General features: G+C 41.0%; 43 protein-coding genes (2 of these 43 cut by a window edge). 13 read left to right on the top strand and 30 right to left on the bottom strand.

The features are described from left to right. Window positions 1–334: the beginning of a S8 family peptidase gene (locus KHS79_RS09620; protein WP_212718556.1), read on the bottom strand. Its footprint begins 1,130 nt before the window's first position; only the first 334 of its 1,464 coding nucleotides appear in the window; its start codon is at window positions 332–334; its stop codon lies beyond the left edge, outside the window. Between the two features lie 788 nt (window positions 335–1,122). After that, complete coding sequence (locus tag KHS79_RS09615) at window positions 1,123–1,359, bottom strand: hypothetical protein (protein WP_212718555.1); 237 nt, start codon at window positions 1,357–1,359, stop codon at window positions 1,123–1,125. Between the two features lie 440 nt (window positions 1,360–1,799). Between KHS79_RS09615 and KHS79_RS09610 the strand changes: the two genes are divergently transcribed. Both KHS79_RS09610 and KHS79_RS09605 read left to right on the top strand, forming a co-directional pair. Beyond that, the gene (locus KHS79_RS09610) at window positions 1,800–3,773 is read left to right on the top strand and encodes a bifunctional 2',3'-cyclic-nucleotide 2'-phosphodiesterase/3'-nucleotidase (RefSeq protein ID WP_212718554.1); all 1,974 of its coding nucleotides are present in this window, start codon (window positions 1,800–1,802) and stop codon (window positions 3,771–3,773) included. A gap of 533 nt (window positions 3,774–4,306) precedes the next feature. Next, the gene (locus tag KHS79_RS09605) at window positions 4,307–4,597 is read left to right on the top strand and encodes a hypothetical protein (RefSeq protein WP_212718553.1); all 291 of its coding nucleotides are present in this window, start codon (window positions 4,307–4,309) and stop codon (window positions 4,595–4,597) included. 309 nt (window positions 4,598–4,906) lie between these two features. Here KHS79_RS09605 and KHS79_RS09600 read toward each other — a convergent pair whose 3' ends face one another. Next, window positions 4,907–7,594, bottom strand: a complete 2,688-nt coding sequence (locus KHS79_RS09600; RefSeq protein ID WP_212718552.1) for a M9 family metallopeptidase — start codon at window positions 7,592–7,594, stop codon at window positions 4,907–4,909. 1,941 nt (window positions 7,595–9,535) lie between these two features. Between KHS79_RS09600 and KHS79_RS09595 the strand changes: the two genes are divergently transcribed. Continuing rightward, window positions 9,536–10,021, top strand: coding sequence for an SPOR domain-containing protein (locus KHS79_RS09595; protein WP_027706617.1), 486 nt, complete (start codon window positions 9,536–9,538; stop codon window positions 10,019–10,021). A gap of 11 nt (window positions 10,022–10,032) precedes the next feature. Continuing rightward, window positions 10,033–10,473 (top strand): hypothetical protein, encoded by a 441-nt coding sequence (locus KHS79_RS09590; protein WP_212718551.1) that lies wholly within the window; start codon window positions 10,033–10,035, stop codon window positions 10,471–10,473. Between the two features lie 41 nt (window positions 10,474–10,514). On the opposite strand, the gene tssA is transcribed toward KHS79_RS09590, so the two are convergent. The 18 genes from tssA to KHS79_RS09500 form a co-directional block, all read right to left on the bottom strand. Next, complete coding sequence (tssA, locus tag KHS79_RS09585) at window positions 10,515–11,588, bottom strand: type VI secretion system protein TssA (RefSeq protein WP_212718550.1); 1,074 nt, start codon at window positions 11,586–11,588, stop codon at window positions 10,515–10,517. A gap of 94 nt (window positions 11,589–11,682) precedes the next feature. Next, a complete protein-coding gene (locus KHS79_RS09580) occupies window positions 11,683–15,645 on the bottom strand; it encodes a type VI secretion system protein (RefSeq protein ID WP_212718549.1) in 3,963 nt (1,320 codons plus the stop codon). 77 nt (window positions 15,646–15,722) lie between these two features. Next, window positions 15,723–16,481, bottom strand: a complete 759-nt coding sequence (locus tag KHS79_RS09575) for a DotU family type IV/VI secretion system protein (protein ID WP_212718548.1) — start codon at window positions 16,479–16,481, stop codon at window positions 15,723–15,725. Beyond that, the gene (gene tssK, locus KHS79_RS09570) at window positions 16,465–17,859 is read right to left on the bottom strand and encodes a type VI secretion system baseplate subunit TssK (protein ID WP_212718547.1); all 1,395 of its coding nucleotides are present in this window, start codon (window positions 17,857–17,859) and stop codon (window positions 16,465–16,467) included. The genes KHS79_RS09575 and tssK overlap by 17 nt, the downstream gene beginning before the upstream one ends. A 54-nt stretch (window positions 17,860–17,913) precedes the next feature. Beyond that, the gene (locus tag KHS79_RS09565; RefSeq protein WP_094787071.1) at window positions 17,914–18,408 is read right to left on the bottom strand and encodes a hypothetical protein; all 495 of its coding nucleotides are present in this window, start codon (window positions 18,406–18,408) and stop codon (window positions 17,914–17,916) included. Between the two features lie 51 nt (window positions 18,409–18,459). Then, complete coding sequence (locus KHS79_RS09560) at window positions 18,460–18,855, bottom strand: DUF4150 domain-containing protein (protein ID WP_094787070.1); 396 nt, start codon at window positions 18,853–18,855, stop codon at window positions 18,460–18,462. 18 nt (window positions 18,856–18,873) lie between these two features. Next, on the bottom strand, window positions 18,874–19,443 hold the full coding sequence (locus tag KHS79_RS09555; protein WP_212718546.1) for a DUF3540 domain-containing protein: 570 nt from the start codon (window positions 19,441–19,443) through the stop codon (window positions 18,874–18,876). Between the two features lie 42 nt (window positions 19,444–19,485). After that, complete coding sequence (locus KHS79_RS09550) at window positions 19,486–20,556, bottom strand: pentapeptide repeat-containing protein (protein WP_212718545.1); 1,071 nt, start codon at window positions 20,554–20,556, stop codon at window positions 19,486–19,488. Between the two features lie 86 nt (window positions 20,557–20,642). Further along, complete coding sequence (locus KHS79_RS09545; protein ID WP_212718544.1) at window positions 20,643–23,288, bottom strand: DUF2169 family type VI secretion system accessory protein; 2,646 nt, start codon at window positions 23,286–23,288, stop codon at window positions 20,643–20,645. Next, the gene (locus KHS79_RS09540; RefSeq protein ID WP_212718543.1) at window positions 23,285–25,984 is read right to left on the bottom strand and encodes a contractile injection system protein, VgrG/Pvc8 family; all 2,700 of its coding nucleotides are present in this window, start codon (window positions 25,982–25,984) and stop codon (window positions 23,285–23,287) included. The genes KHS79_RS09545 and KHS79_RS09540 overlap by 4 nt, the downstream gene beginning before the upstream one ends. Window positions 25,985–26,022: 38 nt before the next feature. After that, window positions 26,023–27,108, bottom strand: coding sequence for a type VI secretion system baseplate subunit TssG (tssG, locus tag KHS79_RS09535; RefSeq protein ID WP_212718541.1), 1,086 nt, complete (start codon window positions 27,106–27,108; stop codon window positions 26,023–26,025). Continuing rightward, window positions 27,063–28,886, bottom strand: coding sequence for a type VI secretion system baseplate subunit TssF (tssF, locus tag KHS79_RS09530; protein ID WP_165773369.1), 1,824 nt, complete (start codon window positions 28,884–28,886; stop codon window positions 27,063–27,065). Before tssF ends, tssG begins: the two co-directional genes overlap by 46 nt. A gap of 1 nt (window position 28,887) precedes the next feature. Further along, window positions 28,888–29,283 carry a GPW/gp25 family protein gene (locus tag KHS79_RS09525; protein WP_027706629.1) on the bottom strand — a complete coding sequence of 132 codons (396 nt, stop codon included), beginning with the start codon at window positions 29,281–29,283 and terminating at the stop codon, window positions 28,888–28,890. A gap of 176 nt (window positions 29,284–29,459) precedes the next feature. Next, a complete protein-coding gene (locus tag KHS79_RS09520; RefSeq protein WP_027706630.1) occupies window positions 29,460–30,029 on the bottom strand; it encodes an Hcp family type VI secretion system effector in 570 nt (189 codons plus the stop codon). An 82-nt stretch (window positions 30,030–30,111) separates the two neighbouring features. Further along, complete coding sequence (gene tssC, locus KHS79_RS09515; RefSeq protein WP_212718539.1) at window positions 30,112–32,085, bottom strand: type VI secretion system contractile sheath large subunit; 1,974 nt, start codon at window positions 32,083–32,085, stop codon at window positions 30,112–30,114. Window positions 32,086–32,547: 462 nt separating this feature from the next. Next, complete coding sequence (locus KHS79_RS09510; RefSeq protein ID WP_212718537.1) at window positions 32,548–33,450, bottom strand: DMT family transporter; 903 nt, start codon at window positions 33,448–33,450, stop codon at window positions 32,548–32,550. Next, window positions 33,447–34,151, bottom strand: coding sequence for a hypothetical protein (locus KHS79_RS09505; protein ID WP_094787060.1), 705 nt, complete (start codon window positions 34,149–34,151; stop codon window positions 33,447–33,449). Before KHS79_RS09505 ends, KHS79_RS09510 begins: the two co-directional genes overlap by 4 nt. 645 nt (window positions 34,152–34,796) lie before the next feature. Beyond that, window positions 34,797–36,137, bottom strand: coding sequence for a S8/S53 family peptidase (locus tag KHS79_RS09500; RefSeq protein ID WP_212718536.1), 1,341 nt, complete (start codon window positions 36,135–36,137; stop codon window positions 34,797–34,799). Between the two features lie 318 nt (window positions 36,138–36,455). Here KHS79_RS09500 and KHS79_RS09495 point away from each other — a divergent pair, with 318 nt between their 5' ends. After that, the gene (locus KHS79_RS09495; protein ID WP_212718535.1) at window positions 36,456–37,997 is read left to right on the top strand and encodes a methyl-accepting chemotaxis protein; all 1,542 of its coding nucleotides are present in this window, start codon (window positions 36,456–36,458) and stop codon (window positions 37,995–37,997) included. A gap of 122 nt (window positions 37,998–38,119) precedes the next feature. Here the strand turns inward: KHS79_RS09495 and KHS79_RS09490 are convergent, their stop codons facing one another. Beyond that, window positions 38,120–40,327: a M14 family zinc carboxypeptidase gene (locus KHS79_RS09490; protein ID WP_212718534.1), complete on the bottom strand. Its 2,208-nt coding sequence runs from the start codon at window positions 40,325–40,327 to the stop codon at window positions 38,120–38,122. Window positions 40,328–40,412: 85 nt separating this feature from the next. After that, a complete protein-coding gene (locus KHS79_RS26075) occupies window positions 40,413–40,541 on the bottom strand; it encodes a hypothetical protein (protein ID WP_267910762.1) in 129 nt (42 codons plus the stop codon). A 522-nt stretch (window positions 40,542–41,063) separates the two neighbouring features. Here KHS79_RS26075 and KHS79_RS09485 point away from each other — a divergent pair. Next, entirely contained in the window at window positions 41,064–41,792 is a 729-nt protein-coding gene (locus tag KHS79_RS09485) for a substrate-binding periplasmic protein (protein ID WP_212718533.1), read from the top strand. A gap of 39 nt (window positions 41,793–41,831) precedes the next feature. Here the strand turns inward: KHS79_RS09485 and KHS79_RS09480 are convergent, their stop codons facing one another. Both KHS79_RS09480 and KHS79_RS09475 read right to left on the bottom strand, forming a co-directional pair. Beyond that, on the bottom strand, window positions 41,832–42,242 hold the full coding sequence (locus tag KHS79_RS09480; RefSeq protein ID WP_212718532.1) for a hypothetical protein: 411 nt from the start codon (window positions 42,240–42,242) through the stop codon (window positions 41,832–41,834). 9 nt (window positions 42,243–42,251) lie between these two features. Beyond that, window positions 42,252–43,418, bottom strand: a complete 1,167-nt coding sequence (locus KHS79_RS09475) for a porin (protein ID WP_212718530.1) — start codon at window positions 43,416–43,418, stop codon at window positions 42,252–42,254. A 458-nt stretch (window positions 43,419–43,876) separates the two neighbouring features. Between KHS79_RS09475 and KHS79_RS09470 the strand changes: the two genes are divergently transcribed. Together KHS79_RS09470 and KHS79_RS09465 are read left to right on the top strand one after the other, a co-directional pair. Continuing rightward, complete coding sequence (locus KHS79_RS09470) at window positions 43,877–44,893, top strand: ABC transporter substrate-binding protein (RefSeq protein WP_212718529.1); 1,017 nt, start codon at window positions 43,877–43,879, stop codon at window positions 44,891–44,893. 346 nt (window positions 44,894–45,239) lie between these two features. Continuing rightward, on the top strand, window positions 45,240–45,602 hold the full coding sequence (locus KHS79_RS09465; protein ID WP_027709470.1) for a hypothetical protein: 363 nt from the start codon (window positions 45,240–45,242) through the stop codon (window positions 45,600–45,602). 282 nt (window positions 45,603–45,884) lie between these two features. On the opposite strand, the gene KHS79_RS09460 is transcribed toward KHS79_RS09465, so the two are convergent. From KHS79_RS09460 to KHS79_RS09450, 3 genes are all read right to left on the bottom strand, one after another. Continuing rightward, window positions 45,885–46,613 (bottom strand): sulfite exporter TauE/SafE family protein, encoded by a 729-nt coding sequence (locus KHS79_RS09460; RefSeq protein ID WP_212718528.1) that lies wholly within the window; start codon window positions 46,611–46,613, stop codon window positions 45,885–45,887. Between the two features lie 250 nt (window positions 46,614–46,863). Next, window positions 46,864–47,634 carry a substrate-binding periplasmic protein gene (locus tag KHS79_RS09455; RefSeq protein ID WP_038291898.1) on the bottom strand — a complete coding sequence of 257 codons (771 nt, stop codon included), beginning with the start codon at window positions 47,632–47,634 and terminating at the stop codon, window positions 46,864–46,866. Between the two features lie 502 nt (window positions 47,635–48,136). Further along, window positions 48,137–48,712: a hypothetical protein gene (locus KHS79_RS09450; RefSeq protein ID WP_212718527.1), complete on the bottom strand. Its 576-nt coding sequence runs from the start codon at window positions 48,710–48,712 to the stop codon at window positions 48,137–48,139. 382 nt (window positions 48,713–49,094) lie between these two features. Here KHS79_RS09450 and KHS79_RS09445 point away from each other — a divergent pair, with 382 nt between their 5' ends. Continuing rightward, window positions 49,095–50,726, top strand: a complete 1,632-nt coding sequence (locus KHS79_RS09445; protein WP_212718526.1) for a peptide ABC transporter substrate-binding protein — start codon at window positions 49,095–49,097, stop codon at window positions 50,724–50,726. Between the two features lie 190 nt (window positions 50,727–50,916). On the opposite strand, the gene ald is transcribed toward KHS79_RS09445, so the two are convergent. After that, window positions 50,917–52,038: an alanine dehydrogenase gene (gene ald / locus KHS79_RS09440; protein ID WP_094787046.1), complete on the bottom strand. Its 1,122-nt coding sequence runs from the start codon at window positions 52,036–52,038 to the stop codon at window positions 50,917–50,919. A gap of 605 nt (window positions 52,039–52,643) precedes the next feature. Here ald and KHS79_RS09435 point away from each other — a divergent pair. The 3 genes from KHS79_RS09435 to KHS79_RS09425 all read left to right on the top strand — a co-directional run bounded on the left by KHS79_RS09435 (window position 52,644) and on the right by KHS79_RS09425 (window position 56,115). Beyond that, a complete protein-coding gene (locus tag KHS79_RS09435; protein WP_212718525.1) occupies window positions 52,644–53,939 on the top strand; it encodes a YdgA family protein in 1,296 nt (431 codons plus the stop codon). 271 nt (window positions 53,940–54,210) lie between these two features. Further along, entirely contained in the window at window positions 54,211–55,068 is an 858-nt protein-coding gene (locus tag KHS79_RS09430) for a MurR/RpiR family transcriptional regulator (RefSeq protein WP_212718524.1), read from the top strand. Window positions 55,069–55,536: 468 nt separating this feature from the next. Next, window positions 55,537–56,115, top strand: coding sequence for an FG-GAP repeat domain-containing protein (locus tag KHS79_RS09425; RefSeq protein ID WP_212718521.1), 579 nt, complete (start codon window positions 55,537–55,539; stop codon window positions 56,113–56,115). 184 nt (window positions 56,116–56,299) lie between these two features. Here the strand turns inward: KHS79_RS09425 and KHS79_RS09420 are convergent, their stop codons facing one another. After that, window positions 56,300–57,214, bottom strand: coding sequence for an SPFH domain-containing protein (locus KHS79_RS09420; protein WP_212718519.1), 915 nt, complete (start codon window positions 57,212–57,214; stop codon window positions 56,300–56,302). A 367-nt stretch (window positions 57,215–57,581) separates the two neighbouring features. Between KHS79_RS09420 and KHS79_RS09415 the strand changes: the two genes are divergently transcribed. After that, window positions 57,582–57,671, top strand: the 5' portion of a protein-coding gene (locus tag KHS79_RS09415; protein WP_212718517.1) for an ABC transporter substrate-binding protein. The gene runs 759 nt beyond the window's last position; 90 of the gene's 849 nt are visible here — the first part of the coding sequence; it begins with the start codon at window positions 57,582–57,584; the stop codon falls past the right edge of the window.

The following is a 57,671-nucleotide window of genomic DNA, read 5'->3' as shown; positions in this document are numbered from 1 at the left end:
CAGCATACTCTATACGGCTATCGTTGCCTAATGACGCAGCTATCGCCTCGACTTTTGCCACATCCATCTGCTCACCCAGCGTATAAATCACTTTATTTTTATCTATTTTTTTAAGTTGGTTAAGCTTTTCTCCAGCAGCTGTTGCTAACATGCGAGGTTGCGCATTAACAGCCGGAGCAGACATTGGACCCATTGTTTTTTTTGAGGTGGATTGCTTATATTTAATAATTATGCGATTTGTCTTTGGTGCTATCCCTAACACTTCTTCAGCTAATACGCCCCCCGACAAACAGCCTACAGAAATAGACACAAAAGCACATAATGTTTTCGTCATTGATAGCCCCTAATCACTCAGATAATAGTCAATCTATTTGTTTGATAGCTTCCTGCTACCTTTATATTTTTACCACACTCCCTGCTTATTATTTTGCAGATATAATTATTAATTTATGGAATTTCTAACGCCCTTGAGGCAGTTCTTATTTAATAAAAGTAAACTTTTCCATGTTTACAGCTCCAATATATTACAATGAGATTCCTAAATGCAATATATTTTCCAATAAAAAAAATGACTCTTCGGATTAACCATGAATTTGCCTGTACATAGTGCCTCAATAGAACCGACGCACCAAAAAATAACACATCACACGACCGTAAAGTCTGCCACTGAAAAGCGCGAGTTTACCTATTAACATCAGTAAAAAAACAACAACCTAATAGGACATACACTGCACGTAAGTTGTGCGGAACTATTTAATTTATGACAAGGTGTTTTTTCAGACCAAACTAGCCTAAGGCTATAAAAATCAACGCTCACCTAAAAATGGTATGGACACCATTGTTACTTAATTTTCCCATGGAGCGCTAGCCATAATTAGCAGTCTATTTTGGCAAGGAAAGCTAAACGCAAAGCAATTAATGCTAATTTATTAGCAAGAGGAACATCATAAATAGCGGGCTTTTTTAGTAAATACCTCACACAACAACAGTTGCCTAAATGATCTTCTCAATAAAAGAGAGTGTAAGTTCTGTAGGACAAATTAGTCACATTGACACTTACTTTGTATAGACAACTGCGCTGTTATTATTACAAAAATAAAGTTCAAACCGAGAAGAATTTAATTAACATTCATTTTGGCGCTTAACCACAAATCGCTCTCCCTTGGGAGTTACTACCAACCAGCTGTGTCGATGAATCAGTGGCATGGTAAACCCATGTGAGCCTGACAACCGATCGACTAACGTGGCACCTGCAGGGCTATTGCTGGCTAAATGATCAATAAACTGCTTCCATCCCTGAAAAACACCTTGATCACTGGTAATCATGGAATCCTTCGTGGTCAATGTTACTGTCTTCATCGAATAACCTCTTACCCAAATAATCTGTCGTGTTCTAGTCCGCTCACCCGTCAAAGGTCAGAACTCCATTCCGACAAAGTACACAGGAATATGCCTTTTCCAAGGGTACACCCAAACTGCAGGGTAAATAAGCGAGTGACTCGGTAGTGAAAGTATAGATGGCAAGCATTCACCTACCTTGTCCAACATCAAAAATGTAGACTGCAGCACCATATTAATTCTTCATTAAAGTCGTCTGATTAAAAGCAGTGACTATAAGCCGCTTGCTCCTTGCTTTTTTTTCTATGCCTATGGTTTGATAACGCTTCAAGACTACGTATGACAAAACGATTCAAAACAAGGTGCAAAACAACAACTCAGTTGACATCAGGTTGAATTACAACCATGTCATCTTTATCTGCAACCTACTTTGGATACAACCTTACTTAAGTGAGCACTAAATGAGTATTCATATTAAAGCTGTTATGTCTATTGTTGCGCTTACGATCAGTTCCAATAGCTTCAGTAGCACCCCAGACGCAACGATTAAGCTCCGCATTATTGAAACCACCGACATTCATGCCAATTTGATGGACTTTGACTATTACAAAGGTAAACCCAGTCCAAAAATCGGCTTAACCCGAGCTGCAACACTGATTAAAGAAGCCCGTCAGGAAGTGAAAAACAGCGTTTTAGTGGATAATGGCGACCTGTTACAAGGCAGCCCCTTAGGAGACTATATTGCCTCAAGAGGATTAAAAAAAGGACAACTACACCCTGCCTATAAAGCGATGAACCAACTACAATATGATGTCGGCAATATTGGTAATCATGAGTTTAACTATGGTCTTTCCTTCCTCCAAGAAAGCATAAATGATGCAAAATTCCCCTATATTTGTGCCAATGTTTTTCACGATAATGGCAAAGGTCAGCCAGGCAAACCTTACTTCAAGCAGTACCTGATTAAACCTACAACCGTTGTCGATAAAGCAGGAAAACAACATACGCTCAACATCGGTTACATCGGTTTTGTTCCCCCCCAAATTATGCTCTGGGATAAAAAAAATCTAACCGGTAACGTTGTCGCAACAGATATCAAAAAAACTGCAGAGACACTTATCCCTGAAATGAAACAAGCAGGGGCTGATATCATTATTGCAATCCCTCACTCAGGTTTAAGTACAGAACCTTATACAGCCATGGCTGAAAACTCAGTGTATTACTTAACACAAGTATCAGGCATTGATGCTATTCTCTTTGGCCACGCACATGCCGTCTTTCCTTCAAAAGAGTTTAGCCGTATTCCAGGTGTCGATATTAAACAAGGCACCATTAATGGTATTCCTGCTGTAATGCCAGGACGTTGGGCAGATCATATTGGTATTGTTGATCTCATCTTAACGCAAAAAAATAAGCAGTGGCAGATCACCAGCAAACAAGGCTCAGTCCGAGGTATATTTAATGAAGATAAAACAAAGCAAGTGGCACCTGATAAGCAATTAACCAAACTGCTTGCCGAAGATCATCAAGCAACTTTGAAGTTTGTGAATCAACCTATCGGGCAATCCAGTGATGATATCTATAGTTACTTGGCGCTTTTACAAGATGACCCTTCTATTCAAATCGTCAATGATGCCCAAAAAGATTACGTTGAACGTTATATTCAAGGTGATCCCGACCTTGCCAATATCCCTGTGCTATCTGCTGCCGCACCTTTTAAAGTAGGTGGCCGTAAGAATGACCCAACCAACTTTACAGAAGTCGCCAAAGGCACTCTAACCTATCGTAATGCTGCCGACCTGTATCTTTACCCTAATACCCTGGTTGCACTTAAAGTCACAGGAAAGCATGTTAAAGCCTGGTTGGAATGTGCAGCAGGCCAGTTCAATCAAATTAATCCTAACAAAACTACTGCGCAACATCTGATTAACTGGGATAATTTCAGGACCTATAACTTTGATGTTATTGATGGTGTACGTTACCAAATCGATGTAACACAACCCGCTAAATACGATTCAAGCTGTCAACTTAAAAATGCCAAAGCGCAACGTATTTATAACCTAACCTATCAAGGCAAACCGATCACCGACGATCAGCCTTTCCTTCTCGCAACGAACAACTACAGAGCTTATGGTGGTTCATTTCCTGGCACTGGAGAAGAGTTTATTGCATTTGCAGCCCCCGATGAAAATCGCCAGGTGCTCGCCAACTATATTCAGCAACAAACTAAATCAAAAGGTAAAGTAACACCCACAGCAGACAATAACTGGTCCTTTAAACCTATCAATAATAAAACTCCGTTAAAGATCCTGCTAGAGACATCTCCAGACCCTAAAGCGTCTACTTTTATCAAGCAACATAGCCAGTACCCTATGAAACCTGTGGGGAAAGACGATATAGGCTTTGCAGTTTATGAAGTCACTCTGACCCAATAAGCTTTTGACAACAGCTTACAATTTGTGGGTTGAGGATATAAGTATGAAAAAATAGAGGCTGCTTAAATCCCACTGAACACGCTGTCAATCCTTCCCTGGAAGCTCGGCTGCCGCATCCTTGCGGCAGACGGTTCAGAGGAAATTAGCCAGCCTTTATTTTTCCTGCCACCATTACTGGTAATTCAAGAGCCGTACTCATAACACACGTCCCCAAGAAACAACCTATAACCTGCCCTACCTTTCCTTACCTTACTGAACAGAAAAGATTGAACTAAAGATTCTACTTGTTGCACTGTCACTTATGATTTCTTAATGAAACTATCAATCAGTAGAAAACTCTTTTAAGTCATCATCAGGCAAGCAGTCCACTTGCTGATACACTTAACAATAATTAACTCATACAAAAACGATTAAACTACAGTAAAGTTCTTGAAGATAAAATGTCACTACTTTTTAAAACACAGCATTAATGCCAAAAGCAGCCTATTCAGCAATTATTGAAATGGCTGAATTCAATTTTGCTGGGAGGTTATATGAAAAATAAAGAAGCACTTAAAACAAAAGGTTTAACTTTAATTCGAATCTTTATCACCTTACTATTTTGCTCTTCAGCCAATAATAATGGCTTTAGGTATTACTATAAGAATATAGTTATTTCAGCACTAGACTTGCTTTATTGGACAAACTTAGCCTTATCAATTTTTGCAATAATCTTTCTAAACTATTGGCTTCTTTTAGCTATTACCACTTCATTATATATCATACTTAAAATATTGATAATGTTATTTTCAGACTTAAATATTGAAAGCAAACCTAACAAGTAGCAACCCCTAATTTTTAACTACCTTTCAACGTTTTCTTAACATTATGTCGCAGCTTTCATGTATCTAATGCTACCCTAACTGTAATGCACTAAATTATTTTCATAGTAATCTCGCCAAAATAAATATTACGTTGCTTTGGCATAGAAATATTAAATCCGCAGTAATAGAGTTGATAAAAATGCTTTCAACGTCTGTTGTATTTTTAGGTTTGCTAATGGTAGGCGGAGTCAGGATAAGGTGTTTAAAAAACAAGCCTACAGACAAATAGTACAGTAGGCTTGTTATTTAAAGGTGACGATAAGTGTTATGTTAGAACCGGGCTTCTAACTTAACATCTTCATAAGGCGCTTTAGGTTCAATCAGCAAGTGATAATAACCAGAAGCAGGATTATTTATAACGATTTGCTCGGTATTACCTGCCTGTGTTGAAGATTGTTCAAAAGACTCTGTCGTTGGCCAACCCTCTTTAGTCATGTACAAATCGACATTACCAGACCCACCTTGAGTGGAAACTGTCAGCTTGGCGGTATCAGCAGGTACATATATATAAAAATACTGACTGTAAGCACTGCTTAGCTGTTTAGGAGAGCAATTTGTCAGTTCATCATCTCGATCGCTTTGGCGCTGCTTTTGACAGTTGTCCTGGCCTGGATCAGGTGTAGTAACAGCATCATTAAAGCTAACACTTAATTTAGCGCCACTAAACACTGATTTAGCAGATAATAAAATATGGTAATAATCATTTTTTTCTGGTGACTGAATGACTATTTGTTCTTCATTACCTTTTCCTGCTGAGTTGTAATCATAAGCATCTTGTGTCGGCCATCCTTCATTATTAACGTATAAATCAGCATCGCCAGTACCACCAGTAACAGAGAGCGTTAATTTATTGGCACAATCAGGTACTTGAACAAAATAATACTGCGCACCACCAGATAAATTAACCTTGGGCTGAGCACTGATCAATTCATCATCTCGATCAGTAGACTGTTTACCTACACAAGTACCGTTGTCGTCGCCGTCTCCATTGTCATCACCATTATCATCGCCGTCTCCATTGTCATCTCCATCACCATTATCATCGCCGTCCCCATTGTCATCTCCATCGCCATTATCGTCTCCGTCCCCGTTGTCATCTCCATCGCCATTATCATCACCGTCCCCGTTATCGTCGCCATCACCATTATCTTCCAGAGTATCAATCCAGCTGAAAAATTCTTCATCATAGCGAGAACCAATACCTTTCATTAGCTCACTATACGCTGAGTAATCACCATTTCGGAAGTGATTAAGCACTTGTGATAAATCCGCTGAGTGTTTAACAAACATAAAACGAGAGGCAAGATATCCCCAATAATAAATACGCTCAGTGCCACTATTATAATCGTTTGAGAGTATTTGACTTAGGCGATAGGTTTTAGATTTACCTAGTTCAATCGCATAAGGATTACTATTTCGTTTATCCATATATTCAGCCATACCCTCAATCCACCAAACGGTGAGTGCTGATATAGCATCATTAAAATCGCCGTACATATTAAAACGGCCATCTAAATAATGATTAAACTCATGACGTAAATTCCACACTTCGAAATTATTCGTCCCTACTTTTTCATAAGCAATAAAGCGTGCCTGATTTCCTTTCTGACTGGGGTCACCCTCCAGATACATTCCGCCATTATCCGTATTGATATTAAATAAAAATCCCGCATAAGTTTGGTAGTCCTCACGGGTATGGAAAGCAACCACTTCTAAACTGTCGTTATAGTCATCTTTGACAGGCTGGTAATTCGTTTTAAATTGTTGATGAAAATAAGTTGACTGCTCACTTAACTCATTACAACTTTTTTCCATCTGTTTTGTGGTCGCCTGCTGTGCACGAATAACGATATTTTGTTTGGCGCATTCATAGCGTTGCTTAAACACCTGTTCTTCAACACGGCTTCTTAAATTACATACACCATACTCACTGCAGTTACTATTATCGTAGTAATCAGCCATTTCCGCAGCACCCATCCAAATGGCGCCACCTTTTCCTCCTAACTGATAACGCTGTAATAAACTGAGCACTGACTCCTTAGCTTGTTCTTTCAACTTACCATCGTACTGTAAAAAACGGCCTAACTCACGCGCAGCGTTAGGTAGCAAGTATGCATAATCTCCCCCAAGCATGTCATCATTATTCGTAATGAATTGATATAAGCTATTTATGATGGCAGGGTTAGACTGAATATTCGTTTTAAAGTCTTCAAAATTATGGCCACGGAATAACACGGTGAATACACTGTTCAGTGCAGCTGCCATATGCCACTGCTCTTTATGTTTACTACCAAAATTAGTGAGTAGTCGCGTTAGCGTTGGAATAAACTGTCCATTGACTTCAGCACTATCAATTAAGGTAATAACCTCTCTCAAAACTTCTCCGTGTTCACGACTCACATCATCAAAGTGATTACTTTTAGTAAAATTTGAAATTGCCGTTTTCACTTTTTCCTTCAGAGCAGGGCTATAATCACCAATTTGATCCTGATTCCCCCATTGCTGATAATATCCAGCCCTTAAAAACAGCACTATTTGTAAAATTTTATCATTATTATTGCCGTTGTAGTCCTCAGCCAAACTGATTAAACTGTCCGCTACCGTTTGCATTTGTTGGTCTTTAAATACATGCCGAGCACTGCTTGCAGGCATTCCAAACAAATCATAAATACAGGTAGGCTCTACAGAGAATACTTTATTAACCAATGCCCTTCCTGTTAAATTAACAAAGCTTTGAGTGTCACATTTTGTGGTCGCCATAGCCTCGACCATGACTTTATTATCATCAGCAATAGGTGGGCGAAGGTCTGGTGTTATTTTTTCATCATGTTGATGATGATCATGGTTATGCATGCCAACATCACTATTATGATGAGGTATGCTGGTAGGAGGGAGATCTGTAGCATAAGAATTTAAGCAATAACTTGCTAAAGCAATACACAATGAAAGCTTTTTCATTACAGTGAACCTCTTTCGGCTTGGTGCTCTCTGTCTAGTTGGAGAAATACGAATCAGAGAGTATTATGTTTTTAGAACGGTAAATGCCAATGGATAAGCTATGCACTACGTTTTAGGTAATAACAATAAAAGATGAAGCACCTATAATAGATACATAGTCAGCATTGGAAACCACACTTTATTAAAATCTCCCAACAAAAAGGAGAGAAAAATATAAAACACTTCAACGCAATTATTTTTTTAAAATCAACCCTGCAGTGCTTGTTAACACCAATATCAAACAATAAATTTATCGTACATTTTCTCCTAACATATTAAACAAATACTATAACCCTCCTTGTCACATTGAATCTCCATCTTGATTTCCCTAATAATTTATACCTTACAAAGAAGGTATCACTAGCTTGAACCATACAATTCTAGCGTTTCCGCTGACAAAACACTTATGACCAGCGATGCGTAAAAAATAAAATAACGGCCACAATAATTGACCTTAGTCATTAAACTGCTGACCAACCATTCAAAACATACTCTTTGTTATACAATTTTCAAATACTGTATTTACCATATATAATTTTTTATCAAACTTGTTTGCGCTTAACGACACTATTACAAAATAATACTATTTAATACATCCGTCTTAATCAGACATGATTGTCGTATACTTTTCTCAAACACAGGCAACCTATCGCATATACCTCCATAGCAAATATTTTTTTATCAAGCTAATTTAATCTGTTAAGACTTGCGCTAGTAACCACAATAGTTTTTAACGTGCTCATGGCCGTTAAGTGACTGAGGTGGCATCTCGGCAAAGTTTACAAAGAGTAGTGAACAAAGGTGCACAATTTAAAAACTCATCATCATTAGACTGTAGATAAACTTATATTGAAGATGTATCAAGCATTAAAATTAATGACCTAAAAAGTATATACAGGCATATAAGGCCGAAATAGCATAAAACCTTGTTTTTCAGTTTTAGCTAAGCCCACATATTTAAACCATCAACATATTTAGACAATTCTTATATAAATTTACTGAACCCTATGAGATATCTCCCACAGTATATACCCAAAACGAAGGGTTTTTAGGGGCAGCTGTTCAAGCAATGAAGCCCCCAGAGCTTATATTAATAAGTGGCTGGGGTGGCCGTTAAATGCTCCTCGGCAATTGCTCCTGCATTGCTCTACTACATGACATCCATGTCATTATGCATAAACTGCATTCCCACCATCCTTGGTGGTCAAGAGCGCTGACAACAAACCCTAAAAATGATTCGTGAAGGGTACACATCGCATTAAGTACAATCTTCGTTACGGATATACAACTCTGGCTCCATAATAATACGGACAGTCCGCACTGTGTCTCCACCCGTTAACCTCTTCTAGTGTTTTAGAATTTAGCAATAGAATCAAGATGTTTGCCAATATTATGCAAAAACTGTGATATAAATAATCTTCTTAATTCGCAATATTACTCACACAAGCCCATTTGTAGTTTATTGATGTAAAAAAATAAGAGCTAATTTTAAATATGCACATACGTTCTATTTTTAATTAATAAAACCTTTCACCTCTAAGAGGACTACAAAAAATCAGATACGAAATTAAACAAAGTGAAAGACGGCATTTATAGCCAGCAAGCCAGCTTTGAGTTTAATCAATAACGCTATATTGACAAGAACAGTAGTTTGACGAAATTTTCAAGGGAAGAAAAAAGACTGAATTAATAATATTGATTAACTAGAAAAACATTTAGCTGTAACGTTTCAGCCATACATTATACTGTCATATTTGTGTACTTTTCATTAACTTACCTTCTACTTAAACTCCACCTAAAATAATAAGAAAGAAGACTGTTTTGTGCTGAATAGTTACCTATGATTCTTTAAGGAGAATTAAATGAGCGTCAAAACCCAGCCCGGGGTACAGGAAACACATTATGCTTAAGAAGACAGGCTTTATAATGCTTATTATTTTTTTTGGGGCTGTTATGTTTTTATTAGGTATTGTCAGTCCCAACAAAGTACGCCAGCCCATTTTAGCTCAACTCTCGCTACTTCCGGCGTGGCTTTCAATACCATCTCTTATGTCTAGCTCAGCTGACGCGTCACCAGCCAACGCATCACTCATACCCTATGAAAGCCTCTTAGTCACCAACCTGAAGGCTGATGCTGCTTCCTATACTCTGCAGGTTGGTTTGTTTCCTGCCAAACTTCAGGCTGACGCTATGGTAAAACGATTGCAACATTATGGTTATCAATCCAATATCGCCCGTGTCGTTGATAAATATGGTCTGCCTTGGGTATTGGTAACTACAGGCACATTTGACACTCAAGACAATGCTAAAAATGCAGAGCTATCGCTGGTTATTGATCTTGGCTTAGCCCCAGAGCTGCCCATCCTAAAGTCTCCCCCTACTAGCTAGGAGTACACTCAATGAAGCTGCCTTTTCATCTTGGATTACGAAACCAACGACACATGGTAAGTATCTTTCGAGTCAATAACCAACACTGGTTAACGCTGGGGCAAGCTTTTAGCAAAGAAAGTCATCGTCGTGAACAGATTTTATCCCAGTGGGGAATTAATGGTTTTTCTCCACGCTATCAGTCACCAGAAAAAGTTCATGTTCCTTTTACTACTCGACATCAACATATATTAAGTTATCAACTTGATACTCTACTTCAACATCAGCTGCAGCCTGGCACAACCAGCCCCATTGCTAATCGTCAACAACTCATTCCAGGGCTTCAACATCGTGCTCACCTTGGGTCCGGACATGCGGTATTACCTGTTCGTCAGCAAACCCTCTCGTCATCTGTTAATGACTCGGCCAGTACCCAGCGCGCCCAGCACTCTACTTCAAGTGGTGCACATTAAGTGCTAAACAGTTGTAGTAAGCAAAAATCAAGCAATATTCATTAACTGCGAGAGTTTCCAATAGGATCCGGTTTGATGCCTAGCAGCTCAAAAATATTAATCTGCCCTTGTCGTGTAATAAAAAGCTCTTGATATAACGAGACTGTGTCCAGCGTTCCCCATTCAACGGCTTTTTTTAACAGGTAAGGCACTGGACTATGGATATCTGTCATCTGTAAAAAATCTGCAATTTGGGTGATGTAGGCATAAGCTTCATTACGATCATGGATTGGTAACCCACCCACTGCACATGCCTGTTGCGAGAGACTAATGGCGGGTACTGAGTTATTGATCCGTCCACGGCGTTGTAACTCTGACTGTGTAAGCGTATGCAGTGCATTGAGCTGTGCTTGTAATGCTGTAAAAAGTGTTTCGTTAGCTGGCATCAGCGCTTGTAAACTATATTGTAAATCCATCAAACACTGCTGACATAACAGCAGCTGTTCAGCAAGCTGCTCATAAAACTCAACCACTGTAGCCGCCATCACTTGCAGCCAATGCTCTCTATTTTTTGTCTCTATATTGCCTTGCCGCTGAATTTCATATTGCTCATTACGACTGACTTGCTCCCATCGAGTCCAATTGAGTTGGTCATCGCCCTCTGATAAAGCCATCAAACGTAACCACAGGGTCCATTGCTGCTCTAACCAACATAAAATATTACAACGATGTTCAATATCATCATCAATCACCTGTGGTTGCATGACTGACCAAAATTGTTCACAAAAAAGCCGAAGTAGTGTAATGCCAGCAGGTAAAACCTCCATACCCCAACGCTGAACCAAAGCCTCCAACATCCACACCATTAGTTGTAGATCTTTACTCTGATTGACTAATCCATCTCGGCTCAGCTCGATCACCTCCTGCCAGTCTGCTTGCTTTAGCTCATACTGCCATGCCCCTTGTGGCAACGATGCATCATCAGCCCGCCTTGCTTCTCGGATAGCATGATATATACGGCTACCAGTTAAGTTTTCACCACCGGGCTGAGCTTCAGAAATAGGTGTCAATATAGCTTCAACAGGTAATTCGTATTGACTTAAATAGTCGTAATAGGCTTCTAATGTATTATTCATTGAAAGATTATCCTAAGTGGCATGATGCACCCGCCAACTTTAATTATCATTGTTAAATGCTCAACTAGGGCCTGTTAACACTGTTTGAATATCACTACCAAGTTGCAGGGGCTTGTGTTGGAAACTGAACAGGTAATACCAGTGGCTGTTCTTGACCATCTTTTACCTGTAGCCCCTGCATGGCTAAAAATAACCTGCTTTCACCTTGAGGCTGTGACTGATCACGATGTTTAATCGGTACCTTAAAAGCTAATAGCACTTCGTCAGCCGCACTTGTTGTATAAGAGCCAAATGCTTGTAACCACTTCAAGAGTGACCATTGTCCAGAGACCGAAAATCGTGCAGTTCGCTCATTAACAATATCCATTGTATTTTGTTTAGGATCTACCAAGGGTAATAAAGAAGACTGTGTTGCCCATGTTAAATCAAGCTGAATAGGATCACCCATCACCCAATGAAGTTGATCATTACCATTTGGGTAGGTTGAGCGCTCTTCACCACTTAATAGTGCCCAGCTAATTAATTGTTCACTCCCAGGAGAGTCTTTTGGTTTAGCACGAAAAGTAAGCTTTAATTTGATACCATTTTGCTGCGGTGTTTGCTCCGCTATATAGGTTTTAAAAAAAGGCAGTACCTTATCAAGCTGCGCCAAAAATGCAGCGACTTTTTTCCAGTTTATGTTTTTATTAAATTTTTCACTTAAGTCAGCGCTACTGAGTATACCTTGTGATGAAAATGAAGAGTTTTGGATAGGTAAATTTTTTAAAATTGATAATGCCTCTTGGCGCTGATCATAAAGAGCTAAAAACTGTTGTATTGCCTCTAGAGAAACATCCTTAGCCGTTGGCTGAGCAAAAGGATAACGCCCAGCTAAAAGACTATTGAAAGCTTGTGCTATTTCACGGTAGTGTTCGTAGGCCAAAGCAAGTTGTTGATTATCACACCACAGCATTGCATGCTGCTCTAACTGCTGATATTGACGAGCAAATAAATCACTAGTGGTGGTTAGAGGGGTATATGATGCTAAGCGCTGACTACAGTTATCCAGCGTTAATTGACTCAGTTGATTTGTAATAAAATGATTGAGTTTACCGACTTCACCTTGGTCATTATTCTGAGCTTGATAGGCTTGCATCTCATTGATGGTATTACGCCAAAACTGTTTTACAGCACCAGCCCCGCTTGTCCCATTATTAGAATCATAAGTGTTATTCAGCACAAATAAATAAGGCGTGGTATAACCAACAATAATTTGGCTGCGCTGCCATTGTTGTTGCAAAAACTCCTGTGTTTTACTTTTGTCCCCTAAGCTATACAACAGCTGACTGGTATCCTTAGGCTGTTGCGAGTTTACTTTTGGTTCGTACAGTTTGCTGGACACCGCCAATAATTTAATGTCCCGTAATTGTGCTAATGCGAAAAGCTGAATACACTGGGACAGCGCTTGTTGCTGTGCAATCAGCTGCACCTGTTGAAATTGCCCCATAATTAATAACAGGGCTGACAATACTTCCTTAAACTGCTGTTCAGTGTTGATAATAAGACGCTCTTGTGCCAAAACAATATTGGTTGTTGAGCTGTCCATCGTATCAGCTAACGTACTGGTCAACTGAGCCTTGCTCAACAGGTGTTCACTAACCCCCTGTAAGTGATCCTTGGCCATAGCTGCATAGAGTGGTAAATCGGCCTGTTGCAATTCCAGTTTGCGACTCACCATAAACTGTTGATATTCCCGTAAAGCCGCAAGCAATAGTTGAAGTGGCTGGGCATTCCACCCCCGTAATGTTGCAGGACACTGCATCTGCTTGGTTGGCTCAATATTAAAATAATCCAGCTCACTGACTGCATAAAAACCAGATACCTCCTCTTTCAAAGGGTCTGCTAAGTAAATCCCCCCCTTAGCATCACTACGAAATAAGTGGCCATAAGGGGAAACTTGCATCGCCAGTAGTTGATGATCAATACGCTGATCACAATGATCAGGCTGAAGACTGGCAGTCAACGGAGAAACAGACAATGGATAACCATAATCTTGCACTAGTGCTTTAACTGGAGGTAACCACTGATTTCTCAGCTGTTCACAGTTATTTTCTTCTAGACCACTGGCAAGCCACTGCTGATCAATCCAGGTTAGCCAGCTAGCTAAACTAATCAGCTGCGACTGGTCTTGAGCAGTATGCTGCCGCAAGTTACGAAGCCAGTCTTCCCCCTGAACCAATGCATCCTGCAAGCTCTGACGCCAACCCACAAAACCTTCACTAATACGCTGACTCACTAGTATCTGCGTAGCTTCATTTACTGAAGGCCACTCTTGGTAAATCACATTAGCTAAGGCGGCACGATGTAAGCCATTTAGTCGCTTAGTACTGATTGGTAGTTGTTCCCCAAACACATAATCTGTGACTTGTTCAAATAAGGGGAATATTTCATCGGTTCGATAGTGATCCGTGAACTCACTGATTTGTCGAAATAACGCTAGGTTTTTCTCAAGCACTTGCCACTTCTGGGTATAGTCTATGAGTGCCTGCTGCACTTCAGCCAAGTGCGTAACCGACTTATCTGCTCCCAGCGTCGGTAATACGTAACCTGATAGCGTATCGATATCATGTTGAAGATGGCACGCCAGGCTCGGAAAAATCACATCGGCAAAGGCTTGCTCTGCAACAAAGCGCGTTGTTTGCTGACCAACACGGTTATCCACCCAAGACAGTGGAATTGCGGCAAACGACATGTGAGTATCCAGCCGGGCCACATGATCAAGCAAGTCAAACACCGTTGTTTTACTAATACACCCATGCTCTCTTTGTGCATTCTGGGTAGGCTGTTGCAAAAGCTTTAGTGAGTAAACAACAGTATCCACTTGCTGCTGGAGTTTTATGGTCGTTACCGTTAATCCTGCAGCCAACAATAGTGCGCCAACAGCAAAGCCCCAGCGCCAACGACGATTTTGCTGATCTCGTTGCCATATCCCTTGATGACTAGGCTGCGCTAAATGCTTTTCAGAAAAGCACTTCTGGCCAAATAAATGGCTAAGAAACCAGATATCACTCCGAATTTCTTTTTGAAACTGACCTTCAGCCGCTACACTCCCACAACAGTAAACCCCTCTGAACAGAAGCCCTTGAGGTGCTTCTGGCTGTCCAAATAACGCTGTAAGCCAACACATCAGTGGTGTTTGTAAACGGTTAAACTGCTCTGCAAATAAAAAAACCTCATCCGCGCTTTCTAGCTCACCACGAGTTGCTCGCTGTAATAAATAATGTTCCAACCCCTGGCGAATTGACGATAAGCCCTCTTCTGCCCATTCCACATTAAAAGGTTCAGCCACTGGATATGGATTTGACCAGCCAACCATTTCACCTTGCTGAGCATCATCCAGCTCCTGCCAAAATAAGGTAAAGCCAGGTAATACATCGGCCTGTGTCAATAACACATAGACGGGTAACTGAAAGCCGAGATTATCCGGTAAGCTGTGTAGTAAATGCTGATAAAGTTTGATTTGCTGGGTTTGCGTTAAGGGGTCATCCATCAACAGCTGTGGGACATCAATAACCACCACCACGCCATCAAGTGGCCGCTCTGATCTCAATACTACTAGATGCCTTAAATGATGCTCCCACACTTCTTTTATAGGCTGGTCAGAGTGAGGAAGAGTAACCAGTACCCCTAGATCAGTTGCCAACCAGTCCCACTGGGTTTGATGAGAAAACCCCCAGCAATCTTCATGGCTTAATAACTGTTGCTGCCGCTGCAATGATGCTAACAGGCTGTGGCGACCGGCTCCGTTATCACCTAACAGTAAAACCCAAGGTAACCAGTAAGCACCTTGACGACGCTGATGCCAACGCCACCACTGCCGCTGCAAGTAAGCTTTAAACTGCTTAAGCCATGACCAGGCTATCACCAGAAACTGACGCCAGTGTTTCTTAGCAGAAGCTAGCGGTAATGGTTGGTAACGTATTGGTTTATCTGCTCGGCGGCCAATAAACCAAGCCATTACCGAAAAAATAATCAGTCCAATTAGCAAAATAATAAAAAACACAACCCATGTGTTCACAATACATCCCTATCCTTGCCTTAATTGTCCACGATTAACCATACTTGGGACGGAGAATACTACCCTGATACAGGGGGCTAGCTAGCAATAATGTGCTGAACACGTTGAATTGAAGCCAGCCAAATTACAGAAGAAATCACCAGGTACGTAGCTGCTCCCGCCCCCATCATAATCCACCAGCGCAACATCGGGCGAAGTTTTGCTAACTGAATATTACCGAGCTGTCCCTGATAAGCCTGGCGAAACAACCGCTCAGCACTCAAACTTACCCCTGCCCCTAAAAAGCGCCCTAACTTTTGCCGATATTGCTCAATAACCGGTGCGCCTTGACTACCACGATATTGCCCTCGAAAACCCAGCTGCAGAGCCATTAGAAATATTGCGGCTAATGAGTGATGCACAGGCTTCTTAAGGCGAATCGATAGTAGTTTATCCAAATAGTGATAAAACCCTTCTCCCCCTGTTGCGCTATTAAATAACTGGGTCTCAAGCAAAAACTCGGTCCAACAGGCTTTTCCTTGCCATTCACATTCCAACAACAGAATTTCATCGGCCAATACTGCCATCACATACTGTGCCATGCGATAAGCTCGCACCTCTCCCTGCGACCCCATACTCTGTAACAGCTCTGCTTGCTGGTGCAGCTGAGCTAATAAGCGATTTTGTACCAATGCGGCTAACTCAACCTCATTAATGGCAAGCGCTTGGTTTTCTTCCAGTAACCAAGTACTAAGCTCACCTTCACGCTGTAATGATTTTAATTGTGCCAGTTGTTGGTAAAACGCAGTAAACAAGCTAACCAGCTGATGATCGCCGTCATTAACATACATTGACATCAGCCAATTCCTTTTGCTCAGGTTTAGTGACTTTCCGTCTTGGTCGGTAGAGGGTAATGGCCGCAGGTCCAGACTCGCTGACCGAGCCTTCAATACACAATGGCTGCTGCTGAGCAATTACAGGTTCCGCCTTATCCTGAAGTGTTATTTGCTGATTTCTTAACAAATACCAACAGCCGTTATCAGTTAACCCCCACTGTGAACACTGGGCAGTTGATAAGCGACGGACTATAGCCCCCGTCAATCTTCGCTGGCGTAAAATGGGCATAATTTTTTCGCTGGCAATACGTGCTGTTTTCAGCCACTCCAACATTTGCCGGCTTGACTGCCCAGGATGTGGTGTTAATTCCAGTAATAAAGGCTCTTGTAAAAGGCGTTCACCCAATATCCGGATAAAGCGACCTGTCGCTTGCTTTTCAAAAGGTAAGGCATCATAGGCCACATTAACTTTACTGATAAGCCTGTCAATTGACTGCAATACAGGGTTAAAAACTGCTGCAATATTATTATGGTCATACTTGGGCAAGCGCATGGGCAGCAGGCTCGCTTCCAGTGGAGACAGTGCCCCTATGACTTCGGCGAGCTTTAAATATAAGGTAAATGGATGAACTTTCCCTGAGCGAACCAGCACTTCGAGTGCCGGAAGCGCTGCCACTAACTGATAAATTGTTGGCCGTTGCTGTGGACTTGCCGTAGCACCATGACCAGGAGTACTCCCTGCTAGCTCAGTAGCCTTTGTCCTGAGTCGTTGCACCAACTGTTGAACTCGATTACTTAAGGCTTGGTCTCCCATCACCAAGCTACTTTCCAAAAACAGCATTGGAGGATGGTAATCGGTAAGCTGCAGCTCGCCGTTATGGCTTGAAGCCACCTCAAAGAGCTTAAGGGTCTCCCACTGCGGAGGTAATGTTTCTCCAGTCTGCAGTGTCAGCTTAGGGCATACCCGATAAATCGCGACTTCCCCTACTCCAGTATTTTCATCCACCACTAACTGCTGAGAGCCGGGAACATAACGCTGTACAGCTTGGCCTTGCCCACCATTTTGCAGGGGCTGAGGAACCGCCAGTTGCACAGTACAACTTGTTCCCATTTTGAGTTGGGTCAGGTCAACGGCTAGTGGAGTTTGTGGCTCATGAGGTGGATATTGCACAAACAGGCCTGAAGGCATCACGGCCTGCAGCTTTTCAACCACTAACTGCCCTTCATGTAAAGCCGCTTGACCTATTTGGCAGTCAACAATCCCCCAGTGATAAGGTTGTTGTAGTGCCCGACTGAACTGTAACATCGCCTGCCAATAGTGATCCTGCTGCTGAAAGTGTTGGGGCGTCAGAAGCATCCCTTCTGCCCATTGAATCTTTTCTGGCAAACGCTGGCTCATATATCACTCCATTGATCTCATTGATGCATCCTGCACTCGTTAAATGATCCAACCTCAGTTCATGGTTTTATCGATGACTTCAATACGATCCGCCTGTAAGCGAATTTGAACCTGCTTTAGCGGAGTGAGGTTGAAAGGGTATTGACCTTGTTCAGTCAGATAGTTAGCAAACCCTACAATATACTGTGCGTCACTGGCACGATCCGGCAAAGTCACCTGTTTAACCTGCTGCCCAGGAGGAATCTGCAATGAAATCCACTCAAACTGCTGTGGGTATTGCTGTTGCCATTGAGCGCGTGCTTGAAACCACTTTGGCCCCGTATCAGGAAGTTGCTTTACCAATTCATTTTCATACACAAATACGATATCAAGTGCAGTAGCTGAGTTTTGATTAGCGGCGGGTTCAGCCACCACAGCTATTTCTTTTACCGCGTTGGGTGATGACCACAGGTTAGTTATTTTTTCTGTCACACCACTACAACCACTAATGGCAACTGTGATTAATCCCCAGCATAAGGTCATTGGCCAACTGCACCTTTTTTTCATCATTATTCATCCCTGTGCCAAACTGGATCTTTCATCTCAAACCTGCCCGTGAATCTAGCTCAATAGCAAGACTTTTACTTGACCAGGTGTCAGTGATAAGCCAATAGCATTAGAAATATAACCATTCTGACCTGTTAAGCTGGTTAGCCGCGTAGCAGGCACCACCCCCACATAGGTTTTGGTGCTGCCCATCAAGTACTGATCTGGCCCAATGATCATGCCTGATACCATTCCTAACTCGACCCCCGCCTCATCTCCCGTACTTACCGTACCTGTAGTTAACAGGTTTTCAGCAAGCCCTGTCCCAAAAAACAGTTGATATTGACTGGGTACATGGGTTGAAGAAAACGCAATATTTAACAACGGAAATGGAACAGGTCCTGGCGCTGGCTCATAGCAAACATCAGGAAATGCAAAATTCATTACACTTAAATTGTTATTGGCAAACACCCTCTGCTTCCTTTTGATTTACCCCATCATAATTCGATCCGCATCGGCTTTGATTTCCTTATCCGCCGTCAGCAGTTGATACTCTCCATGTAGCTTCAGTAAGTGCTTCGCCGTTAAGGTGTAACTGTCTACTTGCTGGACAAAATGCTGAACATGACTGACGGCTGTCTCCCAAGCGGTATAAACCTGGTGTTTTCCTTGAATCAATAGCTGCTCTAAACTGCCCAAATCCACTTGCTGTGCTGCAAAGAGTGTCAGTTTGCTTTTCGCCAAAAGTGCAATCTGCTCCTGCTGCCACTGAACTTGTATTGCTCCAGGCACATTCAATTGCACTGAGTCGCAACGCTCCCGCTGCAAAATATGCACAATAAAACTATCGGCTCCGCTTTGGCTGCCATTCTGGGCCATTGCCACCAGCACATGATCCCCTACCTGCGGGGTAACTAAACAACTTACTGCTTGTTTAACCCGTCGCCCATCAGCTAAACGCCAGGTGCCTTCACGCTCCTGCTGAATCACCTGAAAACACTGCAACTGCCAAACCGGATCTTCAGGTACCATTTGGACCTGAGAAGTAAGTGCTGTCATTGCATACTCCTTATGCTTAAAAACTAATCCATTGGCTTTTGGTCAATTTTTTTCCCAATGAAGAATGGGGCGCTCAGCATCAAGTAGCTTGTCATCCGTTGTTTGCACATAGGTTGCGCGATGCCAAGCGGTTAAGTCCCCTTCAGTGTTATGAATGTGGCTATGATCTAACACGGTACCCAACCAGTGATTATCCGCTAACACTGCATGAGAAAAGTCCGCATAACTGCAGTTAGCACCTCGAAAATCAACCCTATTAACACTGGCAAATCGCCAACAGCTTTTTTCTAAGTTGCTATGCATAAACCGACAAGCAACCAAATCAGCTTTTTGAAAGACGGCACTTTCCATTGTTGCTTCAGAAAAATCGACTTCCTGTAACTGGGCATTTAGCCATAATGAACGCGGCGCAGTGACGCCTTTACAATTCGCTAGCTGCCATTGACTGAAACTCAAATTAGCTTCAGTTAAGTCAGCCCCTGAAGCATTCACTTGGCAAAAGTTTCCCTCTTGCAAATTACATTGCTGGAGACTCACCCCCTGCAAGTCACAACCCTGCCAGTCACCTTGCTTTAACACTGACTGGTTTGCCTGCATCCCCTGTATAATCATGGTTTGCCAGGGTACTGATAACATAGCGGTCTGCTGCAACATGGTATTTCTAAAATCAGCGGCTCTTAGTTCACAGTCCACCAGGCAGGACTGCACCAGTGTTGCCTGCAACCACTGGCTGCCTTGCAGCTTGCATTTAAGCCACACACAGCGCCGCCATAGGCTTTCAGCCCAACAGCTCAACTGTAAGTCACATTCAGAAAAACTCACACCGTGGTAAGTCTCTGTACAGAAAACAGCGGCAGGCAATAAACTGCGAACAAAGCTAACATGGAGCAGCGACACTGACTGCCATCGAGACTCGGTAAAATCACATTCAATAAAAACCGACTTATCCAGCTTACAGTCAACCCACAGACAGCCACGAAATGAGCACTGAATAAAGGTCAGCTGTTCCCATTTACGATTAAACACCGTTTGTCCATCAAAACAGCGCTGCTTGATAGGCAAGCCAAGTTGAACACACTGTTCAATACTTGGCTGGGAGGCATCATTGTCCATGCGCTTTCACTCTACTTATTCCCTTAAGGCTTAATCATTTAAATGAATAGTGCATTTAATCCTTATTTGAGCGTAGCACTTGAACGCTAGCGATACACATCTGTTACTGAGCAGTCTTCCAGCTTGGCATGGGTAAAATCTACTTGGACCAGGCTGGCATTGGTTAGCTCACACTGATACCACCGACTTCCTCGGCAACGGCTTTGCAAAAAGTTAGCACGAGCAAACTCACTGTTTTGTAGCTGAGTATGTCCAAATAAGCAGCGATACCAATGGCTGTCATTGGCCTGACATTGGGATAAATCGCACTGGCTAAAGTCACAATAAGCAAACTGTGCCTGTTTCAGCTGACTCCCCCGTAAAGGGCTTTCGCGCCAACTGCACTGATAGGCCTGAAAACCAGTACCTTGCCAACCGTTACATGTTGCACTGCCACAAAATACCTGCTGCCAATGGGCTTGCTGACAATTTGCATTTTCGGCCTTAACGCCCATGAGTACACACCTGGAAAAGCGTGTCTGCTGCCAGTCAACCTGATTAAACTCAGCCTGATAAGCAATAACCTGATGCCATTGACTCTGTTGCCACGAGGACGCAGTGCCATTTGCCCCAAGTAGTAATACATCCACTAACACCGATGCCTGCCACTGGCTGTTTGGACAAAGCAATGCACGGGCGCGCCAATGTCTGGCTTGTACCTTGCGACAGTCTGCTCTGCTAAAGTCAGCCTGCTCTGCCAGTCCATGGTCAAATACTACGCCCTCAAAGCAAGTGTCCTGGGCATTTACCTGAGACAGGTTTGCATGCTGTAACTGGCTGCCCCTGAAGTTTGCCTGTGCGAGACAGGCCCCTGTAAACACAGCACCTTGAAAATTACCTCCCGCACAATTCACGCCCTGTAGGTTACAGTTCTCAAACAAGGCTTGCTGTGCATCAATACCCTGTAAATCAAGCCCTCGTATGTCTACCCCGGCACAATCCATCCCCTTTAGCGAGCGAGCTTGGCGTAAGTGATTAACAATAAGTTGACGTTTACTTTGCGGATCTAGCTGATCATCCCCCACGATAGCGGTAGGAGAATGAAGCCTTGCCTGGTATTGGCCCTGCTCCGTTTGCTGCTGCCACTGTGCTAGCTGAGCCTGATCAATGGCGGCTGCATGACTCACTTCATGAATAGATGATATAGAAGCTTTACGGGGCTTAGCAGGTTCAGTGCTTTGTTGGTCTGCACTCACCTCTTTCAATGATGTTAAAGCAGCATGGGCACGCTGTTGTTGTTGCTTGGCTTGTGCCTTAAAACTTCCCACCATAGCACGGGTTTGTTTTAGCCACTGATATAAGTCTTGTTTACCTTGTTGCACAGCTTTCCAGCTGGGGGGCGTTATAGTTAACGACGCGGTATCAACGCCAGAAGTAATGGCATCTGCGTCATGCTCACCCGTAGCAGAAGCGCTTACCTTTGACAGAGCTGAGGTATTAAGTGGCCCACCCACTAACTGCTGAACATAGTCCTGCATGGCGGCCTTGTGCTTATCAGCCTTGGCTGTTGTAGATTCTGGCGGGTTATTATCAGGCCTCGAGTCTGTGCTGGACGGTGAGCTCGGAACATCTAGCTCTGAGGGCACTAACAATGACTCATTCATTCTCCGGCATACTTGCTCTTCAAGGCTTTGTCCGGCCGTTTCCAGCAACGGCTGATAATGTTGATAAGGGCGAACAGGCTCAGCAGTATGCTCATAGGCCAGTAAAACCTGCTTAATATCTTCAGCATCAGGGTGATTTAGCGGGCAAGTCCCTCGATAAACTGCAACGCCTAGGCCTGCATCAGGAATAAACCAAATCGTATCCAGGTTCATAGCAAGTTCATGAATTTCGCTGCTTGCAGTATCCTGAGCCTGCTGCCGTACCCAACTCCGTACCCGAAATGCTGGAAGCTTCCCTTCAATGACCGAAAGTGATGGATGTAGATTCGCTAACCTGAATGACTCACCTCCTTGCCAGAAACCTTGCTTTAACTGCTGATCTACTGGTGCACGACTCCCTAAACGTGGGTCTGCGTTGGCGGCTAAACCCGGGAAGTTCTGCTTTACCCATTGTTGATCGTAGCTACCTGCCCAACGTTGTCGTTGCGGCCAGCTTAAATCAAGTGGTGCATAAGACACAGGTTCATAATGCTCCCAGGGTTTGGTCACTGGCGTATCAGGGTCTTCAATATTAGGCAGCTTAACTTGAGCAGGTCCTTTCCAGCGTGATTGCGAAGCAGCCATAAAACCAATCCCTAATGGATTATCTTTATAAGCTTTGCCACCGAAGCTATGGGTATAGTCAAGTGACTGCCGTTGAAAAAGGTTCGGCTCAGTAAATACTACTTGCCCTGCCAGGTTGTAATGCCATTGTCGGTCACCCAGAACTCGAAGGTTCTTCACCAGGGGGCCGACCTGAACCCCCACAACTAAATCTGTAACAGGGTTATTAGGCGCATAAGCATGCCCCATGAGTAACCATTCTCCTACTGGTTTAGTCAGTAGCTCATCAGGAGGGCACTGCTTAGGCAGATGCTTAAGCCAGTTAGGCCACCCCTGTTGTTCAGATAAAAAATGTATGCATGGCGTAAGCAGTGGAAAAAAACCGATGACTGCCAATATCCACTGATCCTGTTGCTGAATGCGTAGCGGTTTATGCAGCAAGCTTAATGAATGAGGCTTAATGACTTGCATAACATCATCACTCACATAATCAGTTTTATCGCCGACAACAGCGAAATTTCGGTACCAATAATTTCTGTTTTCACCAAGTCTGGGCTGGTCTGAAAACGCACACCACTCGCCACCACATCAACAACAGCAATGGTATCCTTAACTGAAACACTATTAGACGATGTCACCACACTGACATCATTACTCACCCCCGTCACATTCACTTGTGTGCTTTCCCCTACCACACTCACTCGCGTTGAAGTCCCTGTGACACCTACATCCGTACTACTGCCAATGACATTGGTATTTGTGCTCGCCCCCACCACGGAGGTATTTACACTGGCCCCAGTGATATTGGTTGCCACGCTACTCCCTACTGTCGTTTCACTGACACTGACCCCTGTCGTGTTAACCGCAGTACTACTCCCCACCACATTGGCGCTGTAGGTGAGTCCTATGGCTGAAGACGTCATACTGACCCCCGTCACAGTACCTTGGGTTGCACTGCCAATGACATTAGCACTGGTTGTGGTACCAATAGCGGAGGTACTGGACTGGGTACTGGCGGTCATTGAGCTACTGACCTGGTTCATGGTCTGTGTTGAGTCACTCAGGCCATCCACTTGGTGAGTGCTGATGGAGTCACCTTTAATCAACGAGTCCTGTATATTATCTTCTTTGATCGTACTTTTAGATTCGACAGATCCCAAGGTTGACTCACTGTAACTCAACCCTTTGACGGTAGAGTAACTATGGGTGTCTTTAAGTATTTCACTATGCTGTTCCGTTTCACCTATAGTGCTGTAACTCAAAGACTTATTTTGAATGGTGCTGTGACTTTCGGTATCCACCATCAGCTGTTCACTGTAAGAGCTATCTATCTCACTATGACTCCAGCTTTTTTGGCCATAATGCTCACTGTAAGTACAGCCCCATGACTTGCTTCTACTCAGCAAACCCTGTTTACCCTCTTCTGCCGTAGCGTAACTGAAGCTGGCTCCCTGTGAGTAGCTGCTATCCCGGTACTGCCCAGAATCATAGGCTTCCTGAACAATACCAATCGCTTCACTCAAACAAACCTGCGATAACTTGCCAAAGCGAATACTTTGACTGTCACCATATTGAGTACTGTATTGACTGCCAACATGAGTGGATGCAGTCCAACCAGAGGGGGTCACCACTTTAGTGCCATTGTTTTGTACAATACTTTGAATTTCAGGCAGCTCAGAGTCATCATTGGCCCGCGTCACGACCACCGTAGCCCCCACTTCTGGAATATTTTGCATATGAGCGGCCAGCTTGACCCAACAGGGTTCTGACTGAGTGCCTTGTACGCTGAACTGCACAAAGACTCCTTTAGCTTGCAGCACCGAGTCAGCGCTGTTTCGGTCTCGACATTGCTGTAGTTCCAGATCAAAGACTGCAGGTGCATAATATTTCCACTCTCCCGCACTGACTGCTGAACCACCGCCACCATGGTCAACCACTGTCGCCAACACACTGCCCTGATGTGTTTCTTGAATGGAAAATGCCGTAATTAACCCCTGCGGCTCAGTTGCTTTGAAGGTATTTTGATACTGCCCATCAATACTCACTTGGTGAGAGACTTCTGTAATAACAAAGGTTTGTCCCGCCAGGGAGGGCTGAATGGGATTAGGGGTGTGACTTTCACCCTGCTGATCAGCCAAAGAAAATTTATAACCTGCTTGCAGGGCGGGACTCTGGCTACCACCAGAAAACTCCGTGGCAGAAGCGTTAATCATTTGCTGCTGGGTATCGGCCTCATGCTGAGCTTCTTGATCACTGCATCCATATTGATAGATTTTATAAACGTAAAACGGTAGTGTTCCCTCAGCCGTGTCACTCTTACCTTGATAGGACTGTGTATTGGCGACGGTATCTGCCTCCCAGGCAGCCTGCTGGCGAGTTTGCGTAGCCGCGACACTACTGGATACCATGTGCTGCTGATAATGGTAATGGGTTACAACATCATCTTCATGCTGTGCTGGCAAGTGGCTATAGGTATAGCGTAATTTGGGCTGCTCAGGTAAAGCCCATGGATAGTCAGTACTATTGCTGAAAATAACCTCATCCACCCAAGGCTGGTGCTGGTAATAGAAAAAAATATGCGCCTTTCTGATAATTCGCTGAATAAAAGCTAAGGCTGTCTCCCCCGCCTGAAACCAATCCTGAACTCTGGTTAATGCAGGATTACTACTTCCGGTAATACCCATCATGGAATACGTAATACCAAATTGTTTGAGCACCTTCGCGATGACATCTCGTAGAGACAGTTGAGGATAAATTTGATAGCCATTGGTTAACGTTAACTGCCAGAGTGAAGGGCGCATGACCAGCTGATAACTACCAGGTTGCTCCATAGCCATACTAGCAACTATGCCACTGCGTAAGACCATGCCTGGTACTGACGAGCCCGCCAGGGCCGCTTTAAAATCTTGTGGGGTGGAGCCCAGCTTCGGATAAACAATGCCGATGGTTATCGGTTGCCCCAGTAAGGCGTCAAAGGTCAAGGTGGAGCCGCTGGCATCAGTGTTTCCTCGCAAGCTAAGCTGGAACTGGAATAAGTCACCGACCTTTTCCTGGCCTTGCAACTGCACCAAGCGCAATGTTTCATCCCCAACCCACTCACCACTTTGCAGCTTAACGGCCCAATATAGGACCACCTCTTGATAGCCATGCTGCTGCAGTTGTGTTTGTCCAATTGTGCTCATGATGCCTCCCTGCTAGGACTATCAACCATCATCTAGTCTCAATCTTCATCACCATCACACTTATTATCCACTTGGTATAACCAGAATCGTGACGGCACCATTGCTTTGGCTTGTGGCTTGTTTCGATCTCGTTTTTTCTTCAACGATGAAGCTGCTAGCCAGGCGGTATGACTGAGGCGTAATCCATGAAACAGTGGCTGCTGCTGTGGGTGAGAGAGTGTACTGTCTGGCGCAGTATCTTCAGCCAGAGAGAGTACCAGCCAACAATTTAGCCCACCGCCTGTCAGTACCAGTAACCAGTGTCGTAACGTTTCATTACGTTGCTCACCCGGTAGCAGACGACAGAAATGAGTGTATGGCAGTGGCCCAATTTCAAGCTGAATAGCCCCCTGCTGACGCCAGTAATACCGGCCAATAAAACTGTTTGCTGTTAATGTCTGCCCCATATATAAGCGCTCATTGGCAGGTATTGTCAGCCAGCAGCCATGCAGGGGCTGTATTGATACTGGCGCTTTCACCAAAGCAGCGATTATTCGTCGCCAACTGTCAGAGTTACTGCGTTGCATTAGCCGCAGGCCAGCCAAACCAAGCAGTTGCCGTGCTGCTAGCCCTTTCACCTGTTTTACATCACACCAGCCAGCCAATCTTGCGAGACTTTTCCCTACTGTTGACTGCACGGGAGGCAGGTTATTTAACCCAGGTACACAGTGTGATTTAACCGCCCAGCGTAACCAATGCAAGCGTTGTTGCAGCAGATCCAGAAAGTCACTGGTAACCTGATGTCCCTGGAGCTGCCGTCGCCAAATGGCATCCCAAAATAAGTTTGGTAGCGGTCCATGGCTGCCAGCCAAGCTAAAGTTGTTGACTCGAATATGCCAGCCTGGCTGTTCAGTGCGCGGCTTAATAAACTCAATTTCACTGGCTGGAAAAGCCGGTGAGTAGCCCCCCGAAAAGTAAAGGCTATGATGCTTTTCTTTTTCATCGGTTGGTTTATCGTCATGCACTCCTCCTTGCCAAGTGAGCAACCTCACTAACTGATAGAAGTTAATCAGTAGAGGCTGTTGCTGCCACAGTGATACTAGAGGATGAGTTGTTCGCCAACCTGAGCTGGCCAGCGTTTCCATAGGCCTTTCCGTTGCTTACTGTGTAACACTAATGACACAAAATGATTGCTGCTCACATAACGGGCAAGTACATGCTGCAATATCTCACCCAATAACAAGGGACTGCCTTGACCAAACTGGGTTTCATTAACAGTCATGGTCAGCTCTATCCCTTGACAAAATCCCCGCCATAACTCGTTTCCCATCCGCTGTACAGCGGATTTACCCTTAATACTTTGAATGCTGGTTATCTGCTTACGGTTAGCTTCCCCTCTCATTCCGCCATGTAACAGCAATAGCTGACAAAGATTGGCTAACAATGATTCGCTATCATGCAAAGATAAGTGCAGGTTATTCACCTGGGCCAGAAGTAACCAAGGTGTCTGAGATAACAGTGGTGGTGGATGGTAAGCTGTGGGTGACATCAATAACGTAAGGTGATTAACCGGTCCTGCCCCTTCCAGCTGTAATGCATCCCCCTGTCGAAGCTGCTCTGGTAAAGTCCGATTGGTACTCCACACTGATCCACTTAAGGTATCCGCCACAGGGTTGGTCAATGATAAACTTGGATCTAATAAGCTAATCCATAACTCAGTACCTGGAATATCGGGTCGTTGACTTAGCTCTCGCCGACAAAGATAAAAGTAATCATCGTCTTCTACTTGCCAAATATCACTCAGCTCAAAATATGACTCTACTTTACGGACCGGCTGTCCAGGGCGAAATGCTTCCAAATGAATTGGTTTAACCACTTCACAGTAAGAATGATGGGAATAATCAGCTACCAGCCGATACTCGTAATGATGATGATCCATTCGCAATGGATCCAAGTGTTGTTTAAATAAATTCACCAAAGGTACACAGTTTAGCTTCAGCGATTCTTCCGTTAAATGCAGCTGCTCTGGTAATACTGTGTCACTCAATAGTAATAATTGAAACTGGTCAGTGGCACCGGCTAACTCCAAGCCTTTAATATCGAATAATAAAAAGCGCTCAGGAAAAGCAAAATACTCTTGCAATAAGCGATACCCCGAAAAAGACGTTGGCTCATCTAACAACAATGCCTCTTCATCTGAAAAACCACAGCCTACTAACGATGCTGCTGATAATTTACGCCATGAACTCTCTTCATTCACTTTTATCCATATCGATACAATATGCTCATGCAATAGCTCATAAAGCTTAAACTGCTGAGTTGTATTTCCTGCTAAATAAAAACGTAATTGTGAAAGTGGCAGTGTCTGAACTGGATCTTCGCCCATATTGACAAAGGTAACATGTACACCACCTACGACATCTGCCGTAATAACTTCAGCTGGTAAACCCGCCAAAGGAGACCAGTTGATTTGCTTAATATCCAGTGGCCATAAAGGGGTATCACACGCCACTTGGAAACGACAACGAACTTGATCCCCTCGCCGCTGTTCAGTTTCAATAAAGACATTTCTACCACGAGCCAATTGCCATCCTGCTCGAAAGTTAGCGCCATCAGGTTGAATATTAACCTGAGCCATCACCATAGCAGGTAAAGGAGAGACTAAATGAGGATATAACTGATCTAATAAAACGGCAGGCAATAGGTTACGATCAACATCCAGTCGATAATTCAATCGCCCTGTTAAATACGCAACCCCTTGTAATAACATTTCCACATGAGGATCTGCTGATACACCCGCACTTAGGCCAAGTGCTTGTGCATATTCAGGGTGCGCTTTTGCAAACTCAACACCATCACGCCGCAAATGCTGTATTTCACGATAGAAATAATCAGCCAGCGGGTGCGAATCCCCCCAACTCATGCTACTCCCCCTTGAGTGCACTGGCAGGCAAAGAAAACTGCACTGGAATAGTTTGAGACTGCCAAACAAGCTGTGCATTTATGCAAATCGTAAACGGATTTAATGGGTCACTTTGGTCCGTTAAACTAATTTCGACATCTTGTAAACGTGGCTCAAACGTTAAAATTATTTTTTTTATACGATCCGCTATTACCTGTAACTGACTGCGATGGTTTGTGGCTAAATCCGCCACCGAAGGTAGCCCCAAATGTAAAATATCGATTGGAGCATTAACCGATGTTTTCACTGTTACAGGTACAACACTCAGTAAACGTGTTATATTTTCAACGACCAGTTCCAAAACATCTTCTTTGCTAAGTTCTCCCAATACGTCCAGTCTTTCTAATAAATAACGCATGTGTTGCGTTTATTTCCTTTATTATATTATTTGTATACCCTTCACGAATAATTTCTAGGTTTTGTTATCTTCACTCCTCACCCCAATCACCTATTAATATAAGCTCATGGGGCTTCGTCACTCCATAGCCACACCCTTGTGCCCTTGGGGTATAAAAACCATTCGTATCGGGTATATTAACTTGTAAATTGACCAATAACCCGGTTGCGAGCCAAACTCCATCCAGAAGACTTTTTACCTGCTCGGGTTGTATCCGCATTTTGCACAGTAAAGTCCCACAATATTTCGGTAAAATTCAGCTTAAACTGTTCCGTTGGCATGTCATCTGGATGGGACTGAAATTGTATTTCACTGATAATGGCATCCCTAATCGTGAAGGTCATTATATTTGCGGTTTTATCCCCTGAATTCCGGCAAATATAAATTTTTGTGGGTTGGTCAGTGCCTTTGCCCAGAGGTTCTGCACGTAAACAATATTCGTAAAATTTAACTGAGGTTTTATCAACATACTTAACACAGGTAAATTCGGTAATAATGGGTCTGCCCGATGTGCGTGCAGAATTACTCACATCTGTTGTGACTTGTTGTTTCATCCCCTGATGGACAGATACTAATTCAATACACTGACCAAAATTCAATATCTCATCCCGATCAACAGGGTCAATCAAACTACCTCCTGTTGTCCAACTATTATCATCACCACCAAAAACTTCCTTATTCCCTGGCTCTAATAAAATCAAATCCATGACATCATTCCTATTTTAATTGAAACCTCACTGATACCATCTCCATCTGCTGACATACCCTTGTTGTAAGGTATATCTCAGATTATGCAGGCAAGTCCGCGACCAATCGAATTGAGGTCGTTAGCTCTTCTAGCTGGAAATGAGGTTTAATAAAAACGGTTGCTCGATAAGCACCAGGTTTTCCAGGTACATCAGTAACTTGAATCTGCGCAGCACGTAAAGGATAAGCTGCTTTTACTTCTTGCGAGGCATCATCATCAAGTAGAATATATTGAGATATCCAATTATTTAAAAATTGCTCTACATTAGCCCGCGTCATAAATTTGCCCACTTTGTCACGCATTATCACTTTAATAAAATGCGCAAAGCGGGATGCACATAAAACATAGGGCAACATAGCGGATATCTGCGCATTTGCATTCGCTTCATCCGAAATATATTTTTTGGGTTTATTCGTCGTTTGTCCACCAAAAAAAGCGGCTTTATTTGATCCTTTACAATGACAAATTGCCATAAACCCTAAGTCATTTAATTCTTTTTCTCGACGATCGGTAATCGCTACCTGGGTAGGACACATCATAGCGATATCACCTTCATCTGTTTTGTATTTATAGGTTGGCAAACCACTGATTACACCACCACCTTCTACTCCTCGAATAGCCGCTACCCAACCATATAAAGCGAATGCATTAGTAATTCGTTCTGCTAACATATAGGCAGGATTACCCCACAAAAACATTTTATAGTTTTTACTTGAGACAATTTCTTCAAAAGGTAGGCCATCGACAGGCTGTGTATCCATACCATAAGGTAATCGCAATAACACATTCGGTAACGTTAAAGATACATAGCGAGAGTCTTCTGTTTCTCTAAACGTTCGCCAACCATCCATTTCAACACTTTCAAAAATTTTGGCAAGATCACGAGGCCGTCCGAGCGCAGTAAACGTATCGAGGTCAAACAACTGGGCACTTGCTGCTGCAATAAAGGGAGCATGAGCGGCCGCCGCAATGCTCGACATTTTAATCAATAGTTCAATATCCTGAGGATGCCGTCCAAACTCGTAGTCACCCACCAATAAACTATAAGGGTACCCCCCATAAGTGCCATACTCTGCTTCGTAAATCATTTTAAAAATGGCACTCTGATCAAACTCTACCGCTTTTTCCAAGTCTTTTAGCAAATCATGCTTACTGATATTGAGTACTTTTAATTTTAATAATTGACCTGTTTCCGTATGTGAAACAAGGTAATATAAACCCCGCCAAGTGGCTTCTAACTGCTGGAAAGGTGGATAGTGAAGAATCAGATTTAATTGACGTCCCAGTACATCATCCAACTTAGCAATACTATCGTCAATCAGTAACGCAGTCGATGCGCCCTTAGCACTTACTGCATCTAATACTGACACTATACTTTGTACAAACTGTCCTAATAATAATAAAACATGGGATCGTTGTTGCTCATTTAACAACATATAATCCCGAGACAGTAATTTATTCAGTGTGTCATTCGTTTCTACAGCCGACCACTCTTCTACGGTTTTACCATTGAATGCCGCTAATAAATCATCCTTGACTTTAGTCGCATCATCAGATGGTGATTCAGAGACCATGTCATCTAATAACTGAGTCAATGCATCACTTGACTCCAGCTTTGCTTGCATATCTCGCAATCGACAACGCTGCTCATATATTTCATTTAACTTAGGGATTTTTTTTACAACCGATAAGGGGTCAAAGTCTTCTAACTGATTTAATAACAAATCACCTGATAGCTTTCCTTGCCCGTCAACTTCATTGGCAATCGCTGACAATTTGACCCTTGGGGCGGAGGCGGCTAACACATAGTCAAAGTTATCCCGGTCAATATCGACCATCTTCCGTACTTTAACTGGTGGTAATGGCTCTACAGGGTCTCCTGTTAGATCTGCAAAGATACCCACGATAAAAGGCAACTCTCGTTGCTCAATGGCACCACCTGTTTCAACATCATAGGTAATTTTAACACGAGGTGGTCTTACCCTGTTCAGCTTTTCCTGCACGCTTCCTAACATGAGGCACTCCGTCGTGGTTTATTCCTTTATATAAATTGCTGTCAACATTTCATCAGTTTTTAATAAAAATGACAGATTTAAGGGTGATCTGCTTTAATTGAAAATCCACCTAGTTATAATTTTTATACTTGTTTGCTATAACGATGTTAGATAGTGTAGAGCATAAAATCAAAGTACGAATAATACTTCATATGACTTTTTTATTGCTTAAGGGCCCTCGGATAAAGGTATTTTCTGAAGCCCTTTTACCCAAAGTCTGCATAACGCCCATCGAACACGCCGTAAATCCGTCCATGGAAGCTTGGTTGCCGCATCCTTGCGGCAAACAGTTCGACGTTCGTTACCCAGCCTTTGCCTTAGTAAGTCATACGTCAGAGGATCACAAAATTACACGGGATGATTAACCTTAGGAAGGATTGTTGCATTATCATGATAATGCAACAGTAAGTGGGCTTTCAATAACTAATGGTTTACCTTGACAGGCTGGGGGGCCATTGATCTCAATACCAGCAACCCTGATATGATTGAAAAAGCTATGGCAATAATATAACTCAACAATAACGGCTCCTGAAAAAACAAAACTAGCCATGTTGTTGACAGAATAGGCGTCAAAAATACTATAGGGGCAACTTTAGTGGCATCTGCTTTTGCCAGTGCGGTTAGCCACAATATATAAGACACGCCATTAATAAGTGCACCATTAAGCACAATGACTAGCCACGCTTCCTCAGAAGGAAGTGAAAAGTGACTCCATTGAAATAATGTCAAAGACGAAAAAAATACTCCCCAAAAAAACAAAAAGAAGGTCCCTGTAAATGAATCTATTTTCTGATACTTTGAAAGCACTGAAAAAAGCGCAAAGCATAAGGCACCAAGAAATACAACCAGTAATACCCATGGACTATTCACCTTGATAGAAGTCAAATCACCTTTTGTAATAACAATTACTACCGACAGGAAGCCTAATAGCAAACCCGCTCCTCCAAACATGGTGAGCCGTTCACTAAAAAATAGCAACGAAATGACCGTAATAAGAATTGGCCAGGTATATTGAACAACAAGAACTTCTACCCCATTCGTAACCGCATATCCGTGATAAAGACATAAGTAATAAAAAAAACACCCCAAAAATCCTAATGGTGCACACCAAAAAAACTGTCGCGCACTTCCAGCTATCATTATTTTTCTATTTTTTAACAAAGCAAATACCAACACAACAACAGAAGAAAGGACATTAGACCAAAATAGAAATTGAAAAACATCAAGTGAATGCTGTCCTATTTTGGCCACAATAGGAATTAAACTCCATGACAACACACAAAGAAATGCAAGTACTATCGCTAATTTTGCCCCCGTCATATTCATTGTAATAGCCTTACCATATGAAACAAATAAAACACGTTGGTACTAAACGTTTTCTCCACTGAAAATCCTACTTGACCAGCCACAGTCTGAATGTAATCACAAGAATAGGAGCTAGACTGAAAGTCATTACAACAGAATGTATAATGATTAACATCATCAACTTCCTGGGCTATATCCAGCCCACATTTCTGATAATATGCTCGCCTTATTGAGTTAGCCGGTTCCCCTGTTTGAAAGGAAGAAATCACAATATCCATTCCTGTCATATAATATTTTCTTAAGATGTTAGTTATATTTTCAACATTACCAATGAGATTAAATGGAAAAAGGCATAGTATGCGTTCAGAATGATTAACTTTATCATTGAGCACTCCGTCAATATCAACCAGGCTCCCACGTAAAAAGGATGCAGTTGACTTATGACATTGTGAAAAATAATGTTTTGATTGTTCTTCTAACTTTGTTCTGATATCAATACCAATATACTTCACGTTATTCATTGCAGCCGTTTCAAATGACCTTACTTTGTCACAACCGATTTCAATAAGTGTTGTATAAGATTGATTTGCTAGAATACCTGAGATAAAGGCTTGCTCATGAGCAAGATAGCGTATGATATGATCATCAAAATTATGCGTACTCATAATCTCATGACCAATATTACTTTGATAGTAAGCGGTATTATCCAATAGTCTTGGCATGGTGCCTCCTTGCATTAGCTTTTTAACTTTTTATAACGCTCCTTCTTATTGTTTTACTGTTTGTTATTTTATTGCTTTGTTGTTTTGCTGTTGAAATATTCACACTGGAAATTGTTAAAAAACAAATTTGAATATACTGTTATAGCCAAACACTCTTTATTTTAAGGTAACGGTATACTCTTCATTATTAATATAACCATGTCTAAAATTGATTCTTTGAAAGGTATATATAGTAGATGAGATCTGCAGCAGAAAGTAAAGCGTTATTAGTTAATGAGTAATTTTCTACTTATTACCACCTTTTATAGCACTTCTGAACTATTAAGCTAACACATTAGCCTATACCCAAAACGAAGGCTTTTTAGGGGCGGTGGTCAAGAGTGCTGACAACAAACCCTACTAATGTGTCGGGAGCACATTAGTACAGCTTCGCTGGCCCGTTAGGGTGAGCGCTATGGATAGCGCACATAAAAATGATTCGTGAAGGGTATATTTGACAAGCAGAGAAATCGCATATAATTAGCCTTAAACCCTTCCTTGGAGACTTGATTTCCGCATCCTTGCGGAACGCATAAATTAATTCATGCATTGATTGGCACAATCTTTACCCATAACAAACTGTTTTTATATGCGATTACCCTATCGCTAAGGGTTTACAAGAAAGGTCAATGCTTTATCACCGTTGACTAGCCCTAGCCCCGACTCACTGCTGTCAAGTACTGAGCAACGTGCCGTTTGTTTAAGTGCACCAACAATACGCTCTATGCCGTATGTAAACTGGCCAGCCTTCTGTTGTTCTGCTTGTAAAAGCAAAGCAATCACTGCGGTAAGCTGTGGCGCCGCAAATGAACTACCAGACTCATAGTTATCGGTCGCCCAGCTATACACAGCCTCTGCAGGAATACCAAAACTTTGGTATGCAACTAAGTTATTTTGGCCTGGTATGGTTGCTGATAACGCCACCTCATCAGCAAAAGTGTTCAGGTTGATCGCAAATACTAAATTACTGGCATACTTTTCATACTCAACTGAAGAAACAAACGTTTTAATAAGTTGCAAATCATATGCAAATAAATTGCCGGTATCAGACAAACCTAAACGTTGTCGTAAAGGCGTTACACTTCCGTCAAGGTCTGTTCCCGTATTACCCAAGGATTTAATAACAATTTTACTGACTAATGTCTTTTTTAATAAAGTCGCAAACGTGGTATCTAACTCTCCCTCTTTTTCAGCAAATCCACGACTCATATTAACAATCAGTACATCATTTCTTGTTAACAAATAAGTCATCGCTTGGTTATATGTCTTTGCTTCAGCACTAATAGGAACAATCGTGGCATGCGGTGCAATGGTTAAAATAACATCAATGACACTATTTCCGTGATTCAGTGACACTGGGTTACCAAATGCCTGGACAGGCTCAATATGCGCTTGAGGGTAATGGGTTCGTTGCTTGTCGAGCAGTGCAGGCTCAAATACATCAATCACAGCAATTGTAATACCATCTCCTTGATATTGACTAGTGAGCCATTGCGACTCAAGGTTAAAACCTGGATGGTACTGAGTGACCAGGCTATTGATTGACGTTTTAAATTGTGTCAACGCGTGCAACGCTGCTTGCACGCCGTATCGATTTTCTGCTTGGTATGCTTCTGTTTCAAAGGAGAACAACAACTCTACCATGTTTTTAAACTCAGTAATTTTATTTCCCCACTGGTGCATATTGAGTTTATTCATTAAATACCGGGCTTTTTCCTGTCCACGATACTTATCAAGCTCTGCACCTTCATATGTAGAAACAAGGGATGATACGTCGTCTTCTCCTGGCCAGTGAACAATAGTTTTTAAGTCCGAAACGGCCTGCTTGACTTTATCAACTTGGTTAAGATCCGCACGAACACCAAAAGATAAGCAAAAGACAAGGATTCCTATAACGGTAAAATTATTTAACTGAAAAATACGCTTATGCTTTAGCTTGTTATACATCTGATTCCCTAATAATTATTGATCAATGAATGTCACAATATGCAACAAGTGTATTAGGTTACGTTAATAAAACATTAACCCTTACTATTACCGCTTGTATAACCTTCACGAATGATTTCTAGGTTTTGTTATCTTCACTCCTCACCCCAATCACCTATTAATATAGGCTCATGGGGCTTCGTCACTTGATGGCCGCACCTAAAAACCATTCGTATTGGGTATATTTAGCAACATTGTGTTATACCTGCTAATGTCCTTTATAACAAGGAAGCTAAATGTGTACCCCGACCAATGGGTATCTCGTCAAGGAAAAAACAAATGAACCCTAAGTCACCAAGCACTATTGACGAAGAAGTCACTTTCGAAGCAACAGAGGAACTCGTATCAGTTACAGATACTCGTGGAAAAATCACCTATGCCAATAAAAGTTTCTGTCGTGTATCAGGATACAGCTTAGAGGAACTAATAGGAAAACCACACAATATTATTCGCCACCCAGACATGCCTAAATTGGCTTTTAAGGACTTATGGGACAAACTTCACACTGAAAAACCCTGGCGTGGCTTGGTTAAAAACCGTTGTAAAGATGGTCGTTACTATTGGGTTGATGCGTTCGTCACCCCAGTTTACGAGAATAATCAGTTGATAGGCTATCAGTCAGTCCGTACCAAACCAGCTGCACGTGATGTTACCGCAGCAGAAAAGGTTTATGAGCAGTTGAATAATGGTACTTTGCTATCTCAGTGGACGATTTCAACAAGATTTAAGTATGCTGCACTGGCTGTTATTTGGCTATTAACAGGACTAGTAACTTATAATTTTTCACTACCTTGGGTACAAGCATTTATTTCCCTACTACTACCCTTTATTGTTTTTAGACATGAACTATTTACCACACCAAGCTACTTACAAAGCCTACAACGACAATATGATAGTTTATCTCGTTTAATATTTTCTGGTAAAAAGCCGCACGCTATTGCCGACTTTCATTTAAAATTGCTCGAAGGCAAAATCAAAACAATTATTGGACAAGTACAAGACAGCTTACATACCATGCGGGAAGTGGTTAAATCGCTACTCGCTGCCGCAGAATCAGCACAAGAAGGCTCAGAAACAGAAACCAAAGAACTTCATCAACTAGCAACTGCAACAGATCAAATGGCAGCCACTATTAGTGAAGTAGCTAAAAACACTGAACAAACCGCAGAAAAAACGCATCAAGCTCATGAAGACTGCGACCAGACCAACCATGCGATGGCCAAAACAGCTAAGCTTATTAACCAGTTGGCACAAGAAGTAGAGTCCTCAGCCGATGCCAGTAAACATCTGGCTAACAAAGCAGAAAAAGTCAGCCATATTATGTCTGAAATTCAAGGAATAGCTGACCAAACTAACTTGCTTGCCCTTAATGCAGCCATTGAAGCCGCTAGAGCAGGTCAACAGGGACGTGGTTTTGCTGTTGTAGCGGAGGAAGTCAGAGCCTTGTCTCAACGCACACAAAGTGCAACAGAACAAATTCAAAGCTCAATAAAAGATATTCAGGACACCCTACTCAACTGGGCGACCAAAATGAACAGTGAAAAAGAAAATGCCCAACACTGTGTTGAAGATGCAATCAACACCCAAGAGAGAGTGCAATCAATTTATCAGCTTGTAACAGATATTACAGAGCTTACAACACAAATATCCACGGCAGCAGAACAACAAAGTGTAGTATCTCAAGAAGTCAGCCAAAATATAAATAAAATAAGTCATGCCTCGCAAAGTAATTTAGAACAGGCCTCTATCGTACAGCAGCAAGCCAATTCGCTCGAAGATAAAACAAATAAGCTAGCAATGTTAACTAAGGCATTTGGCTAAGGTCTAATACACGTTATAAACCTAATACACTTGATAAAACGGAGGTACATCCACCTCCGTTCTTTGGACCCTGTAAATATTTCTTTGCCAATAACACAGGGCTATTACAAACAGCCTCGCGACTATTTTGAACGAATTTCAACCGTGTAATCTTCTACTTCTCCATAGCTGAAGCGACCACAAGGGCTAGGTGCATCTTTATAGCGCATGACAACTCTCATTCGTGTTTTAATATTCTCCTCCTGATGAATTATTGCATTACTACTAACCGTAATGACGCCTCGTTGTGTTGTTGTGGCGCTAGAACCTGGGTCAAAGACCATTTCTCCACTATCTGCGAAATCTCCATCACGATTAAAATCAATCCAAATTCGCCAGTACTCACCATAAGCGCGTCCGGCAAAATCAGGTGTTAAGGTAACTTCATTACGACCCAGCATAAGAGGTATAGTTTTGCCCGTTTTAAGCTCAGTAAAGTCACTATAATGTGATGCGCCTGATGTATGTATAAACTTACCTACCTGAACCTTACTAATCCACTCATCACTGCTATTAATACTTTCTGCTTTACAATAGTTAATATTAGGACCATCCGTTATTGGTAAAAATATTGCTGATACAGCCCCCCAGTTACCATCCGCATCCTGACTTCGTACATATAACATGTGCTTACCAACAGGTAATTCACTGGTATCCACTATCCCAGAAACAGTTTCTGTTTTCTCATCGAAACGACCATCTTCCGCCTGTAAAGGGACAGCGGTTGCTCCATTTTTCCATGGAGGTACATTAATGTAATACTCTGCAGCGCTAATCGCCTGAGTGGGTTCAGTACCATTACGCCGACTAAAACGCGTATCAGTAACACTTGCAGAAAGAGTCACAGGTATGCCTTGACTCCCTCCCTGAGTGGAGAAATCATTGTTAACCTTAATAGAAGTCACATCAGGTCCAGAAGGAATCATATAGGGTGCTCGTACTACTTTTGCTGCATAAATTAATGCTGCTAAATTGTCGGGTAATATTTTACTTTCAAATGTTGAGCACGATTGAAAAAACTGAGTCCCAAGCTCAAAGGTAAATGCAGGTACACCTAACTCACCATAACTAATACCATCACTGGTACCATCTGTCGGATAAAGACCGATCGACTGCTGGGGCATATAACCATTAAAAAAGGCAAATTTTCTGCCAAGCGTTTGCAACTGCATACCATTTGGCGCTGTATTACGTGTTGTACCCCATGGCCAAAGCACCAGCTCACTGTAGCTATGAATATCCAAATGCAAACCCATAGTATCTAAAGGTGCAGCATCATCGTTATCAGGACCACGTCGATCTGGGAACAAGTTACGCACGTAGCTTTCAATTGCTTTTATTTCAGGCTCAGATGCAGGAGAAGAACCGCGATAAGTTTCATTGCAGGAATTACCACTAGAGCCACCACTCACAGTATTCCAACTAAAGCTAAAATTTCTGTTTAAATCTGCACCACGATTACTACTGGTTGCACCACAATAATTTTGATTGGTATTTTTGCGCCAATAATTACCTGACTCCGCTTTTTTACGACCATCAGGGTTCGTCATCAACATCAAATGAACCTCATGGTGGTCCAATATCCAGGTCGCATCGGCATCCTCTCCATAGCCTTCCAATAAATGTCGAGCAAAGGCTAAATTTAAAGGTGCTGTAGTATACTCCCGTGCATGTATTGCGCTATTAGCAAATAAAATCGGCTTGAGTTCTTTGGCATTTTTATTTGTTAATTTTAATACCTTTATATCATACCCACCTTTTCCTGCACCCTTTTCCCAGGAGTTACCAACATCAAGCCACTCCGCTAATGCCGGGTAATTCCTGGTGAATGCTTCTGCTGCTTGGAACGTCTCCTCAACCGTCTGATAACATGGATAACCTGGGATACCTGACATTAAAGCGTGTCGCTCCCCCCGTTCAGAAAGTATTTTTCTTTGCTTTAATTGTTGCTGTATTGCCTGTAGCTTACGATCACGTTCAGCGACCCATTGTTCTGCTGACTCAAACGTAAACCCATAAACTTTCAACTTATATTTGTCCTCATTCGTTAACTCCATAATCATATAGCCAGACTTGTAATCTGTTTCTAATAGTTGGCCATGAAAACTAATCGCCGCTTGTCGGGCCAGTAACTCGTTAGGAAAAAAAACTTTATAAATTGTTTGCTGTTGATCAATAATTCCTTCATGATCAGCATTCCATAATGCAGACTCTTTAGCTATAACACCCTCCACAAATAACCATGATATAGGCAATACACACCATATACTTTTTCCATTTGGTTTGAACATTTTTTCTTCCTTGAAAAATTGAAACTTTTTTGTACGGCTTTTACTCAACGAATATAATGAATTCGACTAATAATAATCTTGAGAGTCAAATTTGTGATATATGCGTATATATCGTTTTATAAAAGCTGACTGTCAAGCGAACAGCGTCAACACCTTCTAGCCATAAGTCATCAACAAGTAAAGCACAGTCACTAAATTCAAGTTGATTCGACATTAAACTTATCCTGTAACTCTAAAGCAAACAGTTAATACCCTTTTCTAACCAAAGAGTCACTCAATATATACCCTTCACGAATCATTTTTATGTGCGCTATCCATAGCGCTCACCCTAACGGGCCAGCAGCGCTGTTATATCAGTTAAAGTGGCTACTGCATGTTTCACAGCAGTAAACTTGCCCAGGGGCTTCATCGCTTGACGGCCGCACCCTTGCGCCCTTGGGGTATAAAAACCCTTCGTTTTGGGTATACATAAGAGCATTTATACAGTTTGGTCAAACAGTTCCGATTCTTCAACCAGCGAACTTTAAGAAGCTTTTTATCCTGCAACAAATGACATTATTAATAATCACATACTTACAAGGATTACCATACAAAACGCATTCTGGATTTAAGGTAAAAAAAATACCATACTTCAAACAACTTTCATTGACTCTAAATCCATATGCTGCTCATAAAGAAAGTAAATAAATTGATATTCAAGCGACTTATAACATCATTTTTTCTTTCTATGATGTCATTGAACACATGGTCAAATGCACCACTATCTTTAGCGGCATCCCATAACTTTCCACCTTACAGCTTTTTAGATGAAGAGGGAAACCTATCAGGAATTGATATTGACATCACAAATAAAATAATGAAACTATCAGAAATTCAATTTTTTATTGAGTTAAAACCCATCTCAAGAATTGAGTATTTGATTAAAAACAAAAAAGTCGATGCTGTTATTACCACCACTCCTCATATTACAGAAACAATATCAAATTCCATGTGGTTCTCTAACTCACTTTATAACACCACACTCTCTCTTTTTATTAACTCAAAAAACAAAGAGATATTAAACCAAAAACTATCGTACAATAAAGTATGTCAGCGAACAGGTTTTTTGAATGGGTCAATTTTAACCTCACCAGAATTTTCTTCCACAAGTTTTATTGATGTTAGATCTGTCAACTACGTAAGCCAATTAGTTGATCTATTAACACTTGGGCGTGTAGATTGCGTCATTGCAGAGGATATAGCTTTCATCTATCAAGCTAAAGAAATGAAAAAACAAGACCAAGTACTGCTTATTAAAGAAATTACAGATAGAGATATATTTATTGGTTTACAAGAGTCATTAGTTAAAAGGCGTCCAGAACTACCTTTAAAAATAGATAAAGCAATAAGTGAATTGCATAAAAATCATGCTATAGATGACATTATCATAAAGTATTTACAGCTTCCCTTAAAAAAAGCAAATTAGCCGCCACCCCATGGCCTTTCAACAAGTAAGACTCACTTCTTAAAACTCATCTACCAGCTTTACTGTCTCATCGATATCTCTCGAGGGAATAAACCCAATATAGTTTGAGCTAGTTGCAACCAACTTTTTTACCTCACTACTTGTTTTAGCTTCTATCATCGGCGCTGCTTTACCCGTAAAAACCAAACGAGCCCAATACGATAAAAACTTTCTAGGAGGTTTATCCACTACTTTAATGCAAAACTCATCAAACACTTTCGTTGAGTGGTCAATTGTCACAAGCTTTGCTTGTTTTCCACTGGGAAACGCAACTTTTTTACCTAAAAAAAGTTGTTTAACATAACCAGCATCAATCGTGTCATCAAATGAAGGACTTACAATTACGGATATTTCTGCATTAAGGAATACACTTTGCAGTAAGCATAACAATCCAAAAATTACGTTTTTCATCGTACCCCCTTAAAAAACAAAATTTGCTGAAATTGAGTACAAAGGCGCATCAACCCTAGATATACCATCTTCTACTTTATAATCGATATAATTGAAATCAAACTTAAGCGCAGCACTACGATGAAAATCGTATCTTACGCCAATCGTATACTGTTTAAAATCCTCTTCCGTTTGTTGAATAATACCCTCTAGTGTATTTCTTGGTGTACCTGGGGGTTCTTTGTCTAAAATGCCATATTGAGCATCAGTATCAAATTGTTCATAAGTAATGTGAGGTGTAAAATCACCGATCGTATATCCTGCTGAAATATAGTAGGCTAGAGGGTTTGTAAAGTAACTATCCTCAACATCTGACTTAGTAATCTCTGCTACTGCAAAGAAATTATCATAGTCAATACGAAGAGAAATGCTTGCAAAGAACGCATCATCTGCATCAATATCAGTAGCCTTAGATGTTTCTGTTGTTAACGTTGTGGATGGTACAGGTAGTTCTGGTGGTGCTAATATAGCCGTTAATGCTGGTGCTGCAGTAAATGGAAAAGAGGCTTCTGCTTGAAAATACGAAAATCGTAGTGTATACCAGTCACTACTCAACCCCAATGATCCACCCCAAAGGTGCTTCAGATCTACACTTGTTTCTGATCCACCAAAATTGATTTGCTTATTCACTTTTCCGTAGAATAAATCAGCAGTGGATGTCAAATTCCATACATCAGCAGAGTGGGTTACATTTATACCATCTAAATTCTTAAAAAGAGGCGCATAAACACTCACTGGAGGTCGTACCCAGTGGTATGCATAACCGACATCCACGACATCACTGAAATGAAAGAAAGGTGTTCTAAAACGCCCACCTTTAATGGTCCAGTCACTATTGATAATATACGTCAAGTATGCCCATTCAAATTCCGCATCCCAATCATCGAAACCTCTTGCGACGATTTGAGCTGTCCCAGACAATCCATCTTTAAGGTCTGCTCTAACCTGCAAACCAAATAGCGACTCCTGTTCAAAATCAACATCATCATCCCGAAATCCCCGGTAAGGTCTTTTATCATTAAAGGTACTCACCCCCGTGACTGTTCCAAAACCACCAATATCCACCCAATCGATCGCAAATAAATTATCAGCGCATAGCAGTAGGGCACTACAGCTATAGCATAACATTTTCTTCATTTTTCACTCCTACAGACTTCTTACACTTTTACCCCACAAAAAATAATTCTTATACGTTATGTTGTACTTATTCTAACGTTAGTCCTTACTGTATGAAGCCACACTAAAAACCTAAACAGCCAATAAGTGTGAATTACAAATAAACACTATCTAACCAGTAATAGGAAAGGTTCAATTAGTGCAAAAGGGCTGTCAATTTTATAGTAGCAATGACAATCTTGATTGCACAATTTTCTGACACATAAAGAAATAATTCACTCAACTAAAGAGTATCTATACACTTATCTATTAAACCAATGATTCTTTTTCTCTAACGACCTAATACAAAATCCCCTATACTGACTTAAGCTATTGTCACTTTTTTAGCGCAAACGATCAGCCGCCACTTTGTTTTATATATGAAGTATCATTTTATAATTTTATTTATCCTTTCATATCCACTAACATTGTGTAGTGCAATGGAGTGTATTTTTATTAACCCAAGCCCTAAAGGTGAGATCTTCTGGGATAAAGTAAGCAGCGTTATGCTTGCTGCGGCTGCCGACTTAAATATTAAGCTTACTATAGAATATGCAGATATTGACAATCGTAAATATTTAGCCTTAGCCAAAAAAATAGTAAATCAACACAGCTCCGTCGATTATATTTTATTTATTCATAAAAATATAACAGTCACTAAAAAGCTTTTAGACTTATTTGAGCAACATAAAAAAAAGTCTATCATGTTTAACACCCAGCTTTCTGAAGAAGAGTATCAGCTTTTAGGATCACCTCAAAATCACTATCAATACTGGTTGGGTACAATATCACCTGATGATACTCAAGCAGGATTTATACTTGCAAAAGAACTCATTGAACATACCCAACGTAAATACCCAAATAAAAATCAGCTAACATTATTGGGTTTAGGAGGTAACGAAACCAGTAATCCGGCGATTCAACGCAAAAAAGGATTAATAAATGCTCTAGAACAATATCCTAATGTTAAGTTAACTCGTTTTATTCCAAGTCAGTGGTTTTATGAGTCAGCTTATGAGCATACCAAGTATATACTGAGACGTCATAAACGCGTTGATATTATCTGGGCGGCTAGTGACTTGATGGCTATGGCGGCTTTACAAGCCATTGAAGAAGAAGGACTAAAACCTGGTGAGGACACCATTATCGGAGGTATTGACTGGCTTCCAGAGGCAATATCAACAATTAAACAAAATAAAATAACAGTTTCAGTTGGTGGACACTATCTTGAAGGTGCTTGGGTGCTCATTAGTGCCTTTGACCATCACTATATTAACTCCCCCATTGGTCTACAGCTCACCCAAATGTATCCAATCACTCCAGACAATATCAATGCAATTAGTCATAAAGTATTGAGCGGAGACTATTCTAGTGTCATCTTTTCTAAGTTTAGCCGTTTTTTGACTGGTAATACCCCTCAAGAAAAAAATGAAATAATTTTCATGACTAATCCATAATAACTATACCCACAGCAAGAGTATTCGTTCTCTAAATATGTGGCTTCTCTGCAAGAAATTACACACATTAACATAATGCATAAAAAATAGTCTTGATATACTCAATTAAATTCAGCTTGTTACAGTATCAAGAGTTGTGACCTGGATTATCTACTTCTCGATAATATGTATTATTTCGTGAACAGCAGCCAACTTCCAAGCTAATTTACTTGGACGCTTATTCAGTTTAATTTACCCTTTTTCTAACCTTTAAAGTAATGGCACTGTTTGGCTGTTTCAAATAACCGCTTGACTACTTTGAATACAGTTAAATGGTCCTTAGTAAGATGGACTTAACAAAAGGCTTATGGACTCAATAAAACATATAGCTCAAACCAAAATGATTCACTTTGTGGTCAATAACAGCGTAACCATGTTACAAGATGAACTATCTTTACTGTTAACTAAATTACCCCCCGAAAATATTAAAGACGACATAAAGTTTAAGCAAACTGTTTTAGCGGTCACTCACTCAAGTATTAATAAACGTTTCTCAAAAATTGTGCGATTCATTGACAACTTTGATCAGCTTTTTGAGCAAGCAATGTTTTACCTACGTGATGAGTTATTAATCACTAAAAACAAACCAGTTAAAGATATTTCTGTAGAACCATCCCGTTTTTGTTGGGCCTTAAAAAGGGGATTTCAGAAAGCACTGTTTCCCAATTAATAGACCAAGCTAGTCGTATCTAAGCTTATCTACTACAAAATCCATTTCCTAAAGCCCCGTTATCTGACACTCAGGGCTATCCGCCCTGATCTGATACTATACCCAATACGAAAGGTTTTTAGGTACTGCCATCGAGTAATGAGACCTCATGAACCTATAAATAATAGGTGATTGGAGCGAGGAATGAAGATAACAAAACCTAGAAATCATTCGTGAAGGGTATAGTCTACTCATAAAACCACAAGTGTACATATAAGCGTGACTGGCTATCGCAATAAATAACTATGACAAAACCTTAATTAACATCAGTATCACTGCAACAATACATAAACATAACGTGCCGTACCGTATCAGTGTTTTATTCACATAGTCTACTACATGATAAGCGATATAATTACCTATGAGCGTAGCAGGCAATAAAGGCAATGATAATAGTAAATGCTCATAAGTAAATATACCCATAGGTATCAAAATCATTAGTGATGTTACACAGCTAAAAAGAAAAAAACCTGCCAGATTTGCTCTTATAAAGCTTGCTTTTTCACCTTGTACCACAAGCGCAATGGGAGGCCCACCAATAGACGTACTCATTCCCATCACACCTGACAAGAAACCTGCCCAGAACAAATTACGATTATTGACGGGTAATGAGAACTTGAACAGATTCAATACCACTGCACATAATATTGAAATGGCAATTAATATTGCCAAATAATGCTGACTAGCAACAACTAATAGTCCCGCACCAACAATACACCCAGGAATACGACCGATAATAGCCGACTTTAAGCCAGAAATTGATAAAGATGACCTAAATCGATACACATTAGCCAAACAGTTAAATAAAGCAGCAAAAATTATAGGGCCGGGGACATACTCTGGATTTAAGTAAAACAAAATGGGGGCCGCGACAACGGCCATACCAAAGCCGATCACTGTTTGTACAAATGATCCAAAACAAACTGTCAGCACCGCAACAAATAACATACTCCAAGTATATCCATCCCCCATGTTTAACCCTCTTAGACCTAATACAGTGCTAAAACCTTTCCAAATAACATTGAGCAAGACCAACAATTTTACTCATTTAAGAAAGAGATTACAAAAACTCATTACACGATATGATTCGTTTAAGAATCAATGCATATTTGATAGGCATTATGGGGAGTTCAGGCTAAGATGCTTTATACATTAGCTTATGCAATGATAACATTACATAAATATCTGCCTAATTTGACAATGGAAAGGCAATCAGAAAAGCTCAATCTGTAGTATTATTTAAATACTTCTGGCGAATATTATCGTACTGTCCACTACCTTTAACCTTTTCTAAGGCTTTTCTTAAGGTATAAACCAAATCTTCTGGTGTTAAAATACTCATGGCCATATAGAGCTCTGAAGATAGCTCTTCGATATATAGTGCACGCTCGAAATCTGCAATATCATACCCTAATTGTTTCACTGAATAGCTAAATGCAATTTCATCGAATGGGGTTAGATGGATACGTTCATTCGCCAACATAATGAGATTTTGCACATCACTTTTTGATAAAATTAAGTGATCTCCAACCTCAAAGCCATACCCTAGCAGATAATCAAGTTTAACATCTTTAGGTACACCACCCGTTAGATACTGTTTAGCTTGCTCAATTTTATGTATTTGAATATCTTTCCGTTTTTTTAATTTCCACAGATAAACACTATAAGGCGTAATCGTTCCAATCCATTTAAAGTGATGTTCCCGCTCACGGGTCCGAGCAATCGAATAAATCAATACATTAGTTTCTTGCAATGCTCGCTTATAAGCCCGAGCCCAGGGGTACATTCTAATTTCAGCTTTTATTCCAGCCTCTTTTAATACAAGCCTGACAACTTCAGTTGCCATACCTTGCACTTTTTTATTCTTATCTAGGTATTGAAACGGAGGAAAATCTTCAGTAACCACATCCAGTGCATAACCATATGCCAACGTATTCAATAACAGTGCTACGACTATTAAAAGTAACTTATGAACGTTATTACAAACATACATAATCACATATTATTCTCCAGTCTAGCTTGCCAAATTCAACTCAATAAAAAAGATACTGCCTATAAAGCTATGAAGTACCCGACGAAGTCTAATTTAATTTGTTACGGCACGGTAATGGGCTAGTAAACTAAGGATAGTTTGATATACTAATTGCGTAAATAATAATACAGCCTAATGATCTCGATCTGTAAATTCATTTTTTAGGGTGCATATTAACGAATAGTCATTTTTTTACTTATGTGGAGCTACTCATCAATATCCCTACTGCACCCTCAGCGTAATTGCATATAAAAGCAGCATATGATGAATATTGACTGTACTAATACATTCATGAATCAATTTGTTAATCGCGCAGCAGAAGACCATCCTTGGTCTCTACTGCTCACGATTCACCGAATAGCACCTGTTTTACAAACAAGTCCAACCATTACCAATCAACATTTTGCAAACATCCAAAGAAGGATTGACCGCGTGTCCATCGCGGCATTACTATCACTCAAATTCAGCTATCATTCCCAATACTATGGTAAATATCCATACTCTTAAGCCATGAAATGAGTACTTTAACTGTAGTTGAGTCGTTATTAATAGGCATTCCACCAGTCATCTTTAAGACAATTTCTTCATACCGGTCACTTTCATCCCCAACACGCTCATAAACAACACAACCTGCAGGTGGTGCATCATAAATGACTTGTCCTTCAAAACTATATTTACCTTTTATACCCTGCTCCATTAGCTTTTTATACTTTACAAGCACTGCAAAATCTATATAGCCTGCTCGCTCCACCTTTTTAAACTTATTTTTTAATACTGGGGTCGAAATAGAACGACCATCTTTGATGTTTTCCGCTGTCACAAACTCCCAATAATTCTCTGTAAAATACTGATATACCTCTCCTCGCTCATCGATTACATAACCTTTCATCTTAAAAAATTCAGGTAACCACAGGTACATAGTAATTTGATAGCAGTCGATTATTCGTTTTCCCAAATCAATCTGTACTGGCTCTGCTTTAGCACTTATAGCCAAACCTAAAGATATTAGTAATGATAAAAAACGATTAACCTTTTTCACAAACAACTCCTTTTGCCTCATAAGTTATTCCAAAACATGTGCAAGGGCAGCAATCGGCTTTGCTTTAAGCGTATATTTATTAAAATTGTTAAATCGCTTACTACGTAAGTACAAAATCATTATATTTAAAGAAAATAATGCTAGATAGTCTTATCCATTGACACAAAACAATACTCCTTACTCCTTGTAGTTGCTTTTTAAATTAATTCAGGAATAACATATCATTATTTTCATAATAATGACCAATTAGTTTTACCATTTCGCTGAATTGCCTACCTGCATACAGTGGTATAAGGTATACCACTTGCGAAAGGAGAAGTATTTTTATACTACGCTAATTTCCAGATAAAATAATAAAAAACTAATATAGGTTTATCGTAACATGACGTTAAAATCAGTATTTGTAGCTGCCCTAGCCCCCTTAACTCTATCAACGACCCTCTTATTTTCTCAAGTGACAACCGCCGCAGAAGTTCCCCCAGGAACAAAGCTTGCTGAGACTCAACACTTAACGCGTGGTATTGGCGCTGAGCCAAGCTCTCTTGATCCTCACTTAGTTTCTGGTACACCTGGCGGGTTTGTTGTACGTGATCTTTTTGAAGGTCTAACAACCGAAGATCCAGACGGTAAAATTATTCCTGGACAGGCCGAACGGTGGACCATTAGTGATGACAAAAAAGTATATACATTTTATCTACGCAAGAACCTTAAATGGTCTAACGGTGATCCTGTCACCGCACACGACTTTGTTTTCTCCTTTCGCCGCGCTGTTGACCCTAATTTAGCCTCTCCTTACTCCTGGTATATTGAATTGATTGGTATCAAAAATGCCAATGAAGCTTTGCGCGGTAAAGTTAAACCGGACACTATTGGCGTCAAAGCCATAGACGATACGACCCTTGAAATAACGCTCAATCAACCCACCCCCTATTTTACCAAAACATTAGCACATTATACGACTTATCCTGTACACCAAGCCACGGTAAAAAAATTTGGCAAAAAATGGACATTACCAAAAAACATTGTTTCTAATGGCCCATATAAACTTACTAAGTGGGTTGTGAATGAACGTATAGAGTCAAAGCGGAACCCACACTATTGGGATAATAAAAAAACAATTATTGATCATGTGACGTATTACCCAATCGAATCATCAAATACAGAATTAGATCGTTACCGGGCTGGTGAATTAGATATCACACATACTATTGCTGAAAATCACTACAAAAAACTAAAAAAAACCATACCTGATGAAGTAAAAACACACGGTATAGTGGCTACTTATTATTACACGCTTAATTTACTTAAAAAGCCATTTGATGATGTCCGAGTCCGTAAAGCCCTATCACTGGCCGTTGACCGGGATATTATAGCCAAAAAGGTACTGGGACTAGGTGAAATTCCAGCGTATAACTACATACCACCTTATGTTGATGGCTATGAAGCTGTTGACTCACCTTATGCCAACATGACACAAGAAGAACGAATTAAACTCGCTCAAAAATACTTAAAGGAAGGCGGTATAACAGAAAAAAATCCATTAAAATTTCAAGTGATATACAATACATTAGAAGCCCACAAAAAAGTGGCTATTGCACTTTATTCCATGTGGCAAAAAAACCTAAAACATGTCAAAGTTGAAATATTAAACCAAGAGTGGAAAACCTTTCTCACCAACAAGGAGGAAGGTAACTTTGTCGTCGCAAGAGATGGCTGGAATGGTGACTATAATGAAGCATCCACTATGCTCAGTACATTACTCAGCTACAGCAAACAAAACTATGGCCGTTGGAACAATAAAACATTTGACCAACTGTTTACTAAAGCAAGCGTAGCTGATAACCCCAGTTTATACTACCAAAAAGCAGAAAAGCTGATACAAGAAGAGATGCCGATTATTCCCTTATACTACTACGTTTCCAAAAATCTAGTTAAACCCAGCATTGGCGGATTCACTAACCGCAATCCACTGGATAATTTCTTATCCAAAGACCTTTATAAAATTCAACTTTAACGAAGAATATGACGGTGGCCTCAAAAAAGGGGCTACACTCATGCTCTGAATAACAGACATAAAAAAACGCAGCCCTGCCTCAAGTAGAGTTTGGGCCGCGTTAAATCATCGGTTTTCTCGCTTAACTGCTCTCCTCCTAAGATTGCGTGTCTGGTATACCGAAGTATACCAGCACACACCACCTGAGGTGTTAAATTTCAAGCAGCATATCGCGGGCGGGAGTATACGACAGATTTTGTGCTTCTGCTACACTCTTGCAGGTAATTTTACCTTTCGCAACGTTCAATCCGTTCAAAAGATGTGGATCTTCCTCTAAAGCGCGTTTTGTGCCTTTCTCTGCTAAGGCTAGAACATAGGAAAACGTTGCATTATTTAATGCGAGAGTTGATGTCCGTGCTACCGCACCTGGCATATTGGCGACACAGTAGTGAACCACATCATCCACAATAAAAGTCGGATCCTGATGGGTCGTAGCCACTGAGGTTTCTGCACAACCACCTTGATCAATAGCCACATCAACAATAGCTGACCCAGGCTTCATTTGCTTAATGTGCTCACGGGTGATCAATTTGGGCGCTGCAGCGCCAGGAATTAACACGCCACCTATCACTAAATCAGCCTCAAAGATATGATCTTCAATGGCCTGTGCTGTAGAAAATACCGTTTTAATACGGTTTCCATAGTGTTGGTCTAAGCGACGTAATACATCAACATTTTTATCTAAAACTATAACGTCTGCCCCAAGACCAACAGCCATTGCAATGGCATTCTGGCCTACAACACCACCACCTAACACAACCACTTTTGCTGGCTCTACACCTGGAACCCCGCCTAACAGCAGCCCACGACCGCCACAATATTTTTCAAGACAGTGAGCTCCAGCCTGAATGGACATACGTCCAGCAACTTCAGACATAGGCGCTAATAATGGTAAACGACCAAAGCTATCGGTAACCGTTTCATAAGCAATACAGGTTGCACCAGAGGCAATCAAATCATTTGTTTGAGGCACATCAGGTGCTAAATGAAGGTAGGTAAAGAGCGTCTGCTCCGCTTTAAGCATTTTCCGCTCTACAGCTTGCGGTTCTTTTACTTTAACGATCATCTCAGCCTGTGCAAACACAGCAGCCGCATCTGCCACAATGGAAGCACCAGCCCGAGTGTAATCATCATCACTAAAGCCCACACCATCACCAGCTGTAGTTTCAATTAAAACTTGGTGATTTCTCTGGGTTAGCTCACTCACCACAGCGGGTGTTAAACCAACACGGTATTCATGATTTTTGATTTCTTTAGGTACACCAATCAACATGGTCTACTGCCTCCCTTATACTTGGGTCATTAGTCCAGCATTAACACTATAGCTGTTTGTTGAATGATAAATAGCTGAATTTGTTACAGAAAATTTTCACAAGTTTAGCCCAAAAAGCATAGTGATTCTTATTATAATTTCTTAATGCACAGTGATATCATCTATATAAATCACTTAAATCAGTAATATCAACTAGACTCATTATTCATTTATCAAGCATTGATCACATCCAAAGTGCACTTAATAAAGGAACTCAATCGTACTGCCCATTTATTGCTTCCCCATTTCACCCCAAAGTCACTTAACGCAACAATTTTTTTCCCACAATTACACCTGTATTGTTGCCAGAAGTTATCCGCAGATGGGAAAATGTATTTTCAGGTAGCCCTCCAGCGTGAAGAAAGGAATTAGCCAATGCCCTCCTTTCGTATTAGGAAGCTTTCTCTAAGTTGTCGTTTTTAGCCTAGGATTAAAAGCAATACGACGGTTGTTGGTTTCGTTAAACACGCAACGATAAAACTTGAATGCGGCTCGTGACCCATTACGTGTTTACTTATAGCTTTTACGCTGGATATATCTATTAACAAAAAGAGTGGATGTTTATTGTGAAAAAATTACTGTTTATAGTTGTTATTCTCGCCATAGTGATTGCTGGAGGGCCTTTTGTTTCAGGCCTCCAGGCTGAAAAGCATTATGACGCAAGTGTTGTCCAATTAGAGCAGGCACTGCAAGAATACCAACACCTGATTAGCTATTCAGTCCAAAAAGACTATCAACGGGGCTGGTTTCAGTCACAGGCTTCAACAGAACTACAGATTTCGCCTAAAGATGAGGCCCCTATCACCCTTAATATGCAGCACAGTATTCAACATGGTCCCGTATTTTGGGGTAAAAATCCTCTCTTTGGTTTAGCCAGTACAACAACTGACCTACAATACTCAGCGGAAGCACAAGAAGCCATCAGCATGCTCTGGAAGGATAAAAAACCGTTAGTGATTTCCAGTGTCACAGGTTTTTCCGGAGAAACGACATTTGATATCCAACTTACACCTTTTTCCCTTGAAGAAAACGGTAACAAAGTTGAAGTTAAACCTGCACAAATCACCGCCAGTATTACGCCACAAGCCGATAAACTTAATGCATCAGGTCATTGGCAAGGTATGAGCATCAATAGCCAGGATGGCACCCTGAATATGGGAAAAATGACATTTAGCTCTGATAAAACACGTGTCCTAGAATCACTTTGGGTGGGTGATGATCAAGCTGATATTGACTTTTTAACCTTTTCTGAGCCCAGTGGTGCAGCATTCCGCCAAGTAAATCTTCAGGGTTTTTCAATGACCGCCCACTCTGAACTGCAAGCTGAAGCCATTAATGCAAATGCAAATTTACGATTTGCCGCTGTCACCATTGATGAGGAAAAGCTAGCGAGTGATATTATCCTCAATTTAAAGCTTAACAATATTGCTGCTAAGCCCCTGGTAGCTATACAACAAGTGATGACAAATTGGCAGCAGCAAGCTTTACAGCAAACTAGCCCCACACCACCTGACTTTGCCCAACTGCAGCCTCATTTTCAGGCTATTTTAAAGCAAGGCCCTTCTATCGAGATATCCAAGCTGCATGCAGCAACACAAAAAGGTAATGTTGATGCTGACTTACTGGCGTCCATTAAGACAGACAACCCTATGTTACTGAGTAATCCACTCTTTATGCTGGGTGCTATTCAGGCAAAAGCCAATGTCAGTGTACCTAAAGCTTTACTGATGGAGTCACCGATGGCACCTCAACTGGAAATGTATATCCAACAGGGTGTTTTAAAAGAAGAGGCTGGCCAACTAAAAGCTAAAGTCGATTTCACCGACGGCAGCCTAACCATTAATGACCAAAAAATGATGTAACCTCTCTGACTGTGCCCCCAAAAAATACCTGGGGGCCTCTTTCAGGCGGTTACTGCCTCCCATCAACCACCGCCTGCCACAAGCTTTGTCATATCATCCTCGTAAACTCCAAAATATACATGCCCACACAGACATAAAACAAAATGAATATTTCACTTTATCTCGGTATTTAGGATATTTTGACCAAAGTGCCTAAAAATAAAATATATATTTCATTTTTGGGCACTTTGCGCTATAAAAAACATAAGGTTCAATATGAAGGGTCTGAACTATGACCAGCATACCACCCGAGACGCTGGCAGAACTTGAGGCGGAAATCACCTCCAGACACAAAACATTAAGTAAACGCTTGCGTCAAGTCGCCCTTTTCATGCTTGAAAAACCAAAAGATGTCGCATTTGGTACTGTTGCAGTGATTGCTCACGAAGCAGGTGTTCCCCCTTCAACCCTTGTAAGGTTTGCTAATGCCTTTGGTTTTCGGGGGTTTAGCGATATGCAAAAACTATTTCGTGCAAAACTGGTTGAAGATACACCTAGCTTTAACGAATGGATTCGACTCGCACACAGTCAAACACACTCCAACCAGCATAACTCTCCAGTGAAAATCCTTGAGGAGTTTACCACCAGCAATATGGTGGCTATGGATCAGCTTATAAAAGAAGTAAATGCCAACGATTTAGAAAAAGCAGTCAGTATTATTTACCAAGCACAAACCACTCATATAGTGGGCTTTCGACGTTCATTTGTTGTTGCAAGTTACTTTGCTTATGCTCTTCGACACATTGATCAGCGTGCATTTTTGATTGATGGTGTAGGTGGTATGTACCGTGAACAAGCAACAACGTTAGCTGAGAATGATGCACTGATTGCAATAAGTTTTAAACCTTATGCCACAGAAACTCAAGATACACTTACTGCAAAACCAAGTGGAGTACCGCTGATTGTGATTACAGATAGTCAACTAAGTCCACTGGTACAATATGCTGACGTCTGCTTTGTAGTGAAAGAAGCTGAAGTTCGCTCATTTCGATCACTCACAACATCACTGTGTCTAACACAAGCCATAGCTATTAGCTTGGCCTATCGTATCGAAGCAGAGATGAAGGGATCATTCCCTACATTAAGTTAATAAAGGAAACTGTAAAAAATTCTGTGTAACCGCCTAAATAATCCCCATCAATATAATTCCACTATTGCGATACGAAATTACCTAAAATCAAGGAATTTAAAAACAGCAGAATAATACGCATTAAATAGCGAATTTTAACTAGCATTATGTAAGAAGATAACCATATTCCAATTAACTTTAACAACCCCATTTATTATCATCTCACCAGTAAAGACAGTCTATATAATCACACACTTTTAACCAGTATAACCGAGACAAAATGATACATTATTAATCATCTCAAACTAAATTACCCTGCTATAGTTTTCATATCTCCAGTTATGAATCGTAAATAGTTGAACTATTTTCTAGCCTAATAAAACATTAAATCTTTTCCGCAGTTAATTTCTAAATATATTAACAAGGAGGTGATAGCCAAACGAATATGTATGATTTTTAAACTTAAAACATACTGTAAAGGACTACAAAATGAAAAACACATTAAATACAACACTAGCTATATTTATTTCGTCTACACTATCTTGTGCCGTTTTTGCCGAAAATATCACAAATTCACATATTAATTATTCAGATGAGAATACAACCAGCAACTTGGACGGCCCAGATCGTCCTGATCCAAAAGATAAAAAAAGAAAGCCTCGCAGGCCTCCGCCCATGCCCCTTCAAGCATTTGAGGATGTTAATGGTGATGGTAATTTAGATAAAGTTATTGCCACACATATGTCGCCAAGAGCCATGTCAGTGACTTTTCTTGGAAATGGTGATGGTAGCTTTTGCAAAGAAGGTTTAACACATAACCCTGCCTACTTACCTAAAAAAGCAATAAAAATGGTTAACTTTGCAGACCTTACTAACGATGGAAGAGTTGATAAAATAGTGACCGCATTCCCTCCTCCGAAGAAAAAACCTAGACGTCAAGAAAATGATATCAATGGAGTTAATGATAAAGATAAACCCAAAAGACCACCAAAACCAAAAACATTTGTATACCTTGGGCAAAGTGATGGTTCTTTTGCAAAAACACCCATGGGCGTAATTGAAGAATAAAACACTATAAAAACAGCAGTGTACTGTAGACTGTACCCATGCAGCGCATGAAATAACTTGCGCCTCACGCAGTAGATGACCATCCTTGGTCTCTACTGCCATCAGTGCTCCTGATACCTGTTCGACAAATAACTTTAAGTACTGCACACCCACTTCTTTGCCGATACTCAATCTATACATTAATTTATCTCATTTTAGATACTGAAAATAATGTCTTACATTTAGTACAAGAAAGTTGAATTCCAGGTAAATCAGGGTTTTTATCATAACGTTCATTTTTTGTTACTTCAGAGATATTGAATCGTTGTTCGCAACTAGGGCAATAACAAAAAACCTGATCACTCACCATTTCGATATCCGCTACTGGAACAATGTCATTATATTGAGCTGTTAAACTGTTTGAACCTGATAATAATTCAATCGGGATAGGCACTACGACCGTAGACTTATCACTGCTAATATCGCTAAGTGTCTGTAATATTCTAAGGGTCATAGCACCAGGTGAGGAAGCTAAAAGACGTGCCGCCTTACAGAAAATATCTGCTGTTATTTGATCTGACTCGGCTTTAATGCGCTGGGCAGTGGCTTCTTTTTTTGCTTCTGTCTCACGCATCATAGCCCGCAACAGATTTGGTTCCATACTGGCATCCGTTAGACGAATGTCTATATCACCCAACCCCCACTTCTTGGTTGTTCCACGAATAACATCCTCAATTTCAGCTGCTATCGATGCTTTTTGCCCTCTGACCTCTTCAATGGTTTTTGTACCGATCACATCAGAAATTGTTGTCAGGGCTAACTGTTTAATACTTTGCTGATAGTCAACTACCTCGAGTAATGCTTGTTCAGAATCAACAACACGAAAATGTACTGTACCTGATATTGTAACCGATACATTACCATTTAAAACGACTTGTTGATTAGGTAAATCAATAGTTTGAATACTACTTTTTGTGGTATAAATTTTTTGTAAAATAGGGATACAAAAACCTAACCCAGGAGCGACTTGACCCGAAAATTTACCAAATGTTAACCTAACACCCAGCTCATCCTGATTAACCACATAAAACCCCAAAAATGTGATTACTGATTTTTTCATAAATTAATTTTACCTTATGATTAAACACTCAATCATTAGTTGGTGAGATATTCCCAAAACGAAGGTTTGTTAGTGGAGCTAGTCTGGCCTGTTAAGGGTCCAAGAGAGTAAGCGCTATGAATAAGCCCCCATAAAAATGTTTCGTTAAGAGTATATCTTACGACATTAACCAGAACCTAGATATTTACTAACCTCCCATATTATACAGCATACTTATCTATTTACCTTGCTGCTTAGTAGAAGGAAGACTAAAATATTAAAGTCTATGAATAAGTTATACTCAAAATTGTAAAAGGAGCTTAAACGACGCCGGACTAAGTTTATAATCGAATTACTCAATATTTAGGTCTACATATTAGGACCCGTCATGAGCATACTTTTATACAACATTAACCAAGCTCGATTTTTATGTTACACCCTTTATATCAGTTTTATTACCAGTATATTACTTATATCA

Source organism: Zooshikella ganghwensis (assembly GCF_018263875.1).
GTDB lineage: Bacteria > Pseudomonadota > Gammaproteobacteria > Pseudomonadales > Zooshikellaceae > Zooshikella > Zooshikella ganghwensis.
Note: the sequence above shows the minus strand (reverse complement) of the source record. Positions and strands in the feature narration are given on the sequence as shown.

Bases quoted from the DNA above. Each gene is read 5' to 3' on its own strand.
- KHS79_RS09615 (WP_212718555.1), bottom strand. From the start codon at position 1,359: ATGAAGACAGTAACATTGACCACGAAGGATTCCATGATTACCAGTGAT.
- KHS79_RS09610 (WP_212718554.1), top strand. From the start codon at position 1,800: ATGAGTATTCATATTAAAGCTGTTATGTCTATTGTTGCGCTTACGATC.
- KHS79_RS09605 (WP_212718553.1), top strand. From the start codon at position 4,307: ATGAAAAATAAAGAAGCACTTAAAACAAAAGGTTTAACTTTAATTCGA.
- KHS79_RS09600 (WP_212718552.1), bottom strand. From the start codon at position 7,594: ATGAAAAAGCTTTCATTGTGTATTGCTTTAGCAAGTTATTGCTTAAAT.
- KHS79_RS09595 (WP_027706617.1), top strand. From the start codon at position 9,536: ATGCTTAAGAAGACAGGCTTTATAATGCTTATTATTTTTTTTGGGGCT.
- KHS79_RS09590 (WP_212718551.1), top strand. From the start codon at position 10,033: ATGAAGCTGCCTTTTCATCTTGGATTACGAAACCAACGACACATGGTA.
- tssA (WP_212718550.1), bottom strand. From the start codon at position 11,588: ATGAATAATACATTAGAAGCCTATTACGACTATTTAAGTCAATACGAA.
- KHS79_RS09575 (WP_212718548.1), bottom strand. From the start codon at position 16,481: ATGTCAATGTATGTTAATGACGGCGATCATCAGCTGGTTAGCTTGTTT.
- tssK (WP_212718547.1), bottom strand. From the start codon at position 17,859: ATGAGCCAGCGTTTGCCAGAAAAGATTCAATGGGCAGAAGGGATGCTT.
- KHS79_RS09565 (WP_094787071.1), bottom strand. From the start codon at position 18,408: ATGATGAAAAAAAGGTGCAGTTGGCCAATGACCTTATGCTGGGGATTA.
- KHS79_RS09555 (WP_212718546.1), bottom strand. From the start codon at position 19,443: ATGACAGCACTTACTTCTCAGGTCCAAATGGTACCTGAAGATCCGGTT.
- KHS79_RS09550 (WP_212718545.1), bottom strand. From the start codon at position 20,556: ATGGACAATGATGCCTCCCAGCCAAGTATTGAACAGTGTGTTCAACTT.
- KHS79_RS09540 (WP_212718543.1), bottom strand. From the start codon at position 25,984: ATGAGCACAATTGGACAAACACAACTGCAGCAGCATGGCTATCAAGAG.
- tssG (WP_212718541.1), bottom strand. From the start codon at position 27,108: ATGGAAACGCTGGCCAGCTCAGGTTGGCGAACAACTCATCCTCTAGTA.
- tssF (WP_165773369.1), bottom strand. From the start codon at position 28,886: ATGAGTTGGGGGGATTCGCACCCGCTGGCTGATTATTTCTATCGTGAA.
- KHS79_RS09525 (WP_027706629.1), bottom strand. From the start codon at position 29,283: ATGCGTTATTTATTAGAAAGACTGGACGTATTGGGAGAACTTAGCAAA.
- KHS79_RS09520 (WP_027706630.1), bottom strand. From the start codon at position 30,029: ATGGATTTGATTTTATTAGAGCCAGGGAATAAGGAAGTTTTTGGTGGT.
- tssC (WP_212718539.1), bottom strand. From the start codon at position 32,085: ATGTTAGGAAGCGTGCAGGAAAAGCTGAACAGGGTAAGACCACCTCGT.
- KHS79_RS09510 (WP_212718537.1), bottom strand. From the start codon at position 33,450: ATGAATATGACGGGGGCAAAATTAGCGATAGTACTTGCATTTCTTTGT.
- KHS79_RS09505 (WP_094787060.1), bottom strand. From the start codon at position 34,151: ATGCCAAGACTATTGGATAATACCGCTTACTATCAAAGTAATATTGGT.
- KHS79_RS09500 (WP_212718536.1), bottom strand. From the start codon at position 36,137: ATGTATAACAAGCTAAAGCATAAGCGTATTTTTCAGTTAAATAATTTT.
- KHS79_RS09495 (WP_212718535.1), top strand. From the start codon at position 36,456: ATGAACCCTAAGTCACCAAGCACTATTGACGAAGAAGTCACTTTCGAA.
- KHS79_RS09490 (WP_212718534.1), bottom strand. From the start codon at position 40,327: ATGTTCAAACCAAATGGAAAAAGTATATGGTGTGTATTGCCTATATCA.
- KHS79_RS26075 (WP_267910762.1), bottom strand. From the start codon at position 40,541: ATGTCGAATCAACTTGAATTTAGTGACTGTGCTTTACTTGTTGATGAC.
- KHS79_RS09480 (WP_212718532.1), bottom strand. From the start codon at position 42,242: ATGAAAAACGTAATTTTTGGATTGTTATGCTTACTGCAAAGTGTATTC.
- KHS79_RS09475 (WP_212718530.1), bottom strand. From the start codon at position 43,418: ATGAAGAAAATGTTATGCTATAGCTGTAGTGCCCTACTGCTATGCGCT.
- KHS79_RS09470 (WP_212718529.1), top strand. From the start codon at position 43,877: ATGGAGTGTATTTTTATTAACCCAAGCCCTAAAGGTGAGATCTTCTGG.
- KHS79_RS09465 (WP_027709470.1), top strand. From the start codon at position 45,240: ATGGACTCAATAAAACATATAGCTCAAACCAAAATGATTCACTTTGTG.
- KHS79_RS09460 (WP_212718528.1), bottom strand. From the start codon at position 46,613: ATGGGGGATGGATATACTTGGAGTATGTTATTTGTTGCGGTGCTGACA.
- KHS79_RS09455 (WP_038291898.1), bottom strand. From the start codon at position 47,634: ATGTATGTTTGTAATAACGTTCATAAGTTACTTTTAATAGTCGTAGCA.
- KHS79_RS09445 (WP_212718526.1), top strand. From the start codon at position 49,095: ATGACGTTAAAATCAGTATTTGTAGCTGCCCTAGCCCCCTTAACTCTA.
- ald (WP_094787046.1), bottom strand. From the start codon at position 52,038: ATGTTGATTGGTGTACCTAAAGAAATCAAAAATCATGAATACCGTGTT.
- KHS79_RS09430 (WP_212718524.1), top strand. From the start codon at position 54,211: ATGACCAGCATACCACCCGAGACGCTGGCAGAACTTGAGGCGGAAATC.
- KHS79_RS09425 (WP_212718521.1), top strand. From the start codon at position 55,537: ATGAAAAACACATTAAATACAACACTAGCTATATTTATTTCGTCTACA.
- KHS79_RS09420 (WP_212718519.1), bottom strand. From the start codon at position 57,214: ATGAAAAAATCAGTAATCACATTTTTGGGGTTTTATGTGGTTAATCAG.